At 67.9% G+C, this 57,671-nt stretch carries 51 protein-coding genes (1 of these 51 running past the window's edge); 37 read left to right on the top strand and 14 right to left on the bottom strand.

All coding sequences use genetic code 11. From position 1 onward, the window contains the following. The 4 genes from LLH23_06355 to gatC all read right to left on the bottom strand — a co-directional run. Positions 1-2,478 carry the 5' portion of a hypothetical protein gene (locus LLH23_06355; protein ID MCE5238098.1) on the bottom strand. Its footprint begins 180 nt before the window's first position, so the window shows 2,478 of its 2,658 coding nt (coding positions 1-2,478); it begins with the start codon at positions 2,476-2,478; its stop codon lies beyond the left edge, outside the window. A 112-nt stretch (positions 2,479-2,590) separates the two neighbouring features. After that, complete coding sequence (locus LLH23_06350) at positions 2,591-3,211, bottom strand: DUF1559 domain-containing protein (protein MCE5238097.1); 621 nt, start codon at positions 3,209-3,211, stop codon at positions 2,591-2,593. Between the two features lie 91 nt (positions 3,212-3,302). Then, positions 3,303-4,766: an Asp-tRNA(Asn)/Glu-tRNA(Gln) amidotransferase subunit GatA gene (gatA, locus tag LLH23_06345; protein MCE5238096.1), complete on the bottom strand. Its 1,464-nt coding sequence runs from the start codon at positions 4,764-4,766 to the stop codon at positions 3,303-3,305. A 110-nt stretch (positions 4,767-4,876) separates the two neighbouring features. Next, positions 4,877-5,176, bottom strand: a complete 300-nt coding sequence (gatC, locus tag LLH23_06340; protein ID MCE5238095.1) for an Asp-tRNA(Asn)/Glu-tRNA(Gln) amidotransferase subunit GatC — start codon at positions 5,174-5,176, stop codon at positions 4,877-4,879. A 192-nt stretch (positions 5,177-5,368) separates the two neighbouring features. Here gatC and LLH23_06335 point away from each other — a divergent pair, with 192 nt between their 5' ends. The 12 genes from LLH23_06335 to LLH23_06280 all read left to right on the top strand — a co-directional run bounded on the left by LLH23_06335 (position 5,369) and on the right by LLH23_06280 (position 15,544). Then, a complete protein-coding gene (locus LLH23_06335) occupies positions 5,369-5,635 on the top strand; it encodes an AtpZ/AtpI family protein (protein MCE5238094.1) in 267 nt (88 codons plus the stop codon). A gap of 40 nt (positions 5,636-5,675) precedes the next feature. Continuing rightward, positions 5,676-6,005, top strand: a complete 330-nt coding sequence (locus LLH23_06330; protein MCE5238093.1) for a hypothetical protein — start codon at positions 5,676-5,678, stop codon at positions 6,003-6,005. A gap of 1 nt (position 6,006) precedes the next feature. Then, on the top strand, positions 6,007-6,789 hold the full coding sequence (gene atpB, locus LLH23_06325; protein ID MCE5238092.1) for a F0F1 ATP synthase subunit A: 783 nt from the start codon (positions 6,007-6,009) through the stop codon (positions 6,787-6,789). Positions 6,790-6,877: 88 nt separating this feature from the next. Further along, a complete protein-coding gene (gene atpE, locus LLH23_06320; protein MCE5238091.1) occupies positions 6,878-7,147 on the top strand; it encodes an ATP synthase F0 subunit C in 270 nt (89 codons plus the stop codon). A gap of 91 nt (positions 7,148-7,238) precedes the next feature. Continuing rightward, a complete protein-coding gene (gene atpF, locus LLH23_06315; GenBank protein ID MCE5238090.1) occupies positions 7,239-7,760 on the top strand; it encodes a F0F1 ATP synthase subunit B in 522 nt (173 codons plus the stop codon). Beyond that, the gene (gene atpH / locus LLH23_06310) at positions 7,761-8,318 is read left to right on the top strand and encodes an ATP synthase F1 subunit delta (protein ID MCE5238089.1); all 558 of its coding nucleotides are present in this window, start codon (positions 7,761-7,763) and stop codon (positions 8,316-8,318) included. A gap of 145 nt (positions 8,319-8,463) precedes the next feature. Beyond that, on the top strand, positions 8,464-9,981 hold the full coding sequence (gene atpA, locus LLH23_06305; protein ID MCE5238088.1) for a F0F1 ATP synthase subunit alpha: 1,518 nt from the start codon (positions 8,464-8,466) through the stop codon (positions 9,979-9,981). A 121-nt stretch (positions 9,982-10,102) separates the two neighbouring features. Continuing rightward, the gene (gene atpG, locus LLH23_06300) at positions 10,103-10,963 is read left to right on the top strand and encodes an ATP synthase F1 subunit gamma (GenBank protein ID MCE5238087.1); all 861 of its coding nucleotides are present in this window, start codon (positions 10,103-10,105) and stop codon (positions 10,961-10,963) included. 102 nt (positions 10,964-11,065) lie between these two features. Next, the gene (gene atpD / locus LLH23_06295) at positions 11,066-12,457 is read left to right on the top strand and encodes a F0F1 ATP synthase subunit beta (GenBank protein ID MCE5238086.1); all 1,392 of its coding nucleotides are present in this window, start codon (positions 11,066-11,068) and stop codon (positions 12,455-12,457) included. 134 nt (positions 12,458-12,591) lie between these two features. Next, positions 12,592-13,005, top strand: coding sequence for a F0F1 ATP synthase subunit epsilon (locus LLH23_06290; protein ID MCE5238085.1), 414 nt, complete (start codon positions 12,592-12,594; stop codon positions 13,003-13,005). 239 nt (positions 13,006-13,244) lie between these two features. Continuing rightward, positions 13,245-14,528, top strand: a complete 1,284-nt coding sequence (gene murA, locus LLH23_06285; protein MCE5238084.1) for a UDP-N-acetylglucosamine 1-carboxyvinyltransferase — start codon at positions 13,245-13,247, stop codon at positions 14,526-14,528. Further along, complete coding sequence (locus LLH23_06280; GenBank protein MCE5238083.1) at positions 14,522-15,544, top strand: rod shape-determining protein; 1,023 nt, start codon at positions 14,522-14,524, stop codon at positions 15,542-15,544. The genes murA and LLH23_06280 overlap by 7 nt, the downstream gene beginning before the upstream one ends. Positions 15,545-15,597: 53 nt before the next feature. Here LLH23_06280 and LLH23_06275 read toward each other — a convergent pair whose 3' ends face one another. Then, the gene (locus LLH23_06275; GenBank protein ID MCE5238082.1) at positions 15,598-16,530 is read right to left on the bottom strand and encodes a creatininase family protein; all 933 of its coding nucleotides are present in this window, start codon (positions 16,528-16,530) and stop codon (positions 15,598-15,600) included. 199 nt (positions 16,531-16,729) lie between these two features. Here LLH23_06275 and LLH23_06270 point away from each other — a divergent pair, with 199 nt between their 5' ends. From LLH23_06270 to LLH23_06255, 4 genes are all read left to right on the top strand, one after another. Further along, entirely contained in the window at positions 16,730-17,455 is a 726-nt protein-coding gene (locus LLH23_06270; protein ID MCE5238081.1) for a UPF0280 family protein, read from the top strand. A 211-nt stretch (positions 17,456-17,666) separates the two neighbouring features. Next, positions 17,667-18,899: a homocysteine biosynthesis protein gene (locus LLH23_06265; protein MCE5238080.1), complete on the top strand. Its 1,233-nt coding sequence runs from the start codon at positions 17,667-17,669 to the stop codon at positions 18,897-18,899. Beyond that, positions 18,900-19,307: a 4Fe-4S binding protein gene (locus tag LLH23_06260; GenBank protein ID MCE5238079.1), complete on the top strand. Its 408-nt coding sequence runs from the start codon at positions 18,900-18,902 to the stop codon at positions 19,305-19,307. It abuts the gene before it with no gap. 199 nt (positions 19,308-19,506) lie between these two features. Further along, positions 19,507-21,342 (top strand): hypothetical protein, encoded by a 1,836-nt coding sequence (locus LLH23_06255; GenBank protein ID MCE5238078.1) that lies wholly within the window; start codon positions 19,507-19,509, stop codon positions 21,340-21,342. 56 nt (positions 21,343-21,398) lie between these two features. Here LLH23_06255 and larB read toward each other — a convergent pair whose 3' ends face one another. After that, entirely contained in the window at positions 21,399-22,157 is a 759-nt protein-coding gene (gene larB, locus LLH23_06250; GenBank protein MCE5238077.1) for a nickel pincer cofactor biosynthesis protein LarB, read from the bottom strand. Positions 22,158-22,297: 140 nt separating this feature from the next. Here larB and LLH23_06245 point away from each other — a divergent pair, with 140 nt between their 5' ends. The 8 genes from LLH23_06245 (at position 22,298) to LLH23_06210 (ending at position 34,676) form a co-directional block, all read left to right on the top strand. Beyond that, positions 22,298-23,152, top strand: coding sequence for a sugar phosphate isomerase/epimerase (locus tag LLH23_06245; protein MCE5238076.1), 855 nt, complete (start codon positions 22,298-22,300; stop codon positions 23,150-23,152). Further along, on the top strand, positions 23,152-26,169 hold the full coding sequence (locus LLH23_06240; protein MCE5238075.1) for a LamG domain-containing protein: 3,018 nt from the start codon (positions 23,152-23,154) through the stop codon (positions 26,167-26,169). Before LLH23_06245 ends, LLH23_06240 begins: the two co-directional genes overlap by 1 nt. Positions 26,170-26,178: 9 nt before the next feature. Continuing rightward, positions 26,179-27,282 carry an SGNH/GDSL hydrolase family protein gene (locus LLH23_06235; GenBank protein ID MCE5238074.1) on the top strand — a complete coding sequence of 368 codons (1,104 nt, stop codon included), beginning with the start codon at positions 26,179-26,181 and terminating at the stop codon, positions 27,280-27,282. 95 nt (positions 27,283-27,377) lie between these two features. Beyond that, positions 27,378-28,073, top strand: coding sequence for a prepilin-type N-terminal cleavage/methylation domain-containing protein (locus tag LLH23_06230; protein ID MCE5238073.1), 696 nt, complete (start codon positions 27,378-27,380; stop codon positions 28,071-28,073). A gap of 105 nt (positions 28,074-28,178) precedes the next feature. Further along, entirely contained in the window at positions 28,179-29,423 is a 1,245-nt protein-coding gene (locus LLH23_06225; protein ID MCE5238072.1) for a methyltransferase, read from the top strand. A 17-nt stretch (positions 29,424-29,440) separates the two neighbouring features. Further along, positions 29,441-33,367, top strand: a complete 3,927-nt coding sequence (locus LLH23_06220) for a beta-galactosidase (GenBank protein MCE5238071.1) — start codon at positions 29,441-29,443, stop codon at positions 33,365-33,367. 116 nt (positions 33,368-33,483) lie between these two features. After that, the gene (locus LLH23_06215; protein MCE5238070.1) at positions 33,484-34,311 is read left to right on the top strand and encodes a toll/interleukin-1 receptor domain-containing protein; all 828 of its coding nucleotides are present in this window, start codon (positions 33,484-33,486) and stop codon (positions 34,309-34,311) included. 41 nt (positions 34,312-34,352) lie between these two features. Beyond that, on the top strand, positions 34,353-34,676 hold the full coding sequence (locus LLH23_06210) for a hypothetical protein (protein ID MCE5238069.1): 324 nt from the start codon (positions 34,353-34,355) through the stop codon (positions 34,674-34,676). 25 nt (positions 34,677-34,701) lie between these two features. On the opposite strand, the gene LLH23_06205 is transcribed toward LLH23_06210, so the two are convergent. The 8 genes from LLH23_06205 to LLH23_06170 form a co-directional block, all read right to left on the bottom strand. Beyond that, complete coding sequence (locus tag LLH23_06205) at positions 34,702-35,895, bottom strand: hypothetical protein (protein ID MCE5238068.1); 1,194 nt, start codon at positions 35,893-35,895, stop codon at positions 34,702-34,704. 31 nt (positions 35,896-35,926) lie between these two features. Then, entirely contained in the window at positions 35,927-36,250 is a 324-nt protein-coding gene (locus LLH23_06200; protein ID MCE5238067.1) for a YtxH domain-containing protein, read from the bottom strand. Positions 36,251-36,286: 36 nt separating this feature from the next. After that, positions 36,287-37,501, bottom strand: a complete 1,215-nt coding sequence (gene tyrS, locus LLH23_06195; GenBank protein ID MCE5238066.1) for a tyrosine--tRNA ligase — start codon at positions 37,499-37,501, stop codon at positions 36,287-36,289. A 95-nt stretch (positions 37,502-37,596) separates the two neighbouring features. Continuing rightward, the gene (locus LLH23_06190) at positions 37,597-38,550 is read right to left on the bottom strand and encodes a hypothetical protein (protein MCE5238065.1); all 954 of its coding nucleotides are present in this window, start codon (positions 38,548-38,550) and stop codon (positions 37,597-37,599) included. Between the two features lie 71 nt (positions 38,551-38,621). Continuing rightward, entirely contained in the window at positions 38,622-39,650 is a 1,029-nt protein-coding gene (locus LLH23_06185; protein ID MCE5238064.1) for a 2-hydroxyacyl-CoA dehydratase, read from the bottom strand. Between the two features lies 1 nt (position 39,651). Next, positions 39,652-40,398, bottom strand: a complete 747-nt coding sequence (locus LLH23_06180) for a 7-carboxy-7-deazaguanine synthase QueE (GenBank protein ID MCE5238063.1) — start codon at positions 40,396-40,398, stop codon at positions 39,652-39,654. Continuing rightward, complete coding sequence (locus tag LLH23_06175) at positions 40,395-40,949, bottom strand: DUF366 family protein (protein MCE5238062.1); 555 nt, start codon at positions 40,947-40,949, stop codon at positions 40,395-40,397. The genes LLH23_06180 and LLH23_06175 overlap by 4 nt, the downstream gene beginning before the upstream one ends. Before the next feature lie 70 nt (positions 40,950-41,019). Next, on the bottom strand, positions 41,020-41,664 hold the full coding sequence (locus LLH23_06170; GenBank protein MCE5238061.1) for a hypothetical protein: 645 nt from the start codon (positions 41,662-41,664) through the stop codon (positions 41,020-41,022). Between the two features lie 140 nt (positions 41,665-41,804). Between LLH23_06170 and pyk the strand changes: the two genes are divergently transcribed. The 13 genes from pyk to LLH23_06105 all read left to right on the top strand — a co-directional run. After that, positions 41,805-43,235 carry a pyruvate kinase gene (gene pyk, locus LLH23_06165; GenBank protein MCE5238060.1) on the top strand — a complete coding sequence of 477 codons (1,431 nt, stop codon included), beginning with the start codon at positions 41,805-41,807 and terminating at the stop codon, positions 43,233-43,235. Between the two features lie 70 nt (positions 43,236-43,305). After that, positions 43,306-45,021 carry a phosphodiester glycosidase family protein gene (locus LLH23_06160; protein MCE5238059.1) on the top strand — a complete coding sequence of 572 codons (1,716 nt, stop codon included), beginning with the start codon at positions 43,306-43,308 and terminating at the stop codon, positions 45,019-45,021. 139 nt (positions 45,022-45,160) lie between these two features. Beyond that, on the top strand, positions 45,161-47,251 hold the full coding sequence (locus tag LLH23_06155) for a transketolase (GenBank protein ID MCE5238058.1): 2,091 nt from the start codon (positions 45,161-45,163) through the stop codon (positions 47,249-47,251). A 74-nt stretch (positions 47,252-47,325) separates the two neighbouring features. Beyond that, positions 47,326-47,739, top strand: a complete 414-nt coding sequence (locus LLH23_06150; GenBank protein ID MCE5238057.1) for an archease — start codon at positions 47,326-47,328, stop codon at positions 47,737-47,739. A gap of 257 nt (positions 47,740-47,996) precedes the next feature. Then, positions 47,997-50,789, top strand: coding sequence for an isoleucine--tRNA ligase (gene ileS / locus LLH23_06145; protein MCE5238056.1), 2,793 nt, complete (start codon positions 47,997-47,999; stop codon positions 50,787-50,789). 47 nt (positions 50,790-50,836) lie between these two features. Further along, positions 50,837-51,214: a TraR/DksA C4-type zinc finger protein gene (locus LLH23_06140; protein MCE5238055.1), complete on the top strand. Its 378-nt coding sequence runs from the start codon at positions 50,837-50,839 to the stop codon at positions 51,212-51,214. Beyond that, the gene (lspA, locus tag LLH23_06135; GenBank protein ID MCE5238054.1) at positions 51,214-51,759 is read left to right on the top strand and encodes a signal peptidase II; all 546 of its coding nucleotides are present in this window, start codon (positions 51,214-51,216) and stop codon (positions 51,757-51,759) included. The genes LLH23_06140 and lspA overlap by 1 nt, the downstream gene beginning before the upstream one ends. Further along, a complete protein-coding gene (gene lgt / locus LLH23_06130; protein MCE5238053.1) occupies positions 51,759-52,751 on the top strand; it encodes a prolipoprotein diacylglyceryl transferase in 993 nt (330 codons plus the stop codon). Before lspA ends, lgt begins: the two co-directional genes overlap by 1 nt. Next, positions 52,748-53,800, top strand: a complete 1,053-nt coding sequence (locus LLH23_06125) for an RluA family pseudouridine synthase (GenBank protein MCE5238052.1) — start codon at positions 52,748-52,750, stop codon at positions 53,798-53,800. The genes lgt and LLH23_06125 overlap by 4 nt, the downstream gene beginning before the upstream one ends. A 40-nt stretch (positions 53,801-53,840) precedes the next feature. Then, the gene (locus tag LLH23_06120; protein MCE5238051.1) at positions 53,841-54,830 is read left to right on the top strand and encodes a Gfo/Idh/MocA family oxidoreductase; all 990 of its coding nucleotides are present in this window, start codon (positions 53,841-53,843) and stop codon (positions 54,828-54,830) included. A 126-nt stretch (positions 54,831-54,956) separates the two neighbouring features. Further along, positions 54,957-55,811 (top strand): polysaccharide deacetylase family protein, encoded by an 855-nt coding sequence (locus LLH23_06115; protein ID MCE5238050.1) that lies wholly within the window; start codon positions 54,957-54,959, stop codon positions 55,809-55,811. A gap of 171 nt (positions 55,812-55,982) precedes the next feature. Continuing rightward, positions 55,983-57,140: a pyridoxal phosphate-dependent aminotransferase gene (locus tag LLH23_06110; protein ID MCE5238049.1), complete on the top strand. Its 1,158-nt coding sequence runs from the start codon at positions 55,983-55,985 to the stop codon at positions 57,138-57,140. Between the two features lie 65 nt (positions 57,141-57,205). Further along, the coding region (locus LLH23_06105; protein MCE5238048.1) for a PfkB family carbohydrate kinase at positions 57,206-57,671 on the top strand (466 nt) is incomplete at its 3' end.

Below are 57,671 nucleotides of genomic sequence, written 5' to 3'. Positions count from 1 at the left end.
GGCCAGGACCGTGCACTTCAGCCCTGTGACCCCATAGTCCACCTTGCTGACTGTCGCCTCGCTCTTCTTCGGAAAGAGCTGTGCCGGGACGCGCACCAGGACGAGAGCCTCGCCCTCGGGGACCTGCGCCTGCGTCCGCGCCTCTGTGCCGATGGTGGTGGGGAAGTCGCGCTCGGTCAGCAGGCCCTCCTTGTTGAAGTACCGGACCTGCACCAGCGACTTGTCGCCCGGCCAGCCGTAGTTGCCGTCATGGAGCGTGATGAGGCGCTCCTTGCCCAGCAGGTAGCCGGCGTGCAACTCGAGGGGCGTGAAGGGGAAGACGTACGGGGAGATCTCGTGGGTGTACGTGTAGCGGGTGCCCACGATCAGGGTGGCCATCGTCAGCGCGCGGATCCAGTTGTCAAAGCCCATCGGGGACGAACCGTAGCCGAGCGGGCTGTCGAGGTTGCCCTCGTAGTTCCAGTACTCGTTGTGCTGGATCTCGATCATGCGCTGGGGCTTGAGCGCCAGGAGGTCCCTGGTCGCGGTCGGGCCGTTGCCCATCATGTCGCCGCCCAGCTCGCGCACCCGCTTGATGACCGCGATCCGGTGCCCCTCGCCCATGATGGTATTGATGCCGCACTCGCGGGCGATGGTGTAGGTCTTGGGGTCCAGGTCGCACGAGTAGCCGTCCCAGGCGTTGTACGTGATGAGGGGGGAGCCGTAGCCGACGCCCTCCATCTCGTCCCAGTACAGCCCGTCAATCTTCATCTCCTTGAGGTACCGATCCACGAGCCCGAGCATGGCCTTGCCGTAGGAGTTGTCCAGCGTGGCAACGACGCTGTAGGTGAGGCTGTAGACGCCGCCCCATTCGGTCGAGTACTGGTTGCCCTTGGGGTCGGTGAGCCAGCTATCCTGGAACCGCTCGTGGCCGCCCTCGGAGGTGTCGCGCTGGGTGTCGTAGTAGACGTACACCTTGCAGTCGGGCACGGCCTGGTGGATCTTGTCGGCGGCCTGGCGGAGGCGGTCGCGGAAGTCGGCCCAGTAGTCGTCGAAGACGCCGGTGCCGAAGCCGATCCGCCTGCGGTCATGCTTGCGGTCCACCCACCCGCCACAGTAACAGGCGCGGGTGATGCCCAGGCGGGTGAACTTCTGCCGGACGTCGTCCACGGTCATGCCGATGATGGTGTCGGGGTCGAAGAACGTCCAGGCGCCCTCCACGGTGTAGTTGCTCCCCCAGTCCTGCCTGACGAGGTTGATGAAGTCATAGTAGTCTACCGACGCGACGGGGTAGACCGACCACTGGAGGGTGACGCTGCCGCCGGGGGCCAGGCAGAGGCGTTCGGTGCGCAGGCCTGCCAGCCCGGTGTCGCCGTCGCAGAACAGCGTCGCCTGATTGCGGAAGATGTCGTCCTCGCAGATCATGCCCAGCCCGAACGTCTTGAGGGCCGCATAGACCGAGGGGTTGCCCGGGGAGTAATAGGCGTTGAGGGCCGGGTCGGGGTTGCCCGCCAGGCGCACACCGGCCGGGAGGCCTTTGAGGTTGACCGCGTCCTCGACGAGGAGACCAAGCTTGCCGTCTGTGTGCTTGCTCGTGAGCTTGTCGGACACCTCGGCCTTACGCGGGGTGAAGCGGACGGTGCGTTCTAGGCGGTAGTCGGGGCCTTCGGCGATGACGAGGCCGCCGGTGGTGGTTGGTTTGACTGAGACTCGCCAGCCGGGCTGGCCGGTCGCATCGGGCTTTGTGGCGGCGGCGAGGCGGTTCAGGCCGGCGTTGGGATAAGAGATGGCGCTGCCGAAGGCAAGGGTCCGCCTGCCGGTGGTAAGGGTGAAGCCACCGCCGGGGAGGAGCTTGCCCCGATAGGGTGTGGGCCCGGCGCCGGGTGTGCCGCGGTTGATGACGGTCTGGTCCGTGCCCGAGGGTGCCATCATCGGGCTGGCCCCGGGCTTGACGCGGACGGTCAGGGCCTTGATGACAAGACCGTGATTGCCCTTCGCGCCTGCCGGGGGCTTGTAGGTGCAGACGTTGGCGACCTCCAGGCGGTTCTCGGCCGCCGGATTGGTGAGGTCCGTGACGTCCAGTACCGTCTGGTAGGGGTTGCCCTCATAGTAGCTCTGCTTGAGGGCCGACTCGAAGTCCGGGGCGTACAGGACACGCCAGGCCTGGTTGTCCGACCACGTATAGGGCGTGCCGGGCGCAACCGGGGAGACGAGCTTCTTGTTGGTCAGGCGCACCGCCGTGCGGGTCTTGGCGGCCTGGACGACATGGCCGTTGAGCGTGAGCTTCATGAAGTACAGCGAGCCGCCGAGCCCGTCGGAGTCCAGGCGGGCCATGATGTCCAGCAGGATGGTGTGGTCCTTCTGGGGGACGGTGGTGAACTCGAAGCTGCGGCTCTCGCCACGGGGGATGCGGACCTCTGCAGGAACGAGTTCGTACTCCTGGGCGTGCAGCGTCGCGGCGAGAACGAGCAGGCCGGCGGCGCAGATGAGTGTTCGCATGAGGGGGCTCCTTGGATGGAAGCGACGGTAGAACGGGACATTTCGCCGGGGGAAACGAAAAGGCCTGCGCCCCGGGAGGGGGCGCAGGCCCTGGATAGGCAGGATCACGCGGCTACGGGGTCCACAGCGTAGCGTCAGGCGGGGCGACCGTGCCGCTCCACGCGGAGTATTTCGTCTTGGCCAGCCACTTGCCGTGGCCGTCGCAGAAGCAGAAGTTGGCGCCGTCGTTGTGCCGGGGCTCGGGCGGGAAGCCATTGTCGCTCGAGTCCAGCGTGCCGTCTATGACGTAGTAGCCGTTGGACGGGGAGTCGGCCAGCATGACACAGGACGCCGGGGCGGAGATGGCGCCCAGGGCCAGGCCTGCGACACCGCCGCCATTGGGGCCGAAGTAGCCGTAGCCAAAACCGGAGTAGGTCGTGACGACCTGGTTCCACTTCAGGTCAGGGCGCGAGGGACAGGTGAACATCTGGGCATTCTTGGCGTACGGCTGGACCAGCGAGATCCACCCGTAGTAGTCCGTGGCGTTGGGGTGGATGTTCACCCGCGGCAGGATCTCGTCGTAGTCCTGGGCGTACTGCAGCATGGCCAGGCCAATCTGCTTGGAGTTGCTCAAGCAACTCGACTGGCGGGCCTTCTCACGGGCCTTGGCGAAGACGGGGAAGAGGATCGCGGCGAGAATGGCGATGATAGCGATGACGACGAGAAGCTCAATAAGCGTGAAACCCCTGCGCATGTCAGATGACACTCTCCTGAGATGATGTGTGCGACAAGGTACGCCATCCTGCGCCTAGCGCAAGCAGGATCCGGGGGGGCGTCGGCGCCTTCTACAGCGCGGCGCGCTGCTCATGCCACGGCGTGGCCTGCTCGTAGGCGTAGGCCACCTGCAGCAACGTCGGCTCGTCGAAGGGCTGGCCCATCAGTTGCATCCCGATGGGCAGACCGTCGGACATGCCGCAGGGAAGGCTCATCGCCGGGATGCCGGCCAGGTTGATGGGAAGGGTGCAGATGTCCGCCAGCTTCATCGCCAGCGGGTCGTCGGCCTTCTCGCCGATCCTGAAGGCGACGGTCGGTGAGGTGGGGCAGAGGAGGAAGTCGTACTTCTCGTAGGCCCGCTCGAAGTCCCGCTTGATGAGCGTGCGGACCTGGAGGGCCTTCTGGTAGTAGGCGTCGTAGTAGCCGGCGCTCAGGACGTAGGTGCCCTTGATGATGCGCAGGCGCACCTCGGGGCCGAAGCCCTCGGCGCGGCTGTTGGCGAACATGTCGTAGATGTCCTCGGTCGGCTGCGCGGTGCGGTGGCCGTAGCGGACGCCGTCGTAGCGGGCGAGGTTGCTCGAACACTCCGCCGGGGCGATGATGTAGTACACCGGGAGGCTGTACTCCGAGTTGGGCAGGCTGACCTCTTCGCAGGTCACCCCGAGGCCCTCAAGCGTCTTGACGGCCTCTTCAACGGCCGCACGCACCTCCGGGGCGATCCCCTCGCCGTAGAGCAGCTCATGCACCAGACCGCACTTGAGGCCCTTGACGTCCTGGCCGAGGCGGGCGGTGTAGTCGGGTACAGGCAGGTCAGCGGCGGTCGAGTCGCGCTCGTCCTTGCCCGCGATGACGCCCAGCAGCAAGGCGCAGTCGCGCACGTCCTTGGCGAGCGGGCCGACCTGGTCGAGAGACGAAGCGTAGGCCACGACGCCATACCGCGAGACGCGGCCATAGGTGGGCTTCATGCCCACGAGGCCGCAGAGCGCGGCGGGCTGGCGGATCGAGCCGCCCGTGTCGGAGCCCAGGGCCCAGAAGGCCTCGCCGGCTGCAACGGCGGCTGCGGAGCCGCCGCTCGAGCCGCCTGGCACGCACTCCAGGTTCCACGGGTTCGCGGTGATCTGGAAGGCGGAGTTCTCGGTCGAGGAGCCCATGGCGAACTCGTCCATGTTCGTCTTGCCGACCATGGGCAGGCCGGCCTCGTCGCAGCGCTCGACGACCGTGGCGGTGTACGGCGGGACGAAGTTGCGCAGGATCTCGCTGGCACAGGTCGTCAGGACGCCGGTGGTGCAGAGCAGGTCCTTGTGGGCGATGGGGATGCCGGCGAGCGGCGGGAGGGCCTCGCCGCGGGAGCGGCGCTCGTCCAGGGTGGCGGCCTGCTGCCGGGCAGCTTCGGGCGTCGGGGTGATGAAGGCCCGCACGCGGTCCTCGACAGCGGTCATGCGGTCCAGGCAGGCGGTGACCGTCTCGACGGCTGAGACCTCACCCTTGCGCAGCAGCTCCGCCACTTGCCAGGCGGTCATTTCGTGTAGTTGCACGGCGTACATCTCCTGAGGGCCGGTCGGGGTCGGTGACCCCTCCCACAGCCTGTTGGTGGTGCTACGGTCGAGGTCGGTGACCCCTCCCACACTCTCTCGCGACCGGGCGGCTACTCCTCGGTCTCCATGAAGAGCGCGGTGCGGAAGAAGCCCTCGACGGCATCCGGGGCATTGCCCACGACCTCGGCGACGGACAACGACGGACGGGTGGCGTCGTCGCGGTAGACGTCCTTCATCGGGATGGCGTGGGAGGTGATGGGGACCTCACTGGTGTCCAGGAGCTGCAGCTCCTGGAAATGGCCCATGATGCGGTTCAGTTCCGCGCCGACGCGATCCATCTCCTGGTCGGAAAGGTCCAGGCGGGCCAGCTTGCAGACGTGACGGATGTCGTCCCTGGTTACTTCAGCCATGTCGAACTCCGGCGTACATTCTAAGGGGATAGGGCCAGTTTATCAGAGCGGAGGCGGGGGCGTCAACCGAGGCGTCAGAAAGGGCGCCAGGGCTGTTGACAGGCGGGGAGCAGGGGCGTATTATCGGCGGCGGTGAGGTGGTCACGTGGCAGTACCGCCACGGCCACGTCACCGTGAAGAATGGGTACGGGCATGGGTGACGAGGAAGACCGGCGGAGGCGTGAGGCGGCGTCGAGCGCCGCGCGCGCGGCGGCCGGTTGGCGTGCTGTCGCCATCCTGAGCGGCATTGGCTTCCTGCTGGCAGGCAGCGTGGCCCTGGGGACGCTGGGCGGCATGTGGCTGGACAGGCAGTTGCACACCGAGCCCTGGTTGACCGCGCTGGGCGCCTTACTGGGCGCCGCCGCCGGTTTCGTCCAGATGTTCCGGCTGGTGAAGATGGCGGGGACCGGGAAGCGATGAGACAGTGAGCCGGCACGCGGTCATCGGCGGCGTTGCAGGTATGGCCGCGGCGGTTGTCGCCCTGCGGACCGGGCTGCCGGGAGTGTTGGACTTCGCCCTGGGTCTGGTTCTGGGCGCGCTGACCATGTCCGGGCTGCGCGCGATGGTGGGGGGCCTGGGCCCCGGACCGCGTGGGCCCCGGCAGACGCTGCTGCTGGTCGTGCACCTCCTGAAGTACCCGCTCATTCTCGGTGTGCTGTATGTGCTGGTGGTGTCGCTGCGCCGCAATGCGCTGCTGCTCCTGGGCGGCTACACCCTATCCCTGGTCGTTTTCCTGGTCCACGTGTACGCGGCAGCACCGCGCGCGGCGGGGGCCGAGCCGAAAGCCTGAGATGGAAGAGCAACTGCAGACCTGGTACAACGCGTTCGAGCCCCTGATCGAGAAGTGGGGCCACGGCTTCGTCAACGTCTTTACCCTGGCGAACTGGACGGTCATGCTCATCCTGGTGGTGCTCGTCGTGCTGGGCACCCGCCGCATGACGGCCGTCCCCCGCGGGTGGCAGAACCTGTGGGAGTGGGTCTACGAGGTCTTCCGAGGCTTTGCGGTGGGCGTGATCGGGACGGGGGGAGAGAAGTACCTGCCGCTGCTGGCCACGCTGTTCATCTACATCTTCTTCCTGAACATGTTCGGGATCATCCCCGGCTGTCTGTCGCCCACGACCAGCCTGAACATGACCGTGGCGCTGGCCATCGTCGTGTTCTGCGCGGTGCAGTACTTCGGCTTCCGCGCCAGCGGGCTGGGGTACCTGAAGCACTTCATGGGCGACCCGCCGTGGCTGGCCCCGCTGAACATCCCCATCCACGTCATCGGTGAGCTGGCCAAACCGGTGTCGCTGTCGGTGCGTCTGTTCGGCAACATCTTCGGCGAGGACAAGACGGTCGCGGCCTTCCTGGACCTGTCCACGCAGATCTTCCACGCCATCCACGTGCCCCTGCCGCTGCACCTGCCGATGGTCGCGTTCGCCATCTTCGGTGGGTTCATCCAGGCCTTCGTGTTCACTACGCTAACCGCGGCCTATATCGGGATGGCGACCCAGCACGAAGGGCACGAGGAACACGTCGCACACGAGGAGGCGCCGGGGCCGGTCGCGACCGATGCGACCCCCGCCGCCTGACACGGGCCCCGCGCCCGTCCCTAGCCTTGCACGCCCCCTACGGGCCACAGTCCGGGTCGGCCGGACGGATGAGGAAAGAGGTACGAACATGACTTACGAAGCTGCACTGGCGCTGGCGGTTGGGCTGGGAGTGTCCATCGCGGTCCTGTCGGCAGCCATCGGGCAGGGACGCGCCGCCGCCTCGGCTCTCGAAGCCATCGCGCGGCAGCCCGATGCCGTGGCGGACATCCAGCGGGTAATGCTGATCGCCCTGGCGCTCATCGAGTCGCTGGTCATCTACGCCTTCGTCTTGGCCCTGATCCTCATGGGCAAGCTGGCTCCCGTCCTGGACGTGATTCGAGCCAGAGTCGGGCAGTAGCAGAGCCCCGGAGCGCGGTTCTGCAGGGCCGCACGCAGTCCTGCCTGCGGCGCTGGAGAGCCGCGCTCTACGGGCGAGAAAGGGACACACCATGCAGCTTCTCCACGACCTGGGCATCGAGCCCGGAGCGCTGCTCATCAACATTATCGGCTTCCTGCTGCTGCTGTGGTTCTTCAAGGCGTACCTGTGGGCCCCGATCGCGCAGTTCCTGGGTGACCGCTCCCGGGAGATTGAGGGCCGCATCAACGAGGCCAAGCAGCTCAACGACGAGGCCAAGCAGCGGCACGAGAGCCTGCAGGCGGAACTGCAGACCGAGCGTGAGAGCGCGCGGGCCGAGATTGCGCGCCTGACCCAGGAAGCCAAGGCCGCCATCGCCGAGATGCACACCGAGGGCCGGCGAGAGCGCCAGGAACTCATTGAGCAGGGCCAGCGGGAGATCGAGCGCAGCAAGGAGATCGCCCTGGCCGAACTGCGCCGCACCGTGAGCGACCTGGCCGTCGAGATCTCGGGCAAGGTGATCCGGGAAGCCCTCGATGAGCAGCGCCAGGAGGCGCTCGTGGACGACTTCCTGCGCGACATCGAGCGCGCCGCGCGCGAGCAGAGGCCCGGCTAGATGATCAGCGAACGCATCGCGCGACGATATGTTGCCGCCCTCTTCGGCCTCGCTCACGAGGCCGGGCTGGCCGATCAGGTCGGGGTGACGCTGCACGAGGTGCAGCAGATGTACCGCCTGCACACGCGTCTGCGCAACGCGCTGTCAGACCCGCGCCTGCCGCATGCGCAGAAGCGAGCGGTGCTGCTGCGCCTGATGGGCCCCGCCGCGCCACCGCTGCTCGCGCGGTTCGCCGACCTGCTGATCGAAAAGCATCGGCTGGGCGTACTGCACCACGCAGGGACGGTCTTCGCGCGGCTGCAGGACGAGGCGGCCGGGATCCGGCACGCAGAGGTGCGCAGCGCCCTGCCGCTGTCGGACGAACAGCAGCAGCGGCTGCAGGAGGCCCTGTCGGGCCTGCTGGGGCTGCAGATCGTGCTGACCGCCAAGGTGGACCGGAGCGTTATCGCGGGGGTATCGGTGAAAGTGGGCGACCTGCTCATAGATGGCAGCGTCCGCGGTCGCCTGGAGAGTCTGCGACAGGAGTTCCAGCGCACCGAGAGGGCGGCGCTGGGCTAGCTCGAGTTCAGTAGGGCAGGCGGCTCGCCTGCCCGGGCCGTGCGCGGGCGAGCCGCCCGCGCTACTGGACAGTTACAGCCGCCGCGTGCGTTACTGGACGACACTGGCGTCATGAACGGCGCCGCACCGCAGTGAGGAGCAAGCCGTGCTGAAACCCGAGGAAGTCACAGGGATACTCAGGCAGGAATTGCAGGAGTACGAGTCCCGCGTGGAGATGGCGAACACCGGTACCGTGCTGGAGGTCGGCGACGGCATCGCGCGCGTGTACGGGCTGTCCGCGGCCATGTCGAACGAGCTGGTGGAGTTCCCCGGCGGCGTCATGGGCATCGTGCTCAATCTCGAAGAAGACAACGTGGGCTGCATCCTGCTGGGGCCGGATGAAGGCATCGTCGAGGGCGACGAAGTGCGCAGCACAGGTCGGATCTCGGGCACCCGCGTCGGGCCCGCGCTGTTCGGCCGGGTCGTGAACCCGTTGGGCGAGCCGCTGGATGGCGGCGGCCCGATCGTCAGCGACAAGTGGATGGAGCTGGAGCAGCGCGCCCCCGGCGTGATTGAGCGCCAGCCGGTCAGCGAGCCGCTGCAGACCGGCCTGAAGGCCGTGGACTCGATGATCCCGATCGGTCGCGGGCAGCGCGAGCTGCTCATCGGCGACCGCCAGATTGGCAAGACGGCCATCGCCACGGACACGATCATCAACCAGAAGGGCAAGGGCGTCTACTGCATCTACGTGGCCATCGGCCAGAAGACGGCCGAGGTAGCGCGCCTGCGGGCCGTGCTCGAAGAGCATGGCGCGATGGAGTACACCTGCATCGTGGCGGCCACCGCGGCCGACCCGTCGGCCCTGCAGTACATCGCCCCGTATGCGGGCTGCGCCATCGGCGAGGACATCCGCGACGGCGGGGGCCATGCTCTGGTGGTCTACGACGACCTGACCAAGCACGCCCGGGCGTACCGCGAGGTGTCGCTGCTGCTCCGCCGGCCCCCGGGCCGCGAGGCCTTCCCCGGCGACATCTTCAACCTGCACTCCCGGCTGCTTGAGCGCGCCGCCAAGCTGTCGGACGAGAAGGGCGGGGGCAGCCTCACCGCCTTGCCCATCGTCGAGACGCAGGAGGGCGACTTCTCGGCCTACATCCCGACGAACCTCGTCTCCATCACCGATGGGCAGATCTACGTGGAGCCCGACCTGTTCTACGCCGGGCAGCGGCCGGCCATCAACATCGGCATGAGCGTCAGCCGCGTGGGCAGCGCCGCGCAGACCAAGATCATGAAGCAGGTCGCGGGTCGGCTCAAACTCGACCTGGCCAGCTATCGCGAGTTCGCCGCCTTCGCGCAGTTCGCGTCCGATCTGGACGCCAACACGCGCGCGACGCTGGCGCGCGGCGGCCGCATGATGGAGCTGCTGAAGCAGAACCAGTACGAGCCGGTGTCGGTCGTGGACCAGGTCATCACGATCTACGCGGGCACGCAGGGGTTGTGGGACCAGGTCGAGGTGGAGGAAGTCCACGCGCTGGCGCCGCAGCTCGTGAAGTTCGTGCACGAGGCGTACCCTGAGCTGGTGCGGCGACTGACGGAGACACTCAGGCTGGACGACGCCGACGGCGAGGCGCTGCGCGAGGCGATCCAGCACTTCCTGCGCCAGCGGACGCAGAAGCAGGCGAGCTAGGCGGGAGGGGTCTGTCCCCGCAGGGGGCTGACCCCGGCAGTCAAGATCAGGACTAGGAGTCGGGGTCAGCCCCCTCAGAGACCGGTGCGGCCGGTCTCACGGGGACAGACCCCTGGAGAGCATGGGCGCCAACCTGAGAGTCATCCGGCGGAAGATCAAGACCGTCGGCAATATCTGGCAGATCACTCGCGCCATGCAGATGGTGGCGGCGAGCCGTCTCAAGCGCGTCCAGCCGCGCGTGGAGTCGAGCCGCGAGTATCTGCGCCGCCTGTCGGAGATCACCGCCGACGTGGCCGCCCACGTGCCCGCCGACCTGCACCCGTATCTGCAGGAGCGGACAGTGGAGAACGTCGGGCTCATCATCGTGGCAGGGGACAAGGGCCTGGCCGGGAGCCACAACGCCAACATCTTCCGTCTGGCTGAGCAGTACATGGCCGACCAGGATGTGCCGGTGACGGTGCTGACCGTGGGGGCCCGGGCGACGGAGTTCGCGCGACGGCGGGGCTGGAATGACGTGTTCAGCATGGCCGCGCCGGGCACCGGCGATAGCCGGGAGGCGGTGCAGGGGGCGCGAACGGCCCGAGGCCTGTTCGACGCCGGGCGCATTGACCGTCTGGACATGATCTACACTGAGTTCATCTCGCCGTTGCGGCGCCCGGCGCGGCTGCAGCAGTTGCTGCCGATTGTCGGGAGCGACGGGGCGGAGACGTCCACGGGCGAGTACATCTTCGAGCCGCCGGCTGAGCAGTTGCTGGCGGGACTGCTGCCTCGCACGGTCGAGGCGCAGATCGTCAACATGATGCTTCAGGCAGCCGCAGCCGAGCAGGCCGCCCGCATGACGGCCATGTCGGCGGCCACGGAAAACGCGGCAGAGCTGCGCCAGAACCTGGTGCGCGATCTGAACCGGGCACGGCAGGCGGGGATCACGACCGAGCTGCTGGAGGTCGTCAGCGGCGCTGACGCCCTGTCGCAGGAAGACTGAGGATACAGAGCGCGTGGGCACGCGTGTCGCCACGCGCGCAGTGTGAGCGACGTTTGGGGCGTGGGGACACGCCCAGCCACGCGACCGATGAAGAGGACTAACATGGCTGGCAAAGTCGCACAAGTACGCGGACCCGTGGTGGACCTCCGCTTCCCGGCGGGGGAGCTACCCAAGCTGCTCAGCGCCGTCCGCATCCAGGATAAGGCCAAGCACATTGATCTGGTGGTCGAGGTGGCCCAGCACCTGGGCGACGACCTGGTCCGCTGCGTGGCGATGGCCTCGACGGACGGGCTGGTGCGGGGCATGGTCGGCGAGGACACCGGCGCCCCGATCTCGGTACCGGTCGGCCCGCAGACCCTCGGGCGCATGTTCGACGTGCTCGGCAACCCGATTGACGGCATGCCGCAGGTGGACGCGGAGGTCATGCCGATCCACCGGGAGCCCCCGCCGCTGCAGGAGCAGTCGGTCGCCCTCGAGCAGTTCGAGACCGGGATCAAGGTCATTGACCTGCTGTGCCCGTTCCCCCGCGGCGGCAAGATCGGTCTGTTCGGCGGCGCGGGGGTGGGCAAGACCGTGCTCATCATGGAGCTGATCCACAACGTCGCCACCGGCCATGAGGGCGTGTCAGTGTTCGGCGGGGTGGGGGAGCGCACCCGCGAGGGCAACGGCACCTGGCTGGACATGAAGGAATCCGGCGTCCTGCCCCAGACATGCCTGGTGTTTGGTCAGATGAACGAGCCGCCCGGCGCCCGCCTGCGGGTGGGGCTGACGGCCCTGACGATGGCGGAGTACTTCCGCGACGTCGCCGGCCAGGACGTGCTGCTGTTTGTGGACAACATCTTCCGCTTCACCCAGGCGGGGGCCGAAGTCTCGGCCCTGCTGGGGCGCATGCCGTCGGCCGTAGGCTACCAGCCCACGCTGGCGACCGAGATGGGGCAGCTTCAGGAGCGCATCACCTCGACCCTCAAAGGCTCGATCACCTCGGTGCAGGCCGTGTATGTCCCGGCGGACGACTACACCGACCCGGCGCCGGCCACCACGTTCGCGCACCTGGATGCGAGCATCCATCTGTCTCGTGAGCTGTTCGAGCAGGCGATCTTCCCGGCGGTGGACCCGTTGGACTCGGCCTCGCGCATGCTGTCCCCGCAGGTCGTGGGCGAGCGGCACTACCGGGTCGCCCGCGGCGTGCAGGAGATCCTGCAGCGGTACAAGGACCTGCGCGACATCATCGCCATCCTCGGGATTGATGAGCTGGGTGAGGACGACAAGGTCGTCGTGGCGCGCGCCCGGCGCATCCAGCAGTTCCTGACCCAGCCGATGTTTGTGGCGGAGGTCTTCACGGGCATGCCGGGCGCCTACCTGAACATCGAGGACACCATCTCCGGGTTCGAGGAGATCCTGGCCGGGGAGATGGACAACCTGCCCGAGAGCGCCTTCCGCATGGTGGCCACGGCCGACGACGTACGCAAGAAGGCGCAGGAAGTGACGGTCTAGAGACCGCGTGGGCGGCGCAGGGACCGCGTGGGCGCGCGTGTCCTCACGCGCGCGGCCTGTGGCGGCCTGCGGATCGCGGGCGTGAGGACACGCCCGCGCACGCGGCACGGCCGCGGACGCGCAGTACTGATACCATGGCGAAGCAACTCCACATTGAGATAGTGACACACGACGGGATCACCTTCGAGGGTGAGGCCGACGGCGTAGTGGCGCCCGGTCTCGACGGCTACTTCGGGATGCTCCCACACCACGCGCCGTTGATCTCACAGCTCGGGGTCGGCGACCTGCGGGTGCGCAGGGGATCGGACTGGCGGCACTTCGCCCTGGCCGGCGGGATCTTGCACCTCCGGGACGGTCGGGTGACGGTCATGGCCGACGCGGCGGAGCCGGCGGAGGGGATTGATGTGGACCGTGCCCGTGCCGCGGTGGGGCGTGCGCGAGAGCGGTTGGCACAGCGGAAGAGCCCCCAAGTGGACCTCAACCGGGCTGAGGCGGCGCTATTGCGGGCCATCAACCGCCTGCGCGTCGCCGGTGAGCCGCCGCATTGACACCCTGTGTGGTTTGGGGTAACATGCCCTTAACCGCCGCCGGTGCGGCGAGTTGCCACGCCCCGCAGACCACGGCCCGGCCACGCGGGTATCCGTCTGCAACGCCATTTCCGCCTCTGTCCACAACGCAGTCATAATCGCAGCACAGCATCGTGCCGGGTGGTTGCGCGAGAGGGTCGGATCAGTGCCCCGGCGCACAGCAAACGCAGCAGCATTCGTGGGAAAGAGAGGGACCGCCGGTGGACACGCTCCACATTGTCGGGGGTCGGCCGCTGCAGGGCGAAGTCCGCATCAGTGGCTCCAAGAACGGAAGCTTGCCGCTCCTCGCCGCCGCCCTGCTGATTGAGGGCGAGACCGTCGTCGAGAACGTCCCCCAGATCACCGATGTCCTGATCATGATTGAGTTGCTGCGAGCGCTGGGCGCTCGCTGCACCTTCGTCGGCCGGGACTGTCTGAAGATTGACGCCTCGAACATCAGTTCCCTCGCCCCCCCGGATGAACTGATGCGCGCCATGCGGGCCTCGTTCTACGTAGCCGGACCGCTGCTGGCCCGGTTCGGCGAGGCCGAGGTGCCGCTGCCCGGGGGCTGCGTGCTCGGGCAACGGCCGGTGGACTACCACATCAAGGGGTTCCGGGAGTTGGGGGCCGATGTCCGCATCGAGGGTGGGGTCATGCATGCGCGCGGCGCCCACCTGCAGGGCACCGAGCTGCTGCTGGACGGCCGCACCCGCAGCGTCGGGGCAACCGTCAATCTGCTCCTGGCCGCCGTGCTGACCGAGGGCGTCACGATCATCGAGAACGCCTCTCGGGAGCCCGAAGTCGTGAGTTGCGAGCAGTTCCTGCAGTCGTGCGGAGCTGACATTCAGGGAATGGGGACCTCGCGGCTGGTCATTCGCGGGGTGAAGCGGCTGGCACCGGGGCAGGCCACGGCGATTGCCGACCGCATGGAGACCGGGACCTTCCTGATCGCCGGACTGATCACCCGGGGCGACGTCACCGTCACGCACTGCGTGCCCGAGCACATGGATGTCGTGCTGCCGGACCTGAAGCAAGCCGGAGCCCACATCGAGCGTCAGGGCAATGCCATCCGCCTGCGAGCCGTCAACCGGCCCAGCAGCGTGGAGATCACCACCAACCCCTACCCGGGCTTCCCCACCGATCTGCAGCCGAACATGGCCGTAGTCGGGTGCATTGCCACCGGCACGAGCGTCATCGAGGAGACGATCTTCGACATGCGGTTCACGTACACCGATGAACTGCTGCGGATGGGTGCCGACATACAGGTCAAGGACCGGGTGGCGATCATTCGCGGGGTCGAGAAGCTCTCGGGGGCGCCGGTGGTCGCGACCGACCTGCGCGCCGGCTCGGCGCTGGTGCTGGCAGGCTTGGCGGCCGACGGCCACACGGAGGTATCGGGTGCGGACAAGCTCGACCGGGGCTATGAGGACTTCGAGGGCAAACTGACCTCCCTGGGCGCACAGGTCCATCGCCAGCAGCACGCCATCGAGGAGGCCGTATGCTAGGCCTGGGCGAGCGTCTGGGGATTGATCTGGGGACAGCCAACATCGTAGTGTACGCGCGGGGGCGGGGCGTCGTTCTGCGCGAGCCGTCGGTCGTTGCCATAGACAAGGCCACGCGGCGGGTGCTGTCGGTGGGGGAGGACGCGCGCGAGATGCTGGGGCGCACGCCCGGCACCATCGTGGCCATTCGCCCCCTGCGCGACGGCGTCATCGCGGACTACTCCGTGACCCGCGACATGCTGGCCTTCCTGATCCGCAAGGCCTGCGGGAACCGCGCCCGCCTGTTCAAGCCCCTCGTCGTTGTGTGTATCCCCTCGGGCGCCACCAGCGTGGAGCAGCGCGCCGCTCTGGACGCTGCGCGTGCGGCCGGCGCCCGCGACGCCTACCCCATCGAGGAGCCCATGGCCGCCGCCATCGGGGCCGGGCTCCCCATCGCCAACCCCGGCGGGAACATGGTCGTGGACATCGGTGGGGGCACGACCGACATCGCGGTCATCTCCCTGGGCGGCATCGTTGTCAGCGACTCGCTGCGGGTGGGCGGCAACCAACTCGATGAGGCGATCATTCGCCACATCCGGCGGGTCTACAATCTGGATATCGGTGAGCGCACGGCCGAGAACATCAAGATCCAGATCGGGTCGGCGTGCAAGACGAACGGGGAACAGGAGATGGAGGTGCGGGGGCGGGACATCGTCTCCGGTCTCCCGCAGACCGTCACCGTCAGCTCCATTGAGGTGCGCGACGCGCTCTTCGAGAGCGTCTCCCAGATCGTGGCCGCGGTGAAGACGATCCTGGAGAAGACGCCGCCGGAGCTGGCTGCCGACATCATTGAGCGGGGCATCACCCTCACCGGCGGGGGCGCGTTGCTCGGCGGCATTGACCTGATCCTGCAGATGGAGACCCAGATCCCCGTCCACGTCGCCGATGACCCCATGTCGTCCGTCGCGATCGGCACGGGGAGGGTTCTCGAAGCCATCGAGACCCTGCAGCGACGACACACCTTGCGTCCAGCCCGGTAGGGGGATAGGGACGAGGGTCAGGGGTCGAGGGTCAAGGGTAACGGCAACGGCGACTAGCCGGATCCCTGGTTGGTCAGCCACTGCTCGACGGCCTCGCCGAACCGCTCGATGATCCCCTCCCACTGCTGTCGCCCATAGGTCTCGTTGGTGTCGTTGCGCGGGTCGAGAGCGTCGAACCCCTCCCACAGGTGCTTGTACTCCTCACTGTAGCCTGTGTCCTCGTGAAGGTACGGATGGCCCAGATAGGCGGGGGCCAACTCCGAGCGGTCCTGGGGCAGGCACTCAGGCTTGACCGTCCCCGGCGCCGCCACCATCGTCAATGACCCCTCCCACTTGTCGGCGTGGATCCAGAACTGGGCAAGCCAGGGCTCGAACTCCTTGGCGGCCTCGATGTAGAACCACGTCATGGTGCGGGCGGGCTCGCCGAAGGAAGCGCGGCGGCGAACGTTCTGGGCGTAGATGTCCTCAGCGCGCCGGCAGTAGGCCGGGTTGGGGCCGTGGCCGGGAAGCAGGATGATGTGGCGGAAGCCGTACAGGTGGATCGAGAGCAGGATCGCCGCGAGGCTCTCGGCGAAGCGCTGCTCCATGCCGGCCTTGTCGAAGGGCAGGGGGTGCTCGGCCGGCTCGCCGTCGTCGGGGGCAGTGGGGCAGTCGTAGCCGGGTGAGCCATCGTGGGCCTGGAGCGGGAAGGCTGCCGGGGCGCCCTCCGAAACGCGCATGGCCTGCTGGTAGCTGCGCCGCCACTCCTGACGGCATTCCTGCAGGATGTAGCGGACATCGCCGTAGTAGACAGGCGGGAAGGCCACGCCCCCGAAACGCGAGGCGGCCTGTTCGGCGAGGTAGCCTACGGTCATGTAGTCCGTGCCAAAGGGCATGTGGGGGCCATGCCACTCGAGGGAGCCGACAGGGAGATAGGCGAGGCTGCGGGCGTCTCGTCGCGCCACGACTTCCGACGGGACCATGCGGTCAAAGCGGACCTCGGGCATGGGCAGCCTCCGACGCGAAGCGGTCTGGATACGACGTTGGCCAGAACGATGACGGGATGATTGGTCGGCAGGGCCTGTCGTTCCTGCCTGCGAGGTGAGCCCGGCGGCCTGGGCGCTTGCCGAGACCGGGGGCCTGTGGTATAGTGCCGACATCCCACCACGTCCGGTGCCGCCGGGCGTGTCGTCGCATGTGCGGACCATGTTCCAGCCACGGGTGTACCGCAACCAGGCCGGGTCTGACGACCTCGTCAGCTTCCGTGTGTGTGTCGCTGAGACTGACCTGCTGGTCAGCGCCGAGAGCGACCAGGCAGCGCGGGGGTTCGCGATCGTGCGCGCGTTGCGTGAGGACATCGAGCAGGAGATCGGCCTGGACCGTCGGTTCCTGACCAGCCTCGAGCCACTGCCGACGCGCAGGGCCTGTCCGCCGGTCGTGCGGGCCATGTACGAGGCGGCGCAGCAGGCGGGGGTGGGGCCGATGGCGGCGGTGGCCGGGGCGGTGGCGGAGAGCGTCGCCCGGGCTTTGCAGCCGCATTCGGCGCAAATAGTGGTTGAAAACGGTGGGGATATATATATAATCAGTAAAGTTAGTAGAGTTATCGGCATTCAGGCCGGCCAGTCTCCCTTGAGCGGCAAGCTTGGGCTCAAGATCCCGGCGGGTAGCCTGGGGGTCTGCACCAGCTCGGGCACGGTGGGGCACTCGCTGAGCTTCGGGAGAGCGGATGCCGCGCTGATCGCGGCAGACGACGGTGCCTTGGCGGATGCGTTCGCCTCGGCGCTGGGGAACCGTGTGCAGAGCGCGGCAGACGTGCCGGCGGCCATGGAGTGGGCGCAGACGGCCCCGGGCGTGAGGCAGGCCCTGGTGATCGTGGGGGAGACGATGGGTGTGTGGGGGGAGTTTGAGCTGACGGCAGTGGGGCCGCCGTAGCGGGCCCGGCGATGGTCAGCATTCCCTGGTAAAGGAGGGATAGCGGAGATGACAGCGCAGTTTCTCGACCGGTCTGTGGTGATGTCCATGGGCATGCGTCAGCGTCCCTGCGCTCGCACGCGAGCGCGCTGTGGACGCGGCCCCGAGCGGACATCATCACAGGCGCCGGCGCGGTCATGCTCCGCGCCCGCCGGAGACAGGAGCCACAGGCATGGCTAAGACGGTTGCCGAAATCAACGAGAAGATCAAGCAGGGCAAGGCGGTCGTGGTGACCGCCGAGGAGATGATAGACGTCGTCGCCGAGCAAGGCGCCAAGCAGGCGGCCAAGACGGTGGACGTCGTCACCACAGGGACCTTCGGGCCGATGTGCTCGTCCGGAGCGTTCCTGAACTTCGGGCACACCAAGCCGCGGATGAGGATGAGCCGGGTGTGGCTGAACGACGTCCCCGCGTACGCCGGTGTGGCGGCCGTGGACTGCTACATCGGTGCGACGGAAGTGGCCGAGGGAGACTCGCTCAACCGCCAGCATCCGGGCGAGTTCCGCTACGGCGGAGCCCACGTGATCGCCGACCTCGTAGCCGGCAAGGACATCGCCATGCGGGCCGAGAGCTACGGTACGGACTGCTATCCGCGCCGGGAGCTGGAGTCGATGATCCGCCTGGCGGACCTCAACCAGGCCTTCATCTGCAACCCGCGTAACGCCTATCAGAACTACAACTGCGCGGTGAACCTGGACAAGCATCGCGACCTGTACACGTACATGGGCGTGCTCCAGAAGAACCTCGGATCGGCCAGCTTCTGTTCGGCCGGCCAGCTCTCGCCGCTGCTGAATGACCCGTACTACCGCACCATCGGTATCGGGTCGCGCATCTTCATCGGCGGCGCACAGGGGTACATCTTCTGGCAGGGCACCCAGCACGACCCGGCCTCGACGCGGAGCGAGAACGGCACGCCCACAGGCGGGGCCGGCACCATCGCGACCGTCGGCGACCTCAAGGCCATGGACCCGCGGTATGTCGTCGGGGTCAGCATGTACGGCTACGGCGTGTCGCTGGCGCTGGGGATCGGCATTCCCATCCCGATCCTGGACGCCGACATGGCGCGGTTCACGGCCGTCCGCGACGAGGACATCGTGTGCCCCATCGTGGACTACAGCCGGGGCTATGCATACGGCGAGCGCGGGCCGCTGGGGCAGGTGAGCTACGCCCAGCTCAAGACGGGGACCATCGAGGTGGAGGGCAAGCAGGTCCCGACGACGCCGCTGTCCTCATACGTACGCGCCCAGGAGATCGCCGGTGTGCTCAAGGAGCAGGTCCAGTCGGGCCAGTTCCTGCTGACGGAGCCGGTGGAGACGCTGCCCTCGGTGGACTCAGGGGTGAAGTTCAAGCCTTTCACTGAACGTCACCTCAAGGCTCGCACGCGCACGCTGAAGGAGGTGGGCTAGATGGCGAGCACACGTGTGGTGCTGCGTTTCCCCCCCAAACTCTCGGATGAGCCGATCATCTCCGAGACGATCAAGACGTACGAACTGGACTTCAACATCCTGCGCGCGGAGATCACGCCCCAGCGCGAAGGGCTCATGGTCATCGGCTTCACCGGCGAAGACGCCAGGCTGGAAGCTGCCCTCAAGAGCCTGAAGAAGCGGGGTGTCATCGTGGAGCCGATCGCGCAGGGCGTGGTGCGCAACGAGGCCCGCTGCACCGAGTGCGGGGCCTGCATCACCATCTGCCCGACCAAGGCGCTCGTCATTGACGCCGACACGCGCCATATCGCGTTTGATGCCGACAAGTGCATCGCGTGCGAGGCGTGCGTGCCGGTCTGTCCGCCACGGGCGATGGAGCTGACGTTCTAGAGCAACGGAATACGCAGACGGGACGGGGCCGAGCCAGAGATGGCTCGGCCCCGTTGCTCTGGGCGCCGAGAGAGCCGCTGCGGGACGGCTCAGACCTCGGCGCCGTCGCCGGGAGGTGCGGTCGTTCCTGCGGGGAACCTGAGCACAACACCGGCCTACCGCCGCCAGCACCCACATCCCCCTGAGGGGACCAGCATCAATGAGTTCGCTTCTTGGATGGTTCGGACCCAGCACTGCCGACGGCGGAGTGCTGCAGGCGATGGCCGGGGCCTGCAAGCTGCCGCAGTCCCCACTACAGACAGGCACAGCCGGCGAGTACAGCGTTGCGGCCACGAGCCCTGTCGGTGGCAGCGATCCCGAGAGAATCGCGACCACAACCGAGGGGAACATCGTCGCCGCGTTCGCCGGCTACCTCTACGGCAGCGACCTTGATCACAAGCGGCGTCCCGCGGCGTGGTGCCTGCAGCTCTACCAGCAGTACGGCAAGGCCTTCCCCACCCACCTGAATGGTACGTTCGCGGTCGCCATCTACGACCGCACGAAGGGCGAACTGCACCTCGTCACCGATCGCACGGCGAGCCGTGGTCTCTACTACCTCACGCAGTCCCCCTGGGTTTTTGGCAGCGAGGTGAAGTTCATACTCGAGTACCCCGGCGTGTCGCGTACGCTCAACCACGACCGCCTGCGCGAGTTCCTGGTGCTCGAGTTCCTCCCGGGGACGGCGACCTACTATGACCATATCCGGCAGGTGCCACCGGCGAGTGTCCTGACCATTGCCGACGGGGGAGAGCGGACAGAGACCTACTGGAGCCCGCGCTTCGAGTGGACGGAGCAGAGCTCGCTGGACGAGCACAGTCACGGCATCGCGGCCGCCCTGCGGAACTCCGTGCGACGGGTGTGCGCCGGGCACGAGCGCATCGGGCTGATGCTCAGTGCCGGTCTGGACTCGCGCGCGATCGCCAGTGCCAGCGAGACGCCCCTGCAGTGCATGACCCTGCATGTGCGGCCGGGAGCAGAGGTGGCGCTGGCCCGGCGGATCGCGGGGGCTCTGGGGTACCCCCACCACTTCCTGGCCCTGAGCCGCACCTTCCCGATGGAGCTGGTGACACTGGGATCGCTGCTGGGGGACGGCATGCACAGCTTCCATCACGCGCAGAGCTGGCTGGTCGGTCCGCTGCTGGCCCAGGAGAGACTGTCCCTGCTGCTCAACGGGTTTGGCCTCGATGCGCTGTTCGGCGGCCGCGGCCTGCCGACCGGCAACGCCTCGGGGCTCCGACGCCTGCTGCCTCCCACGCTGGCCCCGACCGCACCCGTGGACCCGGTGCGCTACACACTCAACCGGTTCCGCAGTGCCCCGCGGCCCTGGCTGGAGCGGATGCTCCGAGGGTACTCACTGGCCGAGGTGGAGCAGGAGGGGAAGGCTGCCCTGGTGGCGGCTGCCGAGGGGATCGCGGCCGGGGCTCAGTCGGACTACGATGTGGCCACGTGGCTGCCCTTCTCGAACATCGCCAAGCACCGCTCGGCCCTGAACATCTCCTCCTACGGTCGCTTCACGGACGAAGGCCTGCCGTTTCATGACCAGGAGATGCTGTCCGCATTCCTGCGGCTGCCACCCCAGTACCGCTTCAACCACCGGGCCTACGGGGGCGCACTGCGACTCCTGAACGCGCAGGTGGCAGCCATTCCGCGCTCCTGGACGTGCCTGCCCATCGCCGGTGGCCGCTGCGGGGAGATCATCGGGTACTACGGCGAGTGGACCTCGATCATGCTGGGGGAGCTGAGAGCGAAGCTGTGCCGCTACCGGAACCACGATCGCTCGGCCTGGCCCCGGCTGCGCATTCAGCTCAGCCAATCCCCGGAGTGGCATGGGTTCCTGCGCTCGCGGTTGCGCAACTCGCCGGTGCTTGACCTGGGGCTGCTGGAGGGTGACGGCCTGCGCCGGGTGGTAGACGACGCGATCGCCGGGCGGCGCCGGGCGGCGCACGCGCTCGGGCCCTGGATCACGCTCGATGAGTGGCTGAAGCACTATGGCTAGTGCCCCTGCGCAGAGCGAGGGGGGGGCGACCGCGGCTGACGCGGTGAGCCGCGCCGCTACTTGCGGCCCAGCCTGGCGATCATGGCCGCCATGTAGCCGGCCCCGAAGCCGTTGTCTATGTTGACGACGGCCATCCCCGCCGCGCAGCTATTGAGCATCGCCAGCAGGGCCGCTACGCCCCCGAAGCTCGCCCCGTAGCCGACGCTTGTGGGCACCGCGATGACCGGCTTGTCCACCAGCCCCCCCACGACGCTTGCCAGCGCCCCCTCCATCCCCGCGACGACCACCAGGACGCCTGCCTGGAGCATCTTCTCATGGTGCACCAGCAGACGGTGCAGACCCGCCACGCCGACGTCGAAGAGGCGGTCCACCGGCACGCCCGCGGCCTCGGCCACGAGGGCCGCTTCCTCGGCCACGCCGATATCCGATGTGCCGGCGGTGATGACGAGCACGGAGGGGCAGCCCTCCGGAGGTGTGGGCTTCTCACCGATGACGATGCAGCGGGCCGGCTCGTGGTACTCGGCGTCCGGGAAGCGTGCCGCCACGGCCTCGTAGACCTCGCGGGAAGCGCGGGAAGCCAGCACACAGGGGGCCATGCCCGCAATGCGGGTGGCGATCTCCACGACTTGGTCAGGCGTCTTGCGCTCGCAGTAGATGACTTCCGGGAAACCCGTCCGGAGGGCGCGGTGGTGGTCCACCTTGGCGAAGCCGAGGTCCTCGAACGGCAGGAGACGCAGGCGTTCGACGGCCTGGTCGGGGGCCAGATCGCCCGAGGCGACCTGAGCAAGTAGCTGGCGGAGATCGTGTTCGTTCATGCTGTCCTCAGTCCGGGGCGCGATCGGCCGCGCCGAAGGGTTGTTCCCGACCGAGGGTGAGAAGACCTCTGCGGGCGGGCAAGGTCAACATGTGGACGGTGGCGAACTGGTGCACATTCCGAAGTAGCAGAGGGAGACCGATGAAGATCTGTGCAACGACTGTCATGATGCCTGAATACGACATGCGGGAGACGGCCGAGTGCCTCTCGCGGCTGGGCTTTGATGGGGCCGAGTGGCGCTGCCGCTACATTCCTGAGGCCGCCAGGGACCAGGCGTACTCACCCTGGGGCAACGTGAAGAATGACTTCTCGCCCGACAACCTGGACACCCGGGGCGAGGAACTGGTCGCGCTGAGCAAGGAGTTCAACCTGCAGATCGTGTGCCTGGCCACATCCATGGCCGCCACGCAGCTTGACGAGGTGCGCAAGGTGGCCGAGGGCTGCGCCAAGTGGGGCATCCCCATGTTCCGCATCGGCGCCCCACGGGGCTACAACGCGGCCGAGAACTACCGCGACCTGATCGCCGACACGATCGCCGCGCTGGGCGAGGCCTTGAAGATCACACGCTCGCTGGGCGTGCGGGTCGTCATCGAGATTCACCGCAACACCACCACCTGCAGCGCCTCGCAGGCGTGGAACATCGTGCGCGAGTTCGACGCCCGGGACATTGGCGTCATCTTCGACATCGCGAACATGAGCCTGGGGCAGGGGCACGAGCCGACGAAGATGGGGCTGGACCTGCTGGGCGAGTACGTGGCGCATGTCCACGCCGGCGGCGGGCAGCCTGTGCCGGCCGAGCGCAATGAACGCGGGCAGCTCCAGTACCGCTGGGATACCGTGGACCTGGCGGACAGCGTCATTGACGTCGCGCAGTTCTGCAGCGAACTGCAGGCACGGAACTACCAGGGCTTCCTCTCCGTCGAGGACTTCCGGACCATGCCGCTGGAGGAGAAGATCTCCACTCAACTCAAGTACCTGCGCTCCCTGGAGGCGTGATGGCTCACCGTCTGCTCGCACTGCTCCCGGCCCTGCTCTGCGTCGCGCTGGCCGGCGCTGCCACCGTGCCGCCGGGGCGGCTGTTCCACGCCGCCTTTGACGGCTCCCTGGCCGCCGCCCAGGCGGCGGGGAGCGCGGCCGGTCAGGCGGAGGGCAAGCCGGAGTTCACGGCGGGTCATGCGGGGCAGGCTGTGGTCGTGGGCGACCTGGGCGGCGCTGCAGCCGTGACCTTCCCGAGCGCGGGCAACATCCGCCTCGAGCGCGGGACGGTCAGCCTGTGGGTCATGCCGGTCAACTGGCAGGGCGATGACAAGCAGAATCACCTGTTCCTCCAGGCCCCCGCCGCCGCCGGCGGCTACCTGCTCTACAAGTACGCCACGCCCTCGTGGGGACTGAACTTCCACGTGGACCCCAACGAGGGCGTCGCGGCCAAAACCAACGTGTACAAGCCCATCGCCGACTGGCGACCCGGACAGTGGCACCATGTCGCGTGCTCATGGACACGGTACGAGGCCGCCAAGCTGTATGTGGACGGGCGGCTGGCGGCGCAGTCACAGGGCGTGGGGCTCACGCAGGAAGCCCTTGGCAGCGTGATCCGCTTCGGGGGGTGCTGGGGCGCGAATGGCGACCGAACAGCCCTCGATGAGGCGATGGTCTTCGGACGGATGCTGTCGGATGAGGAGATCGCTTCCCTGGCCGGTGTTACACCGTCGGGGGCGCCAGCGCCGTTGGAGGGGCCGGCTAGTAGCCGGCCCGCCGTCCCTGACGCACCTCGCGACGTGCCCGGCGTCATGCTCACCCACGCCCTGCTCGGACAGAGGGTCCTTGCTCGTGTCTACGACGACGCGCTGGGCGAGCCGTGCCGGCAGGCGCGGCTGTCGCTGCTCGGGGCGGACGCCAAGGAAGTCGTGGGCAGGAATCTGGCGCTGCAGGCCGGTCTGAACGAGGCGCAGCTTGACCTGGCGAGGCTGCCGCTCGGCGTCTACGAAGCTCGGCTGACGCTGCTGCGAGAGGGCAAGCCGGCGGCGGTCGAGGCGCTGCGCATCCCCAAGGAGACGAACGAGACGTGGGCCGACGCCGCGAAGCTGGGCAAGCGTGATCGGGTGCTGCCGCCCTTCCTGCCACTCAAGACAACGGGCGGGCACCTGGAATGCTACGCCCGCAGCGCTGTTCTGGGCGGCGATGGCCTGCCGACGCGGATGACCAGCCGCGGCAAGGAGCTGCTGGCCGGGCCGGTGCGCATCGTCGCGGCGGACGCGGTTGGGGCGGCAGCCTTTACGGCGGGGAAGCTGGAGTGCGTGGCTTCGTCCGACGCCAGGGCCGGCTTCACAGGCAGCGCCTTGGCGGGGCAGCTCGCCCTCAGGACGCAGGTGGAGGCGCGCTATGACGGGACGCTGTGGTTCAGCCTGACGCTGGACCCACGACAGCCGCTGGAGTTGCAGAAGCTGCGGGTGGAGGTGCCGCTCCGGTCGGAGATGGCGCGCCTGTATGCGTACGATGCCTACGGGCGCATGGACGACAAGCGCTTCGGCTATGGCGCGGTGCCCGAGGGGGCGGGGACGGTGTGGCAGCGGGAGTTCCTGCCGGCCCTCTGGCTGGGGACCGAGGACCTGGGCCTCGGCTGGTATGCCGAGAGTGACGAGCACTGGGACGTGGACGGCGAGCAGGCGCTGTCGCTCGAACGAGACGGGCAGACGCTGCGCCTGTGCATGAACATCGTGCGCCAGGCCCGGCGGGTCGAGAGGCCCTTCAAGATCGAGTTCGGGCTGCTGGCAACGCCGGTGCGGCCGCTGCAGCCGGACTGGCGGTCGTACCAGCAGTTGCCGTCCTCGGAGATCACACGCTACTTCCTGCACCTGCGCAAGAACCCGTACCCGCGGGCGGACCTCGCAGGCCAGACGCCCTCGGGCAAAGTGGCGTACCTGTACGCCTACCACGAGTACTTCACCGCCACGCCGCCGAAGGATCCCGAGGAGTTCGCCGAGATGGTATGGCGGGTCCAGGAGTACGGCCTGCTGGGGACGCCGTACACGGACACGACGTTCCTGCCGGAGTGGCAGGGCGACCTGATGCTCCGGCCGGAGATGCGGGTGCGGCCCAGCCACCGGGCGACGAGCTACGGTCCGGTCTGCAATGTGGACGTGTGCCACTGCGGGCCCTTCGGCGACTGGTATGTCTGGTATATCCATCATCTCATCGGCAAGTACGGGATCAACGGCATCTACTTCGACGACATGTGCCCGTATGGCTGCGCCAACGTCGCCCACGGGTGCGGGTATGTGGCCGCCGATGGCACACGGCGGCGCACATACGCGATGCGGGCGCGGATGGAGACCTTCCGGCGCGTGCGGGAGCTGTTCGCCGACACCGGCAGGCCCTTCTTCATCACCTACCACATCAGCGGCGGGCGCGTGCCGCCCCTGGCGATCTATGGCGATGGCCTGCTCATGGCCGAGGAGCGCTACCCGATCGTCGGCAAGAACCCTGACTACACCACCAACACGACCTCGGCGGAGTGGCGTGCCAGTTTCTCGCCGGAGGCGTGGGGGATACCGGTGTATGTCATTCCGCAGTTCAAGATGAACCCGGAATGGATGAAGGACCCGGAGTTGGCCGAGCGGCTGCTGGCGGCGGTCGTGCCGCATGACCTGCTGATCTGGCCGCTGTTCGCGCACGAGCCGACGCTCCTGGCGGCGCGGAAGATCCAGGAGGAGTTCGGGATCGGGGAGGCGGACACGAAGCTGTTGCCGTTCTGGCATGAAGGGACCGGGCTGACATGCGACCGCGCCGAGGTGCTGCTGACGGGCTACCAGCGGCCGGGCAAGCTGCTGCTGTGCGCGAGCAACCCCACCGACGAGCCGCTGACGGTGAGCCTCGGTGTGGACCTGGCGAAGCTGGGCCTTCCGGCCGGGGCCCGGGGCCGGGACCTGCGGACGGGGGCGACGGTGGCAGTCGAGGCCGGGGTAGTGCGGACGACGCTGCCCGCCAAGCGCGTGCAGTTCATTGAGGTCAAGTAGGAGTAGGGGATGACACGCTTCACGGAGATCACCATCATCGCGAGCGCGCTCATTTGCGCGGTAGTTCACGCGCAACCGGCGACCGTCCCGGCGCAGGTGCCGCTGTGCATGATCGGGGATAGCATCACGTGGGCGGGCGAAGGGGACTACTGGCGGCTGTACCTGCTCGAACACCTGCCCAGCCTGGCCTTCGTCGGGACCCACTCGGCCGTGCTGGGCTACAGTCATGCCGGGGAGGGCGGGAACAGCACCCACGCCGTGCTGGCGCGCCTGAACGACATCCCGGACTCCCCGTACTACCACCTGCTCATCGGCACGAACGACGGACGCTCGCCGGACCCCGCCAAGCAGGATGAGCTGGCCCGGGGCTGCGCCGACCGCATCGTGAAGATCGTCCAGAGCCTGCTGGCCAAGCCGAGCGTGCAGCGCGTGTTCCTGGGAAGCATCCTGCCGTGCCAGACCAACGACCCCAACCGGGATGTCACCAACAGCAAGGTGAACGCGATCCTGCGGCCGCAGATCGGCACGCTGTTCCCGGACGGGAAGGTCGTGTGGATTGAGTACGAGCAGCCCATCCGGGCCATGGTGAACTGGGGCCCGATGATCCTGCTGCACCCGACCAAGCCGGGCTACCAGGTAGTCGCGAAGATCACGGCAGATGCCATCCGGGCGGCGCTGAAGCTGCCGGAGGCGATCGCGGCGCCGACGGTGCAACCGGGCGCGGGGGTGCAGGTGGTGAACCTGTGGGCCGGCGAGCGGACGACACAGCCGATCATCGCCGGGTGGTACACGATGTCCTTTGACGTCCAGACCGTGGGGGCGGGCGGGGGGACGCTACTGCTGACCGGGGCGGGCGAGGGCGACAAGCAGGCGCGGCTGAAGTTCGCGGTCCCGGCCGACAGCGCCGGCAAGCGCCTGACGTGGAACCTGATGACCGGCTACGCGGGATACGGGTACACAACCGGGCCGCTCACGATGAGCCTGACGGACTGTACGCTGGACCGCATTCTGCTGGAGAAGAGACGGCCCTCGGGTCTGGCTTCAGCGTATGGTACGGGGACATACCTCGATACGACGACCCCGATCAGGCCGGGGGAGGTGGTCAGCCGGTAAGGCACCGGGCAATTGCGGGAATGCCGTGGCGGGGGAAGGCGTCGTGAGTTGAGTCCGTTGTGCTGGGGGAACACCACATAGGAGTGTGCATGCCAATGACGCGACGTGGGTTTACGCTGATTGAGTTACTGGTCGTCATCGCGATCATCGCGATCCTGGCCGCGATCCTGTTTCCCGTGTTCGCGAAGGCGCGGGAGAAGGCCCGGCAGTCAAGCTGCTTGAGCAACACCAAGCAGCTCATCCTGGGGGTACTACAGTACGCGCAGGACTATGACGAAACGCTGCCGTACTACCGAGTCGTCAGCGCTGCGTACCCAAGCGTGTGGTACGACCGTGACAACTCGGCGGCCAATGACCGCCACTTCTGGATGGAGGGCGTCGAGCCCTATCTGAAGAACACGCAGGTGCTGTCGTGCCCGAGCCAGGGCAATCTGACCTCGTCGGGAGGCAAGCTGCTCCCCCAGTACGCGTACAACGGCGTAGCCGGCGGGCAGCGCTTGGCGGTCTTCTCGAACGTGTCGCAGAAGATCATTCTGGGCGACATCGGCAAGATCGACTCGACGCGGACGCCGACGGGGTACCTGGAGAACTGGTTCGTGAACGCCTACTCCGGCAACACGAGCTGGTCGCAGTACTTCTGGTGGTCGGAGTGGCACAACAACGGCGGGAACTACGCGTTCCTCGACGGCCACAGCAAGTGGCTGGGCTGCAAGGACGCGGCGCTGGGGCCGATCGTGGCCACCGGGTCTACGCTGAGCGGCGACCAGACCGGCTACTGGATGGCCAACTAACAGGCGACGTCGCATGCGAACGTGCGCAGGCCCCCGAGACCTCGGCGGGGGCCTGCTTCGCCTGCGTGTGGGTACCGCCTGTCGGCCTCTGAGAGGAGCCACGCCATGACCAGCCGCGAGCGGGTGTTGGCTGCCCTGGACCACCGTGAGCCGGACCGTGTGCCGCTCGACCTGGGCGGCAGCTTCGTCACCTCCATCACCGCCGTGGCCCTCGATGAGCTGCGGCGGCACCTGCGGCTGCAGGAGCGGCCCGTCAAGGTCGTGGACGCCTACCAGATGCTGGGAGAGGTGGAGATGGATGTGGTGGAGCGGCTGCACGTGGACTGCCTGCCCGTCGAGCCGCCCGTGCTGACGATGGGGCTGCGGCGGGAGAACTGGAAGCCGTGGCGGCTGATGGATGGGCGCGAGGTGCTCATGCCCGGCGAGTTCGAGGTGCAGGTGACGCCCGACGGGGACTGGCTGTTCACGCCGCCCGGCAGCACCTCCGGCGTGCCCACCGCCAAGATGCCGCGCGGGGGCTTCTACTTCGACACCCTCGGCGAAACGGCGTGGAACTTCGACTGGGAGCCGCCGCCCCTGGCCGACATGGCGCGGGAGTTCGAGAGCGCCATCGCGTCTGAAGAGGACCTGGCCCACATGGCGCAGCGGGCAGCGCTGCTGCGCCGCACCACCGACAAGGCGCTGGTGCTGAACTGCTGGGGGATGCTCGGGCCGCGCCACATCGGCACCATGCCCGACTTCCTGTGCCTGCTGGGGCGCGATCCGGGCTACGTGCGCGGGCTGTTCGACCTGGCGACGGAAGTGGGCCTGCGGAACCTGCAGCTCATGTGGGAGGCCATCGGCGAAGACATAGATGCTGTGGTCATCTCGGGGCTGGACTTCGGCACCCAGAAGGCCGAGCTCTTCTCGCGCCAGACCTTCCGTGAGGTCTACCTGCCGTGCCTGCAGGCACACTACGAGTGGATCCACACGCACACGACGTGGAAGAGCTTCGAGCACTCGTGCGGGTGCATGACGAGCATCATCGGGGACATGGCCGAGGCCGGGCTGGATGCCCTCAACCCGGTGCAGACCTCGGCGGCCGGCATGGCCCCGGCGTGGCTGAAGGCGACGTGGGGGGACCGGCTGACCTTCTGGGGCGGCGGGGTCGAGACGCAGTCCACACTGCCGTTCGGGACGCCGGAACAGGTCCGGGCCGAGGTGGCCGAGCGGGTGCGACTCTTCGCCCCCGGCGGCGGCTTCGTGTTCTGCCCCATACACAATGTGCAGCCCCAGACGCCGCCCGAGAACATCGTGGCGGCCTATGATGCGGCGTATGAGTACGGTCGGTACCCCATCGCCAGTGCGTGAACCGTGGAGATGACCTGATGAGAGCCTTCCTGCTTGGCTGTGCCCTGCTGCTGACCATTCTCGCCGCTTGGCCCGCGTCCGCGCAGGCGCCGGTGTGGCGCTTTGACACGGATGGCGACATGGAGGGCTGGAAGGCCGACAACTTCCAGAGCACGGAGGTGAAGGGTGGGTTCCTGCAGGGCGTGACGAAGTACGACCCGATGCTCACCTCGCCACCGCTGAGCCTCGACGCGGCGCGCTACCCGATGCTGGAGTTCCGCGTGCGCAGCAGCATGACCGGCGGGGGCGAGGTCTTCTGGCACAGCGCAGGCGAGGGCTTCTCGGAGCAGCGCATGGCGCGGCACATGCTGCAGGCCGGGGCGGACCCGCAGGTGTACCGTGTGGACCTGAGCGCCCTGCCCGGCTGGCAGGGGGCGGTCACAGGCCTGCGGCTGGACCTGCTCAACCCCGCGGGGGCCGAGGTCGCCCTGGACTACGTGCGGTTCCTGACTCAGGTCCCCGGCGCCGTGCCCAACGAGAGCTTCGAGGACGACACGCGGGGCCCGGGAATGCCCGACTACTGGTACGCGAAGGGGGCATGGTGGAAGCTCTCGGGCCGTGGCGTGACCGACGGCACGCGCTCGTGTGAGGTCCGTATCCCCGCCGGGCAGAAGGAGACGGCCGCCCTCGTGACGCGGGCGCCGCTGGACCTGCTCGGGCGCTTTGCGCTCCAGGCCGATGTGGAGCTGTCTGACAAGCAGGCCGAGGCGGCCGTCAAGCTCGTGTTCTACGATGTCTTCGACCGGCCGCTGTCCGTGGACAGCATCGTGCGCCTCGCGAGCGCCTCCGGAGAGGCCAAGCGCCACTTGGCCGGCACGTTCGTGGCGCCCTCGCGGGCGGCGAGTGCGGATGTTGCGCTCGAGGTGCGCGGCGCGGGCGTGACAGCCTGGTGGGACAACGTCCGGCTGACGCACGTGAAGGAAGAGCCGGACCTCAGCTCCGCGCCACTGGAGACTTGGCGCGCGAGCTGGGTCTGGGCCGCCGAGACGTACGGCAAGGACCACTGCACGGCGTACCTGCGCAAGTCGTTCGAGCTGCCGGTGGCCCCGGCGCAAGTGACCGAGGCCCGCGTCCAGGTGACGGCCGATGACAAGTACCGGCTGTATGTGAACGGGAAGGAAGTCGCCGGGAGCAGCGACACCGACGGCTGGCGCACGCCCGAGACGGTGGACCTCAAGCCGCTCCTCGTGGCAGGACGAAACGTGCTGGCGGTACAGGCGGAAGACGTGGCCGCCGCGGAAGGGTTCGTGCTGGAGGGGTGGGTGCGCGCGCCGGGGATGGACCTGGAAGTGCTCACTGACGGCTCGTGGAAGGGCGTGGGACAGACGGCGGAGGGTTGGCAGCAGCCGGGGTTCGACGACGGCGTGTGGCCGGCGGTGAAGGTCATCGCCGCTGCCGGGCAGGGCCCGTGGGGGCACCTGCCGTACAGGTACTTCGGCCCGCGCGAGCAGCTCAAGGCCGTGCAGGTGACGCTGCCGGCGCAGGTCGCGGCCGGGGGGCAGCTCACGGCGGCGGTCGTGCTGGACCGCGTGCCGCTGGCCGCCGGCAGGTTCCCGGCGCGGTCCGCGCTGCTGCAGGACGGTAAGACCGTGCTGACACGCGGCGTCGAGCCCGCGCAGGGAGGGGTGGCACAGCCGACACGCGTGGGCCCGGTCACACTCACGCTCTCGCGCTTCATGACGGCCGGCAAGTACGAGGTGGCCCTGGGGTACCCCTACACGGGCTACGCGGGGCGCGACGGCATCATCATCGGGTCGGTCAACGTCACTGCGGCGACGCAGCCGGAGGCGCCGGTGCGTGCCGAGATCCGGCGGCATAACGGCCTGCCCACGCTGTTCCTCAACGGGCAGCCGAACTCGTTCATGCACTACCTGGAGATCAACGTCGGCGCCACGCGGATCACGAACATGGCGCAGAACGCGGGCCTGCACCTGTACGAGGTGGACGCCGGCGACATCGGCTGGAAGGGACCCGACCAGTTCGACTACAGCGAGTGGGACCGCCGGGTGCTGGAGTTGCTCACGTACGACCCGCAGGCGGTCATCATCCCCACCTACGACGTGTCCGGCCTCAGCCAGCGCTTCTGGATCGAGGCGCATCCCGAGGAGCTATGCCGCGATGCCGAGGGCAGTGACAAGGTCGGCATCTACGGCTCCACAGGAAAGATCATCTCCCTGGCGTCGGTGCGTTGGCGCGAGGCGTATGCCGTGGCCGTCAGGCGCTTCACGGAGCACTGCATGAAGGCGCCGTGGGGCGGGCGCGTCATCGGCTACCAGCCATGTGACGGCGTGAGCTGGGAGTGGCAGCACTGGGGCTCGGTGGGCGGCTTCTCGCCGACCGACTACAGCGCGCCCATGCAGGAGGCGTTCCGCGAGTGGACACGCCGCCGGTACGGCGGGGACGTGGCGAAGCTGGGGCAGGCGTGGGCCATGCCGGAGATCAGCTTCGAGGCCGTGCAGGTGCCCTCTGTCGCGCAGCGCGACGGGGCGGATCACCTGGCGTTCCGCGACCCGGGCAAGTCGGGCTATGTCATTGACTTCTACCGCTTCTACCAGGACGTCATGGTGGACGGCATCGAGCATGTGTTCCGTAGCATCAAGCAGGTGCAGCCGCGGGCGCTGTGCGGCACGTACTACGGGTACACGGTGACGATGCTCAGCGGGGCGCGCCGGGCGGGCGACTCGGGGCACTATGCGCTGTCGCGCCTGCTCAACTCGCCCCTGTGCGACTTCCTGATGTCGCCGTTCGACTATGCGGCGCGCGGGGTGGGAGAGTCGTACACGGTGATGAGCCCCATCGGCTCGGTGCTCGCCCATGACAAGCTGTGGGTGCTGCAGGCGGACCTGCGGACCCACCTGGTGACGGAGGCCAACCAGCGGGCGCACGGTTCGCCCGACGGTCTGGGCGGCACGGTCAGCCAGCTCGAGCGGGCCTTCGCCAACGCCACGGCCAAGGGCTCGGCGACGCAGTGGTATGACTTCAGCAACGGGTGGATCGCGCGCGATGCACGGCAGGGGCGGGTCATCGGGAAGCTGCGGGAGATCGGGCAGCAGTGGGTCACGTGGCCCGACCGCGGGCCGGACCCCAACGGTGTGGCGGTTGTGGTGGATGAGGACACACCCGCGGCGTACATGAGCCACGACTTCCAGGTGAACCTGTGGGCGGTGTACCAGCAGAAGATGACCTTCGAGCGCCTGGGCGCGCCATGGGACATGGTCCTGCTTGATGACGTGGTGAGCGGGCGGCTGCCGAAGTTCCGCTGCTACTTCTTCCTGAACTGCTACCACATGAGCGACAGCGAGCGGCAGTGGATCAGGCAGAACCTGCAGCGCGACGGGCGGACGCTCGTGTGGACCTACGCTCCAGGCTACGTGACCGACGGGGCTCTGAGCGTGCAGGCGATGGGCGACCTGACCGGGATGCAGTTCAGCGAGCGCGCCGAGACGCTGGACTGGCGGATGGCCCTCAGCGACACGAACCCGCTGACGAAGGGCCTTGGGACCGTTCCGCAGCCGAACATGAAGCTGGGGCCCGTATTCGTGGCGCAGGCGCAGCCGGCGGAGACGGCGGCCGTCTGGGAAGGGACGGACGTGCCGGCGTTGGTGGTGCGGAAGGTGGCGAACTGGACCAGCATCTACGCCTCCGGGCCGCTGCTGTCGCCGGAGTTGCTCAAGCGCATCTGCCAGGGCGCCGGTGTGCCGATCATCGTGCCGAGCGCCGAGCCGAGCTTCGTGTCCCGCAACATGGTGGGGCTACACTCAGCCACGGCGCGGACGGAGACGCTGAGCTTCCCGCAGCCGGTGACGGTCACGGACCTGATGACCGGCGAGGTGCTGGGGCGAAAGGTGAGGAACCTGCAGGTGCCGATGGCGGGTCCGCAGACGCGGCTGTTGCGCGTGGAGTGACCCATGAAAGGCCAGTTGACGTCGTGGCCTGGGTCCGCCACCGTGTCCTGGGCGCGGAGCTTGCGAGACAGACAGCAGCGGGTCACGGCTGGCCGAGTACAGAAGGCGGGCATGCGATGCGCTATGATGTGTTCATCAGCTACAGCCAGCATGATGTAAGGATGGCGCGTGCTCTGAGTGACGGTCTGCGGGCCAGCGGTTACACCGTCTGGCTGACCGATAGTGTGGCAGCCGGGGTGGAGCTATCGTCGGCGATTGCGGAGGCAATCCGCGAATGCCAGGTATTCATCGTGCTCATATCAGCTGCCTCGGCGAACTCCCCATGGCTGCAGTTGGAGTTGGGCATGGCGCGCGGTCTGGCTAAGCAGGTACTGCCACTGTATGTGGACGGCCTTCAGGCAGCGGGTGCGCCATGGCCTGCCTTGCTGGGCATACAGGGGGTCGATGTCAGGACGGGCGCTGACGCCGTTCCCATCGTCATCTCGGTTCTGCACCGGTTGGGCACAGTCGCGTCCGGCGGCGCTGCTATGCCAGACGCGCCGATGCGGGCGAAAGGGTATGTGTTCCTCAGTTACCCTCGCTCAGACAGCGACTTCGTTGTGCAGTTGAGGGATGTGCTAGGTAGGCGGGGCTACGCCTACTGGGACTACCAGGCGAGCGAGCGCGATTTCCACGCGGCTCTGTACCGCGAACTCGAGGAGAAGATCGAGGGCGCTGCTGCTTTCATGGCGATCGTCACCGACGCATGGCGGGATACTGAGTGGCCAGCCGGGGAATACATCTACGCGCGGGAGGCAGGCATACCGGTCTTCGTGATCCAAGCCAAGCGCTTGTCCCGCCCGATGCCAATCATCCTGAACCAGCAGACGCGCATCGACATGTCAGTGGACTTCGAGCGCGGTGTGGCCACTCTTGAGCACGAGCTAGACAAGAAGGGCCTCTAGGCGATTCGTGACGCGGAAATGGCCGCATCTGGGAGAACGACATGAACCTGTTTGACAAAGCCAGGGAGGCCCTGGGGCAGGCGGCTGCGGCCGTCTCCAGCGGGGCCGAGCAGTTGTCCCTCCAGGCGCAACTGGGCAACCTGGAGAGCGAGTTGGAGCGGCAGTTGGTCGAGGTGGGGAAGAGAGCGCGGGAGTTGCGGCAGCAGGGCGCCTTCGTGGACGGGCAGATTGATGTGCTGCTGCGACGGGTCGTGCAGATCGAGGAGCAGATGGAAGAACTGCGCAAGCAGGCCCTGACCGGCCAGGCCCCCGCGGCGACACCACCGGCCCCGCCGCCGCCGCCCTCATCAGGGGCGCCCTCGTAGCGGCCCCGCTACAGGCGGGGAGGGCCTAACCCCAGAAGCGCCACCACTGGCGCGGCGGCTGCCAGAGACGAACCCAGCCGATGACGCCCGAAGCTGCCCCCGGCGCCTGCTGCAGAGCGGCAAGGCCTTCGCGGCCGTACAGCACGGAGCCATTCCCCTTCGCATCGTCCACCAGCACCGCGACTTGCCGACCATCGGGCGCCCAGTGGCAACTGGCCGCCGAGCCGCTCAGGGCCACCGGCTGGCCCTCGATGGCGCCCGTCGCTACGCTGGCGACCTCCAGCTTCCCGTCCGTGACCTTGCCGTCGCTGGCCTCGCGCCAGGAAGCGACCAGCGCCCGCGTGCCGTCGGGGGACAGGGCGTAGGTGGTGTTGCGGCCGCTGGCGGTCAGCAGCGAGGTCTTCTTCGTGTCCACGTTGTAGGCGTGCGCCCCGTCGCCGGGCTCCCCGTAGACGATCTTCGTGAAGAGAAGCGTCTTGCTGTCCGGGAGCCAGCGCAGGGGCTCCCAGGCGGCCTCGATCCCCGCGCGCAGGTCCAGCCCGTCCGCCGACACGACTCCCAGCGCCCCACCCTCGAAGGCCTGCAGGAAGGCGATCCACTGGCCGTCAGGCGACCAGTGCGGGCAGCAGGCGTGGAAGATGTCGTTCGTGGGGGCGACGAGTCGCTGCGGGTCGCCACCGTCGGCAGGGACCCGCCAGAGGCCCTGGTCCTGATCCTGCGCATCGCGTCGGCCGAAGGCGACCTGCTTACCGTCGGGCGAGATGGCGGCGGTGAAGACATCACCGGTGGTGGTCAGGCGGCGCGGCTGGCCGTCGAGGGGACGGATGAACAGGTCGCCTGACTGCACATAGACGAACGTGCGGCCATCGAGCGACCACGGGGACACATCGGGCCAGAACTGGGCGGCTACGCCCTTCTCGGCCAGACGGCGGAAGGCGTCGCGGCGCGCCAGCACATCGCAGAGCCACAGCTCGCCCCCCTGGGCGGCCAGGAGCATGTGGGTGCCCGTCGGCGAAGGGGCGGCGCCCTCAGGCTGCAGCGCGCGATAGAAGAACGGCCCACCCATTGGGACGATCGTGGGTAGACGCTGGCCGGTGTCGCCATACTGGAAGGCGAGCGTCCACGGCCGGCGCTCATACGCAGGGCGACAGCCGTTCGCCAGCGCGATGGCGAGAATCAGGGGCGCTACCAGAAGCGCCCGACGGCAGGCAGAAACCAACTGCCCTCACCTCGGCGGGGGGATGGGGGGCCTACGCCTCTTCAGTGGCCTCGGCGGCCCCGGCGGTCCCGGGCTGCTTGCTCAGGCGCTCGCCGAGTTCGGTGGCCTTCTTGGTGAGTTCCTCGGCCTTCTGGCCGAGCTTCTCGACCTGGGCGCGCACACTCTCGCTCGCCTTGTGGCCGACCTCGGTGAGGTCCTCGCTGACCTTCTCGGCGCCGGCCTTGAGGTCCTCGCGCAGTTCGGCGCCGGACTTGGGCGCCATGAGCAGCGCCACGCCGGCCCCGATCAGGGCCCCCACGGCCATGGTCCCGAGCACACCCACGGCGTCCATCAGACTGTTGCGGTTGTCGCTCATCTCACACGGCCTCCTGCGGCGTCCGAGTAGACACCGCTAGTCGATGACTACACGCCCGACGCGACGCTTGCCCACTTGCACCGTCTCCCCGCCCTTGAGCGCCAGTCGAGCCATCTCGTCGTCCACGACCTCACCGTCCACCTTGACGCCCTTGCCGCGGATCAGGCGGCGGGCTTCGCCGTTGCTGGCCGCGAAGCCGGCGGTAACGAGCACCTGGATCAGGCCGACGTTACCGTCCTCGAAGGCCTCGCGCGGCAGGACGATGTCGGGCATGTCGCTGGGCAACGCGCCCTGGGCGAAGATGCGGTCAAACTCTACGGCAGCGGCATCGGCGGCGTCGGCGCCGTGGTAGCGGCCCACCAGGCGGTGCGCCAGATGGGCCTTGGCCTCGCGCGGGTGCAGCGCGCCGGACTTCAGGTGGGCCTCCATCTCGTCCACGGCCTCGGGCGCCTGCTCCAGCAGCAGCCAGTAGTACATCGGCATGGCGCTGTCGGGGATGGACATGATCTTGCCGTACATGTCGCCGGGGGCGTCGGTGATGCCCACGTAGTTGCCCAGCGACTTGCTCATCTTGTCGGTGCCGTCCGTGCCCACCAGCAGCGGCCAGGTCATGACGACCTGCGGCTCCAGCCCGTAGGCGCGCATGATGTCGCGGCCCACCAGGAAATTGAACAGTTGGTCCGTGCCCCCCAGTTCCACATCGGCCTTGATCGCCACGGAGTCGTACGCCTGCATCAGCGGGTACATGAGCTCGACGACGGAGATCGGCGCCTCTTCCTGCAGGCGCTTGGCGAAGTCATCGCGTTCCAGCATCCGGGCCACGGTGTAGTGGGACATGAGCCGCAGCACGTCGGCCACGGTCATCGCGTCGAGCCACTCGCTGTTGTAGTGCAGTTCGCAGCGGTTGATGTCGAGGATCTGCCCGACCTGGGCCGCGTAGGTCTTCGCGTTGGCATCCACCTGCTCGGTGCTGAGCATCGGGCGGGTCTTGGACTTGCCCGACGGGTCGCCGATGCGCGCGGTGAAGTCGCCGATGATGAAGACGATGGTGTGGCCGAGTTCCTGAAACTTGCGCAGGCGGCTCATGGGCACGCTGTGGCCCAGGTGCAAGTCCGGGGCGCTGGGGTCGGCCCCGTACTTGATGCGCAGCGGGCGGCCCTGCTCGAGCTTGGCGAGCAGTTCCTCTTCACTGACGATGTCCACCGGATGCGGCGGCGAGAGTAGTTCGGCGAGTTGTGCCTTGGGCGACATGCAGCTCATTCTCCGTTGCTAGTCGAGTGGCTCTGAAGACGGTACCTCAGGCACGGGGCCTGAGGTACCCATGGGAGCGTCCGAGGGGCGACCGGCTACTGCGCCGGGGGCATGACCTCGATGCCCTCCTCGGTGATGTTGACATACAGCAGGATGTTGACGACCTTGTTCGTGCCGGCAATCGGGACCTTGATGACCATCGGCTCGCCGGGGCGGGCCTTGGTCGCCTGGGCCGCGACGACCGCCGAGACAGTGCCGGCAGGCACCGGCGTGGCGGGGGCAGCGGCCACCGCCGTCGGCGCGGGAGTGGTCGGAGCGGGCGTCGTCGGGGCCGGGGTGGTCGGCGCAGGCGTCGGGTTGATCTCGACGGTAGCCGCCGGGGCCGGCGTGGTCGGTGCGGGCGTCGTCGGCGCCGGTGTCGGGGGCGCAGGAGTGGTCGGTGCGGGCGTCGTCGGCGCCGGGGTCGTCGGTGCCGGAGTGGTCGGTGCGGGCGCTGTGGGAGCCGGCGTCGTCGGGGCCGGGGCTATCGTTGCGGTCGCGGCGGTGGCCGCCGTGGACACCGGCCCGAGCTGGATCTTGGCGATGAGGTTATTGGGCGAGAAGTCCGCGCCGCCGAGGGGGAAGGCGTGGACGCGCTTGGTCTCGCCACTGGCCAGTTGCACGCTGACATTGGTGGCATGCATGTGCCAGTCCGGCTTGCCGACGAGCGCCTTGCCGTCGGCGGTGGTGACCCGCAGCTCACTGATCTCCCAACTGGGCTCCTCGGGCGTGCTCTTGTCCACCCAGGTGGCCTCAATGGTGGCGATGTTGGTCGCCGGGATGGTCTGCTTCACGCCGTTGACATTGATCTTGATGGACCCGAAGCCGTTGAGGCCGGTGCCCACACCCGTGCCGTCCATGATGCCCAGGTCGGCGGCCTTGATGACGCCGCTGAGCGTCTCGCCGCTGCGGAAGGTGATAGTGCCGGTCAGCGTGGCCGGCTGCTGGGCGAGGGCGACGGAGGCCAACAGGAGCGCGACTGCGAGGGTGCTCAGGTGCTTGGTCATCATGTTCACCTCAGATTTCAGCGACGTGTATGTGGGAGCGGTCACCGACCGCGATCTGTGCATCAACGACGCGGCTACGGAACGCTGCGCTCCACCTGCCGCCGGGCCTGCAACGTCTCCAGGAACGCCTCCAGACGGAGCTTGTTGCGGCCGTCCAGGGGGCCGGGCGCGTCGCCCTCCAGCGTCAGCAGGGGGCAGTCCAACTCCCGGCGCATGATCGTGTCCTGGATCTGTCGGAAGCAGAAGGCCTGGACGTAGTGGATGACGCCATCTACGTGCCGCAGCGCCAGTTGGCCCTTGATGTCCGCCAGCCGGCCGAAGATGTCATACGGGTATGTGTACCGCCGGTACTGCTCCAGCAGCTTGGCGTCTGCGGCGTCGGCCATGGTGAACTGCCGCTGGACCTCATTGTACACCACCAGCGCCCCATGGTCTTCGAGAAACTGGTAAAGATCGCTGTAGATGGGCGGGACGCCCAGGAAAGCCAGCCGCAGCGGCCATTGTCGGGCCGGGCGCGCCTGGGCCTGCGCCAGGAAGGTATCCAGCCGTGCCTCGAAGGCAACAGGATCGCCCTCGAAGTCACTGCACGATACCTGGAAGATGTGGTTCTCAAAGCCGCTGACGGTTCCCTGCCGCCAGGTCAACTCGTCCAGCAGGGCTACCTTTCGCCGCAGGCCGCGCAATCCCTCCCGCACGCTCTCGGCTTCCTGCCATGAGACCCCGAAGGCGCCCAGCAACCGCTCAATCTCCTGGCGGAGCCGCCCGGGGTCACGGTCGTATGGGTAGGCGAAGGGGATGAGGCGCACGCCGTAACGCTGCAGCGTCTCCATCATGGCGTGGGTCTGGCTGCAGTCCCCTTCGGTGACGACGATAACCTCCTCGAGGGCGCGCTCGCGCAGGATGCCGTAGAGACCCTTGATCCACGCACAGGCGGTGCGCGGGTAGCCCTCCAGTTCGGCCCGGCGAACGTAGGCGGCCGGGTCGGCCGAGGTGATGAACAGGTTGTTCAGGTCCACCGGGCGACGCCCAGCGGCCAGCAGGACCTCGACCGGGATGGTCGTGGTGAAACCCACTGCGCCCGGTTGCGCCGCCACTGCACTCATGCTACTTCACGCCCAACAGGCGGTGGCACTGCGGGATGACCCGGACGGTCGGCAGGGCGACCGCCGCCGCGGCGGCCAGGGCGAACAGTGCCGAGCGGTCGGGAGGACGCACGTCGCCGCGCCGTGTGGCCGGCTGGAGCACCACCTGCGCCTGCGGGTCGAGCTCCGCCAGCTGGGCGCAGTGTTCGCCGAAGCGATCTGGCTGCACGTCGGCGGTCAGGACAATCTTGATGAAGCGCTCGCCCAAGATGGCCTGCCAGGTGGCCGCGAAGTCGGCGAAGTCCACGGGCTCACGCATCGTCTCGGGCAGCTTATAGTCGGCCGCGACGATGGCGACGGCGGGTGCGACTTCTGCCATCGCCGCCGGGTAGCAGCAGGCGGTATCCAGGTACGTGCGCAGCCCTGCGGCGGCGAGGCCATCGGCCAGGGCGCGGACGAAATGCGGATGCAGGAGCGGCTCGCCCCCGGTGATCGAGACCGAGTGATGCGCCGTCGCTGTCGTGAAGGCCAGCACCTCGTCCAGGACGCTCTCGACCGCCATGGGGTTAGGGCACGCGACGTGGCGATTGCTTCCCGGCAGGCGCTCGATGCGGCAGGGACCGTCCGTGGTGCGGGCCGCGGGTGTGTCGCAGTACCGGCAGGTCAGGGCGCAGCCGCGCAAGCGCACGAACACCTGCCGCACGCCGACATAGGGGCCTTCGCCCTGGACGGAGGAGAAGATCTCGGCGAGGGGGGCGGAGGCGCTCATCGCGCCGGCCGCACCTTCGTGGCGGCGTGGTCGCAGGAGGCGATCTCCGCCACATAGGCCTCGGCGATGACGCGGCCGAGGGAGGTCTCGTTGACCTCGATCTCACGCAGGCCGATGGCCGGGACCGGAGCCCCGTCGGGGTCCACGTTCATGGCGAAGTGGATCAGCCCGGAGGCTGGGGAGGCGGCGGCGATGGAGACAGAGAGCTTGCGCCGGCCGATGAAGAGGTCGTCGCCATGGCGAACCAGGCCCGAGACGTTGCGCCGTCGTGCCAGGGCGTCCCGGGCGAGACTGGCCAACAGGCGCTGCCGGGCGACCATGAGCGGGAGCGCCACCCCGGCGTGCTCAACAATGAAATGCAGCATGTGTCGGGCCCGGATGCTCTCGCCGGCTTCCAGGTCCTCGAGGTCCAGCATGTGCTCGGGCGCGACGTCGCAGGCCCCGGTGAACACGGCGATGGCATCGCCGGCGACGCCGAAGGTCTCCGCGATCCACCCGGTGCGCAGTTGTGACCCGTCATAGGGTATGTTCTTGCCGAACGCAATCTGCATGGGAAATCCCCCGTCAGGTTGCGGGCGGAGGAGGGCGCCCCGCCCTGCTCGGGGAGGCGAGGGGGCCGACCTAGCCCTGCCGCTTCTGGCGGCTGCTGCGGTAGCGCATGTATTCCAGCGCCACGATGGGCGCCGGAATGTCGGTATATGTCGAGAGCTTGTCAAACGAGCGGTTCAGGTGGGTGAAATGTAGCTGCTCGGCCTCGGGCTCTGCTTCGCGGGCCTTCTCTTCGGCCTCGGCCAGGAGCGGCAGGGCGCGGATGAGCAGGCGCGCCAACTGCTCGGCGAAGCGGCGCTGCTGGGTCTCGGTGAAGAGTCTGTGCAAGTCGGCGGCCAGGCCCTCCCACACGGCCAGAGCACCCTTGTGCTCGGTGCGGAAATGCGCTCGCTCCAGCGTCTGATCGGCTTGAGCTTCGTGGCGCTGCTTGTACTTCTCCCAGTCGTCGGCCGACTGGCCCTCAATGACCTGGAGATCGAGACGGCGCCCACAGAGCCGCTGAACGATCGCCACGATCTGGGTCCGCTTGGAGGGGGTCGTCAGGTACCCGGAGAGGCGCATCTCGCCGGGCTTCAGGCCCAGGACAAGCGTGTCCTCGTCTGCTGCCAGGGGGACAGCCGCCTGGGCTGCTTCCCAGAGGCTGCGGTCAATGTCGCCCTTGTGGAGTTCGACGTTCACCTTCTGCCAGAGGGCTACCAGATCCAGGTCGTCGGACATGAGTGCAACCTCGCATGGCGAAATGGGCGCCCGTGGTTGACACGGCACAGGCGCGTTCGGTACCATGTCGGCGGGCAATCGAATTATAGCAGAGCTTGTCGGCACTGTAAACGCAGCCCGCCCTACACAGGAAGCCCCGTTTGGTCACCTTCAACCCCACGAAGATCATCTGCACCCTCGGCCCCGGTTCCGCTGACGAGCAGGTTCTGCGCGACATGGTCTCGGCGGGGATGGATGTGGCGCGTCTGAACTTCTCGCACGGCACCCACCAGGAGCATGCCGAGCGGTTCCAGCGCCTGCGCCGGGCGAGCGACGAACTGGGCTGCCACGTGGGTGTCATCGCCGACCTGCAGGGCCCCAAGATCCGTGTCGGAGAGCTGGAGGGCGGTCAGCCGGTGAGGCTGATCCCGGGCGCTGAGCTGGTCATCAGCACCGAGCCGTGCCCGGGGACCGCCGACCGCGTCTCGACGACGTACCAGGGCCTCTGCCACGACGTGACCCCCGGCGCCCGGATTCTCCTGGACGATGGGACCCTCGCACTGCGGGTCAAGAGCAAGACGAAGACCGACGTCACCTGCGAGGTCGTGGTCGGGGGGATGCTCTCGGAGCACAAGGGGATCAACCTGCCCGGCGTGCAGGTCAGCGCGCCGTCGTGCACGGAGAAGGACCGGGACGACCTGGCGTTCGCGCTGGAACTGGGCGTGGACTACGTGGCGTTGAGCTTTGTGCGTTCGGCGGCGGATGTGCTGGAGTTGCGCGGCCTGTGCCGGCGCAACGGCGAGGCCGTCCCCATCATCGCGAAGCTCGAGAAGCCAGAGGCGCTCGAACATCTGTCCGAGGTCGTCGCCGCGGCCGACGCGATCATGGTCGCCCGTGGTGACCTGGCGGTCGAACTGTCGCCCGAGGAAGTCCCGGTCTGGCAGAAGCGCATCATCGCGGAGTGCGCCCTGCAGAACAAGCCAGTCATCACGGCCACCCAGATGCTCGAGTCCATGCGCGACAACCCGCAGCCTACCCGTGCGGAGGCCTCAGACGTGGCCAACGCGATTTTCGACGGGTCGGACGCCGTGATGCTCTCGGCGGAAACGGCCGTGGGGAAGTACCCCGTCGAGACCGTGGCGATGATGCGGCGGATCGCCGCCGCCGCGGAGCAGGAGCAACGCCGTCTGGGCCCGCGCGAGGCCGTGGGCGGACAGGCACAGGATCTGACCATCGCCGAGGCCATCAGCCGGGCGGCGGTGGACGTGGCGACCCACGTGGACGCCCGGGCGGTCATCGCCTTCACCGAGTCCGGCTCGACGGCTCGCATGGCGTCCAAGCGGCGGCCCGGAGTGCCCATCCTGGCGTGCACGCCGCTGGCCCCGACGGCCCGGCGCTGCAGCCTCTACTGGGGCGTGCTGCCTGTGGTCGTGCCCGACGCCGAGGACGCCGAAGAGATGATTGCACAGACAGGGCAGGAGTTGAAGCGCCTGGGGCTCGTGGCGGCGGGCGACCGTGTGGTCTTCACCGCCGGGGTGCCCATGGGTCAGCCCGGCAGCACCAACACCCTGAGCGTCGAGGTCATCGAGTAGCGGCGCGCCCCGCGGCGCCCTTCTATCGCACATGAAGCCATCTCCGCACACCCTCATAGCCGTACTCCTCATGCTGCTGCCAGCGTTGGGCATGGCCCAGACGGGCACCGAAGGCGTGACGCTGACCGTCAACGGGCGGCCGACCGACACCGCCCAGGCCGCCCTCGTCGCCGAGGACAGCCTGTTCGTCTCTACCGAGGTGCTGGCGACCGACCTGGGGGTCCAGGTGCAGGTCGAGAAGGGCCTCTGGCGGCTGGCGTACTACGACCATACGTGGCTGGTGCGCACGGGGGAACGCACCCTCCGACACGACGACCGTGAGGAGCAGAGCGCCCTGGCGCCGCTGCAGCGGGGCGAACAGCTCTTCGTGCCCCTGGCGCTGTTGAGCCAGACGCTGCAACTGGTGGTGACCCACGACGGGGAGAAGTGGGCGCTTCAGTCTCCGTGCGCGAACCTGCTGCAGGTGCGCCAGGGCGCCCACGAGGACCGCGTGCGGTTTGTGTTCGACCTCGCCGCTCCGGCTGGCTACCGGCTCTACCAGGAGCCCGGGAAGGTCGTGCTGGAGATGCCGGTGGCGGCGGATCAGCCGGAGGTCCTGCGCCTGCACCAGTTCGAGGAGGCGCTCGCGCCGCAGGTCACGGAGTCGGTGCAGAAGGGCTTCCTGCGCATCGCGATCAGCCACGAGAGCCCCGAGCCGCCGCAGTTCTTCACCCTGGGCGACCCGGCGCGCATCGTCGTGGACCTGTTGCGCGAGACGCCCACGCCCCCGCCGGTGGTGGAGAAGCCGCGCCCGGTGCGCCCGACCTCCGGCGACATCTGGCAGGCCTGCCAGTTCACCGGCTCGAAGGGCCCGGTGCGCGGGTTCGTGATCCGCTTCAACCCGGCCACGAGCAAGTGGGCGCTCCGGCCGGCTCTGGCCGGCTCAACCATCATGCGGCGGCGCACGGTGTCCCGCATCGCGGCCGACAACGGGGCCTACGCGGCCATCAATGGGGGCTTTTTCGCCTCGCAAGGGCCGCCGCTGGGGCTACTCGTGATTGACGGCGAGTGGATCAAGGCGCCGCTGTTCAACCGCGCGGTGCTGGGCATCACCCGCGATGGGAAGTACCAGATCGCCAACGTGGACTTCGACGGTCAGGCGCTGTTTGAGGGGCTCGGGATGCTGCCCCTGGACCGCATCAATGAAGGCCACGTAACCGACGAGTCGGTCATTGCCTTCACGGGGCGCTGGGGGCCACTGGTGGTCGGGGCACCCGACAAGGTGCGCCTGGCTGTCAATGCCGATGGTCTCGTGAGCGCGGTCTACCCGCAGAACGTGGATGCGCCCATCCCGCAGGGGGGCTATGTCCTGTCCGGCAACGGGCGGCGGGCGCAGACGCTCGCCGGGGTGGCACAGGGCACGAAAGTGCAACTGCGCCTGCAGACGACGCCGCGGTGGCCGGACCTGTGGGAGGCGCTCGGAGGCGGGCCGCTGCTGGTGTCGCAGGGGCAGATCGCGGTCAACGGCCACGCCGAGCGCTTCCGGGCTGACGTGACCAACGGTTGCCGCCCGCGGTCTGCGGTGGGCCTCACGGCCGGGGGCGAGGTGCTGCTGGTCGCGGTGGAGGAACCGGGAATGACGCTGCGCGAGCTGGCCGGGGTGATGGCGAAGCTCGGGGCCCGGACCGCCATGAACCTCGACGGCGGCGGCTCCAGCGCCATCGTGGTGAACGGCCGGCTGCTCAACTCCCCCAGCGATGGGGGCGAGCGGGCCGTGTCCAATGCGCTGCTGGTGGTGAAGCGCTGAGCGGGAGGAGTTTTCCCCCTCTGCAGGTGGAATTCAGTTCGCGGGGAATAGTTGACATTTGCGGCCGCCGTTCGCGAGCCGCTCCGGCGCTGTCGCCGTGCGACGCGACCGCCGAGACTGTTCGATGAGGGTGACTTAGATGGCGATTGTCGATTCGCAGACGGGAAGTACGCGGAGGGACTTCTCGCTCGACGAGCTGGCGGACCAGGCTCGGCAGATGCGCTGCTGGAACATGATGGCCATCACCGCTGCCGGGTCCGGGCACAGCGGTGGCACGCTGTCCATCATGGATGTGGCCGCGGCCCTATACCTCAAACACGCGAAGCACGACCCGCGCAACCCGGAGTGGCCTGACCGCGACCGAATCCTCTGGTCCACCGGCCACAAGGCGCCGGCCCTGTACGTGGCTCTGGCCTTCGCGGGGTACTTCGACGACCGCAAAGTGACCTTCAACGGCGAGCCGGTGCCGGGCCTCGAGAACGTGTCCGGCATTGAGCAGACCGTGCTGCTGCGGCGGCTGGGGTCGGGCTTCGAAGGGCACCCGAACCGGTTCAAGGTACCGGGGGTGGAGTTGTCCTCCGGCTCGCTGGGACAGGGCTTCGGCGTGGCGCAGGGCTGTGCCATGAACGCCAAGCTGGACGGCAAGAGCTACCGGGTCTACGCGCTTCTGGGTGACGGAGAGCTGGATGAGGGCTCGATGTGGGAGACGGCGATGGCGGCGGCCCACTACAAACTGGATAACCTGTGCGCCATCGTGGACCGCAACCAGTTGCAGATTGACGGGACCACGACCGAGGTCATGGAAGTTGCGCCCGTGAAGGAGAAGTTTGAGGCCTTCGGTTGGCACGTGCTGGAGATTGACGGCCACGACATGGAGCAGATCCTCAAGGCCCTGGCCAGGGCCGAGACGGTCAAAGACAAGCCCACCTGCATCATCGCCCACACGATCAAGGGCAAAGGGGTCGGTTTCTGCGAGAACGTGTGCGGCTATCACGGCGTGCCGCCCAAGGACGGCCTCAAGGAGGGCGCCGAGTCCATCTTTGCCTGCGTGGACTGTCTCGACGCCGAGGAGGAGATGTCCCGGGAGCGCATCGCGCAGCTCATGGGCATCGTCGAGAAGTATCAGGCCTTCGTGGATGCCAAGGTAGATGGCATGATGCCGAAGTTCGGCCGGGACTACTGGTGGAACAAGGCCGCCGACATGCACTGCAAGATGGACGCCACCCGCAACGGCTTCGGCTGGGGCGCGGCCAAGCTCAGCGGCCGGGACGATGTGGTGGGCTTTGGCGCCGACATCACCTCTTCCATCCGGATGGACTACTTCTTCAAGCCCGATGGCAAGACTACGGACGAGGAGCGCCTCAAGCGCTTCTTCAGCATGGGCATCCAGGAACAAAACATGACGGTGGTGGCTGCCGGGTTCGCCAAGGAAGGCAAGATCGGCTGGATCGGCTCGTACGGCGTGTTCATCACCGGCCGGAACTGGGACCAGCTCCGCACGACCTGCGCGTACAACGACTACAACGTCAAAGTCGCCGACGCCCATGGCGGCATCTCGGTGGGGCCTGACGGGGCGACCCACCAGGCGCTGGAGGAGATCAGCGTCGTCACCTGCATCCCCCGGTTCCACATGATCGTGCCGTGCGACTCCAAGGAAGCCGAGAAGGCCACGCTGGCCATCGCCGAGGTCCCGGGACCGGGCGTCGTGCGTTTCGCCCGTGAGGCCACGCCGCTGGTCACCAACGACGGCACACCGTTCGAGTACGGCCAGGCGAACGTCATCCGCTTCCGCGGGGCGCAGGAGAACTTCGCCGACGCCTTTGAGACGGTCCTGGCCTCAGACTACAAGGCCGAAAACGAGGCCCTTGCGATCATCGCCTGCGGTCCGATGGTGCCTGAGGCCATGCGCGCGGCCTACATCCTCAAGGAGGAGCGGGGGATCGAGACCCGCATCGTCAACGTGCACACGGTCAAGCCAATTGACCGGGCTGCGATCCTGGCGGCAGCCAACGACTGCGGGATCATCGTCACCGCCGAGGAGCACCAGGTCGGCGGCTTCGGCAACCTCGTTGCCGGCGTCATCGCCCAGGGCGATGTGGCGCGGCCGGTCAAGCTCCGCATGGTTGGCGTCCAGGACACCTTCGGCGAGTCCGGGCAGCCGTGGGAACTGATGAAGTTCTTCGGCCTGACGGGCGAGCATATCGCCGCCAAGGCGCTGGAGATCCTGTAGGCCGCGTAGTGGCGCGATTCATCGCGCCGTGGCCGTCGCTGGGCGCGATCAATCGCGCCACTACGAGACGCCCGATGCGCTACGAGATACTGGATCACACGGCCGACCAGGCGATCCGCGCCAGCGGGCAGGACCTGCGCGAGCTCATCGAGAACGCGGCGGCGGGGATGGTGGCCCTGCTGTACGGCGGGCGGCCGCCGGCGGCGGAGCACGAAGTCGGAGTGTCGGTCGCCGCAGAAGGGGCTGAACTGGTCTTGCACCACGCCCTCCGGGAGCTGCTGTACCTGCTGGAGGATGAGGGGCTGGCGCCGGTAACCGTGCGGGTCGTGGCGGCTGATGCGGAGGGGGCGAAGCTGCAGGTCGGGGTCGTGCCGAGGGCCCAGGCGGAGCCCGCTTTGCGGGCGCTCCTGAAGGCCGTGACGCGGCACGGGCTGCAGATTCAGCGTTCCGAGGGTACTTCGAGCGTCACCATTGTGTTCGATGTTTGACGGAGAACCTCGGCCGTATCCTTGACTCCGTATGAGTCATGGGGTAACATACCCGACTGACTGGGCGCTGCCATAGTGCGGCGCTTCATTCCGTTTGTACGCGCGGGACGGCAGCCCCCCGCGCGTCATTGCCCGGTCCGTTCGGGCGAAGGGGTCGGGCTGTCGGAAGGGCCGCACGCAACCAGCGCCTGTTGGCAATCCCGGTGCGGTCCCCGGGCTTGCTCCGTAACTGGACTTCGGCATTCGGCGAGCCACCCATGGATTACCGCAAGACGCTCAACTTGCTGCAGACCGACTTCCCACTCAAGGGGAACCTGCCCCGGCGCGAGCCCGAGATTCTCAAGCTGTGGAACGAGTGGGACATCTACCGCCTGGTGCGAGAGAACCGCCAGGGCGCGCCGAAGTACGTCCTGCACGACGGCCCGCCCTACGCCAACGGGAACATCCACCTGGGGCAGGCGCTCAACAAGATCCTCAAAGACATCACCATCAAGTACAAGACGATGCGCGGCTACGACTGCCCGTACGTGCCCGGCTGGGACACCCAGGGCCTGCCGACCGAGCAGAGCGTCGCGCGCGAGTACGACATTGACCGCCACAGCCTCCCGCCGCTGCAGTGGCGCGCCAAGTGCCGCGAGCTGGCCCTGCGCTACGTGGACCTGCAGCGCGAGCAGTTCAAGCGGCTGGGCGTGCGCGGCGACTGGGAGAACCCGTACCTGACGCTCAAGCCGCAGTACCAGGCCCGGCAGATCGAGGCCTTCGCCAAGATCGCGCTGCGCGGCCTGGTGTACCGGCGCGAGCGGCCGGTCTACTGGTGCTACACCTGCGAGACGGCCCTGGCCGAGGACGAGATCGAGTACGCGACCAAGGATAGCCCCTCGATCTACGTGACCTTCAAGGTGCCGGAGGCGGGGCGAGTGTTCCCCGAGCTGCCCGCCGGGGCGACCGCCGAGGCCGTCATCTGGACCACGACGCCATGGACGCTGCCGGGCAACACGGCCACGGCGCTCAGCCCCCGGGACACGTACGTGCTGGCCCGGTCGGGGGATCGCTACTTCATCCTGGCGCAGGCCCTGGCGGCCAGAACCGCGGCGGACTGCGGCCTGGGCGAACTGGAGGTCCTGGCGACCCGTCCGGGGGCGGACCTGGAGGGCCTGGTGGCGGTGCACCCGCTGTACGGCCGCCCGTCGCCGTTCGTGCTGGCCGAGTATGTCGAGATGGAGTCGGGCACGGGCCTGGTGCACACCGCTCCGGGGCATGGGCTGGAGGACTTCGAGACGGCGCTGCGGTATGACCTGCCGGTCATCAGCCCGGTGGACGACCTGGGGCGCTTCACCGCTGAGGCGGGGGAGGCCCTCGAAGGCAAGGTCGTGGACCAGGCCAACGGCACAGTCATCACGCTGCTGGAGCAAGCCGGGGCGCTGCTGAGCGCCGGGACCATCGCTCACGAGTATCCCCACTGCTGGCGCTGCCACCTGCCGGTCATCTACCGCGCCACCAAGCAGTGGTTCATGGACATTGACGCCGTGCGGCAGGCGGCGCTGGACGAGATCGGCAAGGCCAAATGGGTGCCGGCGTGGGGCGAGAGCCGCATCGCCGGCATGGTGCAGGCGCGGCCGGACTGGTGCATCTCGCGCCAGCGCGTGTGGGGCGTGCCGATCCCGGTGTTCTACTGTGCCGACTGTGGCGAGACGCTGCTGACCGAGGGGAGCACGAACTTCGTGCGCGACCTGGTCGCCGAGCACGGGGCGGATGTGTGGTTCGAGCGCGACCCGGCGGACCTGCTGCCCCCGGGAACCGTCTGCGGCAAGTGCGGCGGGGCGAACCTGGTCAAAGAGCCGGACATCATGTCGGTGTGGTTCGACTCGGGGGTCACGCACTACTGCGTGCTGGACACGTACCCCGAACTCACCAACCCGGCGGATCTGTACCTTGAGGGCGACGACCAGTACCAGTGCTGGTTCCAGACCTCGCTGTGGGCGGCGGTGGCGCTGGGGCGCCCGGCGCCCTTCAAGACGGTCGTCGGCCACGCTTTCTTTGTGGACGAGACCGGGCACAAGCTGTCCAAGAGCAAGGGGAACATCATTGATCCCCGGGAGATCTATGACACGTACGGCGCCGACGTGCTGCGCATGTGGTTCACGTACGCGGACTTCCGGCGCAAGATGTATGCGGCCGAGAGCATCTACGAGCAGGTAGCGGACGCCTACAAGAAGATCCGCTTCACCTGCCGATTCATGCTGCAGAACCTGGGCGACTTCGACCCGGCGACCGACTATGTGCCCCTGCGCGAGCGCAGCCAGGCCGACTGGTGGGCCATCCGGGCCCTGGTGAAGTACACTCAGGAAGTCACCGAGGCCTTCGACACCTGGGACCTGCACCTGTTCTACCACCGCGTGCATGCCTTCTGCGTGAACGAACTCAGCTCGGAGTACTTCGAGGCCGTCAAGGACACGCTGTATACCGAGCAGCCGAACTTCAAGCTGCGCCGCGACACGCAGAGCACGCTGTGGGATGTGCTGCTGGTGCTCACCAGGCTCATCGCCCCGGTGCTCACCTTCACCTCCGAGGAAGTCTGGCAGCACTGCCGGAAGATTGACCCGCGGCTCCCGTGCTCGGTGCAACTGGCCGACTGGCCCGACGCCTCGGCGATGGACCCCGGCGAGCCCGACGCGGAGGTCTGGTCGGCATACTCGGCGACGCGCGACGCCATGTTCCGGGCGCTGGAGGCGGCCAAGCAGGCAGGGGTCTGCGAGAACCCGCGCGAGGCCGTCGCCGACGTGTATGCCGAGGAGGGTGCACTCGCGGGCCTGCAGCGGTTCGACCGCCCGCTGGCGCAGCACCTGGGCGTGTCTCTCGTGCGCCTGCACGCGATGGCCGAGAAGCCGGCCGACGTGACCGACGACGGCGGCGTGGCTGTGGCCGTGCAGCGGAGCAGCGACCCCAAGTGCGAGCGCTGCTGGATGCTCCTGCCCTCGGTGGGCGAGGACGCCGACCACCCGACGCTGTGCGCCCGCTGCGCGGCGAACGTGCGGGCGCTGACAACGTAATATCACCCGCGGACCTGCCGCATGCAACACAACAGGAGGACTTCTCCGTGGCTCAGAAACGTAAGCTGGACACCAAGAAGTACCGTGAAGCTCTGGAGGCCGAACGCGAGCGTCTGCTCGACCAGATCCGCCGCATCGAGGACCGCACTGCCGGCCGCGATCGTCTGGACTCGCAGATCTCCGCCGAGGACTTCGACGAGCCCGGCGGCGACGCGGCCTCCGATACCCTCGAGCGCACGCAGGCCATGGCCATCGGGGAGAACTTCCGCGACATGCTGGCCTACGTCGAGCATGCGCTGGGGAAGATGGACAAGGGCACGTACGGACAGTGCGATTCGTGCGGCAAGAACATAGCCAAAGCGCGCCTGGATTTCCTGCCCTGGGCTGCGATGTGCGCTGACTGCCGCAAGCGTCTGGCGGGCTAATGAGCTGCCTGAACGGCGAGCAAGACAGTGAGGGGGGTAGCCAGGGGCGGCTGCCGGGCTGGCTCCTGGTCGTCTTGGCCGGCGTTGTGGTGGGGATTGACCAGCTCACCAAGTGGTTGGTGATTTCGCATCTGCAGCGGGGGGAGTTCATCCGTGTGTGTTCGTTCGTGAAGATCAGGCACACGGACAACACCGGCATCGCCTTCGGTCTGTGGGCCGACGGGGGCCGGGCGTTGCCCCTGCTGGCGGCCGCGTGCATCGTGCTCCTCCTGCTGTGGGGCAGCCGCTACGCGCGCCAGAGCGGCGTGGTTGGTTGGTCCCTGGCGCTGCTGGTCGGGGGGGCGCTGGGCAACATGGTGGACCGCATCCGCGTGGGGCGCGTGACGGACTTCATTGATGTCAGCTTCTGGCCGGTCTTCAACTTCGCCGATGCCTGCGTGGTGATCGGGGCGCTGCTGCTACTGATGCATGGCCTGTTCCTGCACAAGCCCGCAAGCTGTGCCGAGGTGGCCGACGAGTCGGTGGTCGGTGAGGAGGGCCCCTAGTGCGTCCGGAGCTGCTGTCCCTAGGCCCGTGGAGCCCGGTGGTGCTCCCGGTGGTCATTGTCGTCGCCTATGCCCTCGTCCTGGCGTGGCTGTGGGGGGAACGGCGCTGGGCCAACGGCAAGCCGATCACCGTCCAGCGCGCCCTCGTCGCCCTGCTGCCCGCAGTGGCCGTGGGCGTGGTCGTGTTCCTCCTCGTCAATCACTTCGGTCCCGTCAAGATCAAGGCGTGGGGCACCATGCTGGTGCTGGCTTTCGCCGCGGGCACGGTCTACATGGCCCGCTCGGGCGCCCGGGATGTCATCGCCCCAGCGGAGTGCCTGGACCTGTCGCTGTATGCGCTGATCGGCGCGATCCTGGGGGCGCGCGTGGTGTTTGTGGCGCTGGACTGGGGCCACTACGCCGGGCACACGGACAAGCTGCTGAATGTCTGGGAGGGGGGCCTGTCCTTCCACGGCGGGCTGCTGGGGGCCGTGCTGGCCGGGCTGCTCTTTGCACACCGGCGGCACAAGTCGTTTCCCGCCTTGACCGATGTCACCGCGCCGGGCATCGCGCTGGGGTATGCCATCACACGGATCGGCTGCTTCCTCAACGGCTGCTGCCACGGGCATGAGTGCCACCTGCCGTGGGCGATGCAGTTCCCGTACGGGGACATGCCCCACGTTCCGGTCCATCCGACGCAGCTCTACGCCTTTGTGTCCTCTCTCGCCATCTTCGCTATCTTGCTCAAGTTGCGCGGGAAGCTCCCCCGGCCGGGCCACCTGTTCCTGTCGTACCTGATGCTCTACTCGATCTACCGCTTCCTGGTGGAGTACACGCGCGCCGGGGCGACAGGCAAGCCCATGCCCGGTCTGCCGGCGCTGACCGAAGGCCAGTTGGCCTCCATCCTGATCTTCGCTGCGGCGGGGCTGGTGCTGGCGCTGACGTGGCGCAAGCCCCACGTGGCGACTGCCGAGCCGCCGGCCGAGAAGCCTCCCCGCAAACCACGACCATGAACCGCGCCCGCGAGTTGGTGGTGCCAGGCGATCTGGCCGGACAACGGCTGGACCGTGTGCTGGCGCAACTGCTGCCGGACATGACTCGCAGCGCCCTCCAGCGGCTCATCAAGGACGGGTTGGTCCTGACAGACGGCGCGCCCGTGCGGGCCTCGGACAAGCCTGCCGCCGGGCAGACCATTGTTGTGGGAGCGGTCACCGACCGCGACCCGTCGGGGTCGGTGACCCCTCCCACAACGCCACGGCCCTACGCACCCCAGCCCGAGAGCATCCCCCTGGACATCGCATACGAAGACGAGCATCTGCTGGTGGTCAACAAGCCCGCCAAGATGGTCGTCCATCCGGCGCGGGGCCACGGGGACGGGACGCTCGTGAACGCCCTGCTGGCGCACTGTCGCCTGAGTGCCGGCAGCGGTGACATCCGCCCGGGGATCGTCCACCGGCTCGATCGGCATACCTCGGGGCTACTGCTCGTGGCCAAGACCGAGCAGGCGCACGCGGAACTCGCCCGGCAGGTGGAGGCTCACGAGGCGCGGCGGGAGTACCAGGCCCTGGTCTGGGGGCGTCCGGAGCCCGCGGAGGGCACGGTCCGGACCGGCTTCGGGCGTCATCCGCAGCATCGGACGATGATGGCGGTGCAGGAGTGGGGCAGAGGGCGCGAGGCCATCACCCACTACCGCAGCGTCGAGAGCTTCGCCTGGTCGTGGACTGAGGGGGCGGGGGAGCGTCCGCGGCGGCGGCAGGCGGCGCTCGTGGCCTGCGTGCTGGAGACCGGGCGCACCCACCAGATCCGCGTGCACATGCAGCATCTGGGCTGCCCGATCATGCGCGACCCGGTGTATGGCGACCCGGTGCGGGACACAGAGGAGCCGGCCGAGTTGCTGGCGCTGCTCGCGGCCCTGCCGGGCCAGGGGTTGCACGCGGGGCGACTCACGTTCCGACACCCCACCACGGGGAAGGTGTTGGCGCTGGAGGCGGCAGCGCCGCAGGAATTCACCGGCGTGTTGGCGTGGCTGCGGGAGGAGAAGCGTCGTGGGGGCGGGAAGTAGCCCCTGTTCGTCATAGACACACAGAGGGAGTGACTCTCACATGTCCATTCGTCTCGGGTTTATCGGCACCGGCGGTATCGCCCAGGGCCACATGAAGCGCCTGTCGGAGATGGCCGAGGTGCAGATGGCCGGCTATGCCGATGTCGCGCTCGATCGCGCGCAGAAAGCCGCCGCCGACTTCGGCGGGGAAGCCTTCGACGACTACCGCAAGCTGCTCGACAAGGTCAAGCTGGACGGGGTCGTCATCTGTGTGCCCCCGTTCGCGCATGGCGACATCGAGTTCGCCTGCTGTGACCTCGGCCTGCCCATGCTGATCGAGAAGCCGGTAGCCATTGACATGGAGATGGCCAAGCCGATCCTGTCCGCTATCAAGCGTGCCGGCGTGGCCACCGTCGTGGCCTACAAGTACCGCTGGGATGACCATGTGATGAAGGCCAAGGAGATGCTGGCCGACAAGCGCATCGGCCTGGTCTTCGGCAACTTCTGGGGCGGCACACCGGGCGCGCCGTGGTGGCGCGTCCAGGCCCAGTCGGGTGGGCAGTTCGTCGAGCAGACCACGCACATCGTGGACATGGCCCGGTACCTGTGCGGCGACGTCGTCGAAGTGAGCGGGTTCGAGACGCGCCGGGTGATGCACGAAGTGCTGGAGAACTACGACATCGCGGACGCGGCGTCGGCCAACCTGCGCTTCGCCAGCGGCGCCATCGGGAACATCTCGAACACCTCGATCGTAGCCGGCTGGGGGCAGAGTTCCCTGCGCGTCATGGCCCACGAGTTCACGCTACAGGTGGCGGGGCACAACCTGTCGTGGGCGGGCCGGGGCTGTGCCGACGGCGGCGGCGAGTACGCCATGCAGGCTGACGGCTACACGGGCGAGGACAAGGCCTTCGTCGCAGCCTGCCAGGGCGACCGCTCGCTGGCGTTCTCGGACTACGAGGACGCCGCCAAGTCGCTGGCCGTGTCGGTCGCGGTTGCCAAGTCCGCCGAACAGGACGGGGCGGCGGTCAACCCGGCCGATCTGCTGGCCTAGGCCTCCGCACGCGCCTTGCCACCGGGCCCGCAAGCTGGCATAATGGGCCTGGCGGGGCAAACACGACTACGAGCCATGGCAGCCGGTCTCCCCGGCTGCCGTGGCGTATCTTCTGGAGTGCGGGAAGTGACTCTCTTCGGCGACGCTCGGTGCGTGGTGGCGGTCGGCTGGGATTGTGAGATGATCGGGGAGTACGCCGATACCAACCCGACCGGCGTCACGCACGGGCACCTGGATGACCGGGTGCTGCAGTACATGCTGGACCTGGCGGCCCTGGCCGAAGCGGCAGACTTCCGTCTGCAGTACTTCGTCCTGGGGCAGAGCCTTGAGGACCCGGCGGAGGTGTGGCGGGACCTTGCCGCGCGCGGTCATGCCCTGGACCAGCATACGTACAGCCACCTGTCGCTGTTGGCAGACGATGCCGGGGCGGTGTGGCGCGAGGTCGAGGAGACGAACGAAGTGTTCGCGGAGGTGCTCGGGTTCGCTCCGCTGGGGCTGAGGGGGCCGGGCGGCTACCGCGACGGGCTACACGGCCGCGGGGACGTGCAGGAGATGCTCCTGGCAACTGGGCTGCGCTTCGTCAGCAGCCACTACGCCACGAAGGCTCCGACCGGCAAGTACGACGTGGTCGCCGACAAGAACGCATACATGATGATGAAGCACATGCAGCCCCGCCGATACGAGAGCGGGCTGCTGGAGATCCCCCTCAGCGGGTATTCCGACCGGCACTGGTTCGACAGCCAGGGGCGGGACCTGCGCGGGTGGATCAAGCATTTGCACGACTGCCTCGATTTCGCGTATGATATGGGGGGTTTGGTGTACGCACTGGCCCTCCATCCTGATACCCATTCGCGGCACGACCCGGAACTGGCCGCGCTGGCGGCGCTGATCGAGTACGCGCAGCGCAAGCACGAGCCGGTGCGGTTTGTCACCTACCGCGAGGTCGCACAGGCGGCGCTCAACCCGCCGGAGACACTATGATAGGTTTCCGCACCCCATTGCTGCGCCGAGGATGCCATCAGGGCGGCTCTAGTCGGCCCGGGTAACTGCCCGGGCATGCTGAAGGGCGAGGGCTCGTGCCCCGCCCAGACCGCACAGAAGCCTCCGTGACCGGCGGGGTACAAGCCCCCGCCCTACAGAAAGGAACCACCCATGCATCTGGCAAAGCGAATGGAGCGGCTCGGCACCGAGACCGCGTTTGAGGTCCTGGCGCGCGCGAAGCAACTGGAACGCGAAGGTAGGAGCATCGTCCACCTCGAGATCGGCCAGCCCGACTTCGATACCCCCCAGCACATCAAGGACGCGGCCTGCAAGGCGCTGGCCGATGGCGTGACGGGCTACGGCCCGTCGGCGGGCGATCCCGAGCTACGCGAGGTCGTAGCCGAGCACATCAGCACCTCCCGCGGGTTCCCGGTCGCACCCGAGGAAGTCGTCATCGTCCCGGGCGCTAAGCCCATCATCTACTGGGGCATCACGGCCTGCGTGGACGAGGGCGAGGAAGTCATCTACCCGAACCCCGGATTCCCGATCTATGAGTCCATGATCAACTTCGTGGGCGCCAAGCCCGTGCCGATCGCCCTGCGGCAGAAGAACGACTTCCGCCTCGACCCGCAGGAACTGATCTCGCTGGTGACGCCCAAGACCCGCATGATCATCATCAACTCGCCGCAGAACCCCACCGGCGGCGTGCTGGAGATGGAGGACCTGGAGGCCATCGCCGAGGTCGCCATCAAGAACGACATCATCGTCATGAGTGATGAGCCGTACGAGGCGGTGCTCTATGAGGGCACCCACCACAGCATCGCGGCTCTGCCGGGCATGAAGGAGCGGACGATCCTCCTGGACTGCTTCTCCAAGAGCTTCGCGATGACCGGCTGGCGCCTGGGCTACGGCGTGTGCCCCAAGGAAGTCGCCGACGCCATCGGCAAGCTGGAGACGAACTGCAACTCCTGCACGACCGTATTCGTGCAGCGCGCGGGGATCGCGGCTCTGCAGGGCCCCAAGGACGAGTGCGTGAAGATGGTGGCGGAGTTCAAGCGGCGCCGCGACGTGATCGTGGACGGCCTGAACCAGATCAAGGGCTTCGAGTGCCTGCGGCCCAAGGGCGCGTTCTACGTGTTCCCGCAGATCACCGGCACCGGCATTGACTCGCGCACGCTGGCCAAGAAGATCCTCGAAGAGGCCGGTGTGGCGGTCCTGTCCGGCACCGCCTTCGGCGAATACGGGGACGGCCACCTGCGCCTGTCGTACGCCAACTCCGTGGAGAACATCCAGGAGGCGCTGCGGCGCATGGGCGAGTTGCTCAACTAGGACGGAACACCGGGGCGGGGTGTCACTGGGCTGACGCCCCGCCCCACCGCAAGGTGACGACTGTCGTGATTCTCGTGCTGTCTGCCAATGCCGGACTGGACCGGACCTACCTGGTCTCGAACTTCGCCGTGGGGATGTACCACCAGCCGCGGCGCTTCCGGGTGCTGCCGGGTGGCAAGGGCGTGAATGTCGCGCGGGTCCTGCGGCAGTTCGGGAACGACGTCATCATCACCGGATTTGCCGGAGGACACATCGGCGCGGCGCTGACCAGCATGCTCAAGGCCGACGGGATCCGCACGGAGTTCGTGCGCATCGCCGAGGACTCGCGCATCTGTCTGAACATCGTAGACGAGGCGACGCGCTCGCAGACGCAGCTTGACGAGGTGGGGCCGCTGGTTTCACCTGCGGAGCTGGCCCACCTGCGGCAGCAGTGGAGCCGCCTGCTGCCCCATGCGCAGATGGTCGTGATCTCTGGTAGCGCCCCGCGGGGCGTGCCGTTCGACGCCTACGTGGACATGATCTTCAGCGCCA

The sequence above is a fragment of the bacterium genome (assembly GCA_021372615.1).
In the GTDB taxonomy this organism is placed as follows: Bacteria; Armatimonadota; Zipacnadia; order Zipacnadales; family UBA11051; genus JAJFUB01.
The sequence above is the reverse complement of the archived record's forward strand: the minus strand, read 5'-3'. Positions and strand labels throughout refer to the sequence as shown.

Bases quoted from the DNA above. Each gene is read 5' to 3' on its own strand.
- LLH23_06350 (MCE5238097.1), bottom strand. From the start codon at position 3,211: ATGCGCAGGGGTTTCACGCTTATTGAGCTTCTCGTCGTCATCGCTATC.
- gatC (MCE5238095.1), bottom strand. From the start codon at position 5,176: ATGGCTGAAGTAACCAGGGACGACATCCGTCACGTCTGCAAGCTGGCC.
- LLH23_06335 (MCE5238094.1), top strand. From the start codon at position 5,369: ATGGGTGACGAGGAAGACCGGCGGAGGCGTGAGGCGGCGTCGAGCGCC.
- LLH23_06330 (MCE5238093.1), top strand. From the start codon at position 5,676: ATGGCCGCGGCGGTTGTCGCCCTGCGGACCGGGCTGCCGGGAGTGTTG.
- atpB (MCE5238092.1), top strand. From the start codon at position 6,007: ATGGAAGAGCAACTGCAGACCTGGTACAACGCGTTCGAGCCCCTGATC.
- atpE (MCE5238091.1), top strand. From the start codon at position 6,878: ATGACTTACGAAGCTGCACTGGCGCTGGCGGTTGGGCTGGGAGTGTCC.
- atpF (MCE5238090.1), top strand. From the start codon at position 7,239: ATGCAGCTTCTCCACGACCTGGGCATCGAGCCCGGAGCGCTGCTCATC.
- atpH (MCE5238089.1), top strand. From the start codon at position 7,761: ATGATCAGCGAACGCATCGCGCGACGATATGTTGCCGCCCTCTTCGGC.
- atpG (MCE5238087.1), top strand. From the start codon at position 10,103: ATGGGCGCCAACCTGAGAGTCATCCGGCGGAAGATCAAGACCGTCGGC.
- atpD (MCE5238086.1), top strand. From the start codon at position 11,066: ATGGCTGGCAAAGTCGCACAAGTACGCGGACCCGTGGTGGACCTCCGC.
- LLH23_06290 (MCE5238085.1), top strand. From the start codon at position 12,592: ATGGCGAAGCAACTCCACATTGAGATAGTGACACACGACGGGATCACC.
- LLH23_06280 (MCE5238083.1), top strand. From the start codon at position 14,522: ATGCTAGGCCTGGGCGAGCGTCTGGGGATTGATCTGGGGACAGCCAAC.
- LLH23_06275 (MCE5238082.1), bottom strand. From the start codon at position 16,530: ATGCCCGAGGTCCGCTTTGACCGCATGGTCCCGTCGGAAGTCGTGGCG.
- LLH23_06270 (MCE5238081.1), top strand. From the start codon at position 16,730: ATGTTCCAGCCACGGGTGTACCGCAACCAGGCCGGGTCTGACGACCTC.
- LLH23_06265 (MCE5238080.1), top strand. From the start codon at position 17,667: ATGGCTAAGACGGTTGCCGAAATCAACGAGAAGATCAAGCAGGGCAAG.
- LLH23_06260 (MCE5238079.1), top strand. From the start codon at position 18,900: ATGGCGAGCACACGTGTGGTGCTGCGTTTCCCCCCCAAACTCTCGGAT.
- LLH23_06255 (MCE5238078.1), top strand. From the start codon at position 19,507: ATGAGTTCGCTTCTTGGATGGTTCGGACCCAGCACTGCCGACGGCGGA.
- larB (MCE5238077.1), bottom strand. From the start codon at position 22,157: ATGAACGAACACGATCTCCGCCAGCTACTTGCTCAGGTCGCCTCGGGC.
- LLH23_06245 (MCE5238076.1), top strand. From the start codon at position 22,298: ATGAAGATCTGTGCAACGACTGTCATGATGCCTGAATACGACATGCGG.
- LLH23_06240 (MCE5238075.1), top strand. From the start codon at position 23,152: ATGGCTCACCGTCTGCTCGCACTGCTCCCGGCCCTGCTCTGCGTCGCG.
- LLH23_06235 (MCE5238074.1), top strand. From the start codon at position 26,179: ATGACACGCTTCACGGAGATCACCATCATCGCGAGCGCGCTCATTTGC.
- LLH23_06230 (MCE5238073.1), top strand. From the start codon at position 27,378: ATGACGCGACGTGGGTTTACGCTGATTGAGTTACTGGTCGTCATCGCG.
- LLH23_06225 (MCE5238072.1), top strand. From the start codon at position 28,179: ATGACCAGCCGCGAGCGGGTGTTGGCTGCCCTGGACCACCGTGAGCCG.
- LLH23_06220 (MCE5238071.1), top strand. From the start codon at position 29,441: ATGAGAGCCTTCCTGCTTGGCTGTGCCCTGCTGCTGACCATTCTCGCC.
- LLH23_06215 (MCE5238070.1), top strand. From the start codon at position 33,484: ATGCGCTATGATGTGTTCATCAGCTACAGCCAGCATGATGTAAGGATG.
- LLH23_06210 (MCE5238069.1), top strand. From the start codon at position 34,353: ATGAACCTGTTTGACAAAGCCAGGGAGGCCCTGGGGCAGGCGGCTGCG.
- LLH23_06200 (MCE5238067.1), bottom strand. From the start codon at position 36,250: ATGAGCGACAACCGCAACAGTCTGATGGACGCCGTGGGTGTGCTCGGG.
- tyrS (MCE5238066.1), bottom strand. From the start codon at position 37,501: ATGTCGCCCAAGGCACAACTCGCCGAACTACTCTCGCCGCCGCATCCG.
- LLH23_06190 (MCE5238065.1), bottom strand. From the start codon at position 38,550: ATGATGACCAAGCACCTGAGCACCCTCGCAGTCGCGCTCCTGTTGGCC.
- LLH23_06185 (MCE5238064.1), bottom strand. From the start codon at position 39,650: ATGAGTGCAGTGGCGGCGCAACCGGGCGCAGTGGGTTTCACCACGACC.
- LLH23_06180 (MCE5238063.1), bottom strand. From the start codon at position 40,398: ATGAGCGCCTCCGCCCCCCTCGCCGAGATCTTCTCCTCCGTCCAGGGC.
- LLH23_06175 (MCE5238062.1), bottom strand. From the start codon at position 40,949: ATGCAGATTGCGTTCGGCAAGAACATACCCTATGACGGGTCACAACTG.
- LLH23_06170 (MCE5238061.1), bottom strand. From the start codon at position 41,664: ATGTCCGACGACCTGGATCTGGTAGCCCTCTGGCAGAAGGTGAACGTC.
- LLH23_06160 (MCE5238059.1), top strand. From the start codon at position 43,306: ATGCTGCTGCCAGCGTTGGGCATGGCCCAGACGGGCACCGAAGGCGTG.
- LLH23_06155 (MCE5238058.1), top strand. From the start codon at position 45,161: ATGGCGATTGTCGATTCGCAGACGGGAAGTACGCGGAGGGACTTCTCG.
- LLH23_06150 (MCE5238057.1), top strand. From the start codon at position 47,326: ATGCGCTACGAGATACTGGATCACACGGCCGACCAGGCGATCCGCGCC.
- ileS (MCE5238056.1), top strand. From the start codon at position 47,997: ATGGATTACCGCAAGACGCTCAACTTGCTGCAGACCGACTTCCCACTC.
- lspA (MCE5238054.1), top strand. From the start codon at position 51,214: ATGAGCTGCCTGAACGGCGAGCAAGACAGTGAGGGGGGTAGCCAGGGG.
- LLH23_06125 (MCE5238052.1), top strand. From the start codon at position 52,748: ATGAACCGCGCCCGCGAGTTGGTGGTGCCAGGCGATCTGGCCGGACAA.
- LLH23_06120 (MCE5238051.1), top strand. From the start codon at position 53,841: ATGTCCATTCGTCTCGGGTTTATCGGCACCGGCGGTATCGCCCAGGGC.
- LLH23_06110 (MCE5238049.1), top strand. From the start codon at position 55,983: ATGCATCTGGCAAAGCGAATGGAGCGGCTCGGCACCGAGACCGCGTTT.